Origin of the sequence: Roseococcus sp. YIM B11640, assembly GCF_049727625.1 — a bacterium.
Lineage (GTDB): Bacteria > Pseudomonadota > Alphaproteobacteria > Acetobacterales > Acetobacteraceae > Roseococcus.
The window spans coordinates 110382-165954 of record NZ_JBBJOZ010000007.1; the positions used below are offsets into that span (position 1 = coordinate 110382).

General features: G+C 70.1%; 52 protein-coding genes and 2 pseudogenes (2 of these 54 only partly in view). 29 read left to right on the forward strand and 25 right to left on the reverse strand.

All coding sequences use genetic code 11. The features are described 5' to 3' along the window. Positions 1–521: the 3' portion of an ABC transporter permease gene (locus tag WJM96_RS21985; RefSeq protein ID WP_424814708.1), read on the forward strand. Its footprint begins 433 nt before the window's first position; 521 of the gene's 954 nt are visible here — the last part of the coding sequence; its start codon lies beyond the left edge, outside the window; the stop codon is at positions 519–521. Next, the gene (locus tag WJM96_RS21990; protein WP_424814709.1) at positions 518–1420 is read left to right on the forward strand and encodes an ABC transporter permease; all 903 of its coding nucleotides are present in this window, start codon (positions 518–520) and stop codon (positions 1418–1420) included. Before WJM96_RS21985 ends, WJM96_RS21990 begins: the two co-directional genes overlap by 4 nt. A gap of 26 nt (positions 1421–1446) precedes the next feature. Here the strand turns inward: WJM96_RS21990 and WJM96_RS21995 are convergent, their stop codons facing one another. The 6 genes from WJM96_RS21995 to WJM96_RS22020 form a co-directional block, all read right to left on the reverse strand. Next, on the reverse strand, positions 1447–2694 hold the full coding sequence (locus tag WJM96_RS21995; RefSeq protein ID WP_424814710.1) for an NADH-ubiquinone oxidoreductase-F iron-sulfur binding region domain-containing protein: 1248 nt from the start codon (positions 2692–2694) through the stop codon (positions 1447–1449). Next, a complete protein-coding gene (locus tag WJM96_RS22000) occupies positions 2691–4313 on the reverse strand; it encodes an FAD-binding protein (protein ID WP_424814711.1) in 1623 nt (540 codons plus the stop codon). The genes WJM96_RS21995 and WJM96_RS22000 overlap by 4 nt, the downstream gene beginning before the upstream one ends. Continuing rightward, positions 4310–4987 carry a 4Fe-4S dicluster domain-containing protein gene (locus WJM96_RS22005; RefSeq protein ID WP_424814712.1) on the reverse strand — a complete coding sequence of 226 codons (678 nt, stop codon included), beginning with the start codon at positions 4985–4987 and terminating at the stop codon, positions 4310–4312. The genes WJM96_RS22000 and WJM96_RS22005 overlap by 4 nt, the downstream gene beginning before the upstream one ends. 29 nt (positions 4988–5016) lie before the next feature. Further along, the gene (locus tag WJM96_RS22010) at positions 5017–6522 is read right to left on the reverse strand and encodes a DASS family sodium-coupled anion symporter (protein ID WP_424814713.1); all 1506 of its coding nucleotides are present in this window, start codon (positions 6520–6522) and stop codon (positions 5017–5019) included. A gap of 344 nt (positions 6523–6866) precedes the next feature. After that, positions 6867–7850 carry a Bug family tripartite tricarboxylate transporter substrate binding protein gene (locus tag WJM96_RS22015; protein WP_424814714.1) on the reverse strand — a complete coding sequence of 328 codons (984 nt, stop codon included), beginning with the start codon at positions 7848–7850 and terminating at the stop codon, positions 6867–6869. 50 nt (positions 7851–7900) lie between these two features. After that, positions 7901–8890 (reverse strand): Bug family tripartite tricarboxylate transporter substrate binding protein, encoded by a 990-nt coding sequence (locus WJM96_RS22020; RefSeq protein WP_424814715.1) that lies wholly within the window; start codon positions 8888–8890, stop codon positions 7901–7903. Positions 8891–9029: 139 nt separating this feature from the next. On the opposite strand from WJM96_RS22020, the gene WJM96_RS22025 reads away from it, so the two are divergent. After that, positions 9030–11339, forward strand: a complete 2310-nt coding sequence (locus WJM96_RS22025) for a xanthine dehydrogenase family protein molybdopterin-binding subunit (RefSeq protein WP_424814716.1) — start codon at positions 9030–9032, stop codon at positions 11337–11339. Here the strand turns inward: WJM96_RS22025 and WJM96_RS22030 are convergent, their stop codons facing one another. From WJM96_RS22030 to WJM96_RS22050, 5 genes are all read right to left on the reverse strand, one after another. Next, positions 11340–12206 carry a serine/threonine-protein kinase gene (locus WJM96_RS22030; RefSeq protein ID WP_424814717.1) on the reverse strand — a complete coding sequence of 289 codons (867 nt, stop codon included), beginning with the start codon at positions 12204–12206 and terminating at the stop codon, positions 11340–11342. It lies immediately after the preceding gene. Between the two features lie 34 nt (positions 12207–12240). Beyond that, positions 12241–12693, reverse strand: a complete 453-nt coding sequence (locus WJM96_RS22035; RefSeq protein ID WP_424814718.1) for a PaaI family thioesterase — start codon at positions 12691–12693, stop codon at positions 12241–12243. Between the two features lie 31 nt (positions 12694–12724). Further along, positions 12725–13591, reverse strand: coding sequence for a flagellar motor stator protein MotA (motA, locus tag WJM96_RS22040; RefSeq protein WP_424814719.1), 867 nt, complete (start codon positions 13589–13591; stop codon positions 12725–12727). Beyond that, entirely contained in the window at positions 13588–14637 is a 1050-nt protein-coding gene (locus WJM96_RS22045; protein ID WP_424814720.1) for a flagellar motor protein MotB, read from the reverse strand. Before WJM96_RS22045 ends, motA begins: the two co-directional genes overlap by 4 nt. A 157-nt stretch (positions 14638–14794) precedes the next feature. Further along, a complete protein-coding gene (locus tag WJM96_RS22050) occupies positions 14795–15220 on the reverse strand; it encodes a DoxX family protein (RefSeq protein WP_424814721.1) in 426 nt (141 codons plus the stop codon). A 119-nt stretch (positions 15221–15339) separates the two neighbouring features. Here WJM96_RS22050 and WJM96_RS22055 point away from each other — a divergent pair, with 119 nt between their 5' ends. Continuing rightward, positions 15340–16248 (forward strand): LysR family transcriptional regulator, encoded by a 909-nt coding sequence (locus tag WJM96_RS22055; RefSeq protein ID WP_424814722.1) that lies wholly within the window; start codon positions 15340–15342, stop codon positions 16246–16248. Here the strand turns inward: WJM96_RS22055 and soxR are convergent. Continuing rightward, positions 16223–16690, reverse strand: a complete 468-nt coding sequence (soxR, locus tag WJM96_RS22060; protein ID WP_424814723.1) for a redox-sensitive transcriptional activator SoxR — start codon at positions 16688–16690, stop codon at positions 16223–16225. The two genes, WJM96_RS22055 and soxR, sit on opposite strands and share 26 nt — an antisense overlap. A 137-nt stretch (positions 16691–16827) precedes the next feature. Further along, on the reverse strand, positions 16828–17412 hold the full coding sequence (locus WJM96_RS22065; RefSeq protein ID WP_424814724.1) for a TetR/AcrR family transcriptional regulator: 585 nt from the start codon (positions 17410–17412) through the stop codon (positions 16828–16830). A 138-nt stretch (positions 17413–17550) separates the two neighbouring features. Between WJM96_RS22065 and WJM96_RS22070 the strand changes: the two genes are divergently transcribed. The 6 genes from WJM96_RS22070 to WJM96_RS22095 all read left to right on the forward strand — a co-directional run bounded on the left by WJM96_RS22070 (position 17551) and on the right by WJM96_RS22095 (position 25189). Then, complete coding sequence (locus WJM96_RS22070) at positions 17551–18768, forward strand: efflux RND transporter periplasmic adaptor subunit (RefSeq protein WP_424814725.1); 1218 nt, start codon at positions 17551–17553, stop codon at positions 18766–18768. An 83-nt stretch (positions 18769–18851) separates the two neighbouring features. Beyond that, the gene (locus tag WJM96_RS22075; RefSeq protein ID WP_424814726.1) at positions 18852–22025 is read left to right on the forward strand and encodes an efflux RND transporter permease subunit; all 3174 of its coding nucleotides are present in this window, start codon (positions 18852–18854) and stop codon (positions 22023–22025) included. A gap of 93 nt (positions 22026–22118) precedes the next feature. Then, on the forward strand, positions 22119–22850 hold the full coding sequence (locus WJM96_RS22080) for an ABC transporter substrate-binding protein (RefSeq protein ID WP_424814727.1): 732 nt from the start codon (positions 22119–22121) through the stop codon (positions 22848–22850). A 76-nt stretch (positions 22851–22926) separates the two neighbouring features. Beyond that, positions 22927–23331: a DUF350 domain-containing protein gene (locus WJM96_RS22085; RefSeq protein WP_424814728.1), complete on the forward strand. Its 405-nt coding sequence runs from the start codon at positions 22927–22929 to the stop codon at positions 23329–23331. Further along, positions 23331–24023 (forward strand): DUF1190 domain-containing protein, encoded by a 693-nt coding sequence (locus WJM96_RS22090; RefSeq protein ID WP_424814729.1) that lies wholly within the window; start codon positions 23331–23333, stop codon positions 24021–24023. Before WJM96_RS22085 ends, WJM96_RS22090 begins: the two co-directional genes overlap by 1 nt. Next, complete coding sequence (locus tag WJM96_RS22095) at positions 24023–25189, forward strand: glutathionylspermidine synthase family protein (RefSeq protein ID WP_424814730.1); 1167 nt, start codon at positions 24023–24025, stop codon at positions 25187–25189. Before WJM96_RS22090 ends, WJM96_RS22095 begins: the two co-directional genes overlap by 1 nt. A 214-nt stretch (positions 25190–25403) precedes the next feature. Here WJM96_RS22095 and WJM96_RS22100 read toward each other — a convergent pair whose 3' ends face one another. From WJM96_RS22100 to WJM96_RS22110, 3 genes are read right to left on the reverse strand one after another with little or no spacing between them, the layout of a single operon-like run. Next, entirely contained in the window at positions 25404–26111 is a 708-nt protein-coding gene (locus WJM96_RS22100; protein ID WP_424814731.1) for an AzlC family ABC transporter permease, read from the reverse strand. After that, positions 26108–26680 carry a RecX family transcriptional regulator gene (locus tag WJM96_RS22105; RefSeq protein WP_424814732.1) on the reverse strand — a complete coding sequence of 191 codons (573 nt, stop codon included), beginning with the start codon at positions 26678–26680 and terminating at the stop codon, positions 26108–26110. Before WJM96_RS22105 ends, WJM96_RS22100 begins: the two co-directional genes overlap by 4 nt. After that, the gene (locus WJM96_RS22110; protein WP_424814733.1) at positions 26680–27123 is read right to left on the reverse strand and encodes an RrF2 family transcriptional regulator; all 444 of its coding nucleotides are present in this window, start codon (positions 27121–27123) and stop codon (positions 26680–26682) included. The genes WJM96_RS22105 and WJM96_RS22110 overlap by 1 nt, the downstream gene beginning before the upstream one ends. 134 nt (positions 27124–27257) lie before the next feature. Between WJM96_RS22110 and WJM96_RS22115 the strand changes: the two are divergent. From WJM96_RS22115 to WJM96_RS22135, 5 genes and pseudogenes are all read left to right on the forward strand, one after another. Beyond that, a pseudogene (locus WJM96_RS22115) lies at positions 27258–28024 on the forward strand (PLP-dependent cysteine synthase family protein); the annotation flags it as partial. 102 nt (positions 28025–28126) lie between these two features. After that, positions 28127–28291 (forward strand): annotated as a pseudogene (locus WJM96_RS22120) (cysteine synthase A); the annotation flags it as partial. Positions 28292–28453: 162 nt separating this feature from the next. Continuing rightward, entirely contained in the window at positions 28454–30787 is a 2334-nt protein-coding gene (locus tag WJM96_RS22125) for a DNA translocase FtsK (protein WP_424814734.1), read from the forward strand. A 3-nt stretch (positions 30788–30790) separates the two neighbouring features. Further along, entirely contained in the window at positions 30791–31213 is a 423-nt protein-coding gene (locus tag WJM96_RS22130) for a GFA family protein (RefSeq protein WP_424814735.1), read from the forward strand. Positions 31214–31324: 111 nt separating this feature from the next. Continuing rightward, complete coding sequence (locus WJM96_RS22135) at positions 31325–32017, forward strand: carbonic anhydrase (protein WP_424814736.1); 693 nt, start codon at positions 31325–31327, stop codon at positions 32015–32017. 33 nt (positions 32018–32050) lie between these two features. Here the strand turns inward: WJM96_RS22135 and WJM96_RS22140 are convergent, their stop codons facing one another. Beyond that, positions 32051–33448 carry a phospholipase D family protein gene (locus WJM96_RS22140; RefSeq protein ID WP_424814737.1) on the reverse strand — a complete coding sequence of 466 codons (1398 nt, stop codon included), beginning with the start codon at positions 33446–33448 and terminating at the stop codon, positions 32051–32053. Positions 33449–33634: 186 nt separating this feature from the next. Here WJM96_RS22140 and WJM96_RS22145 point away from each other — a divergent pair, with 186 nt between their 5' ends. After that, the gene (locus WJM96_RS22145; protein ID WP_424814738.1) at positions 33635–34633 is read left to right on the forward strand and encodes an LLM class flavin-dependent oxidoreductase; all 999 of its coding nucleotides are present in this window, start codon (positions 33635–33637) and stop codon (positions 34631–34633) included. On the opposite strand, the gene WJM96_RS22150 is transcribed toward WJM96_RS22145, so the two are convergent. The 3 genes from WJM96_RS22150 to pdxA form a co-directional block, all read right to left on the reverse strand. Continuing rightward, positions 34630–34758, reverse strand: a complete 129-nt coding sequence (locus tag WJM96_RS22150) for a hypothetical protein (protein WP_424814739.1) — start codon at positions 34756–34758, stop codon at positions 34630–34632. The genes WJM96_RS22145 and WJM96_RS22150 overlap by 4 nt on opposite strands. Positions 34759–34820: 62 nt before the next feature. After that, positions 34821–35540 carry a pyridoxine 5'-phosphate synthase gene (locus WJM96_RS22155; RefSeq protein ID WP_424814740.1) on the reverse strand — a complete coding sequence of 240 codons (720 nt, stop codon included), beginning with the start codon at positions 35538–35540 and terminating at the stop codon, positions 34821–34823. After that, positions 35540–36508, reverse strand: a complete 969-nt coding sequence (pdxA, locus tag WJM96_RS22160; RefSeq protein ID WP_424814741.1) for a 4-hydroxythreonine-4-phosphate dehydrogenase PdxA — start codon at positions 36506–36508, stop codon at positions 35540–35542. Before pdxA ends, WJM96_RS22155 begins: the two co-directional genes overlap by 1 nt. 84 nt (positions 36509–36592) lie before the next feature. On the opposite strand from pdxA, the gene WJM96_RS22165 reads away from it, so the two are divergent. Continuing rightward, on the forward strand, positions 36593–36997 hold the full coding sequence (locus WJM96_RS22165) for a hypothetical protein (protein WP_424814742.1): 405 nt from the start codon (positions 36593–36595) through the stop codon (positions 36995–36997). Here WJM96_RS22165 and WJM96_RS22170 read toward each other — a convergent pair. Next, positions 36978–38129 (reverse strand): aminotransferase class V-fold PLP-dependent enzyme, encoded by a 1152-nt coding sequence (locus WJM96_RS22170; RefSeq protein WP_424814743.1) that lies wholly within the window; start codon positions 38127–38129, stop codon positions 36978–36980. The two genes, WJM96_RS22165 and WJM96_RS22170, sit on opposite strands and share 20 nt — an antisense overlap. 29 nt (positions 38130–38158) lie before the next feature. Between WJM96_RS22170 and kynA the strand changes: the two genes are divergently transcribed. Together kynA and WJM96_RS22180 are read left to right on the forward strand one after the other, a co-directional pair. Continuing rightward, entirely contained in the window at positions 38159–38977 is an 819-nt protein-coding gene (kynA, locus tag WJM96_RS22175) for a tryptophan 2,3-dioxygenase (RefSeq protein WP_424814744.1), read from the forward strand. A 79-nt stretch (positions 38978–39056) separates the two neighbouring features. Then, on the forward strand, positions 39057–40637 hold the full coding sequence (locus WJM96_RS22180) for a DUF4214 domain-containing protein (protein WP_424814745.1): 1581 nt from the start codon (positions 39057–39059) through the stop codon (positions 40635–40637). Here the strand turns inward: WJM96_RS22180 and WJM96_RS22185 are convergent, their stop codons facing one another. After that, complete coding sequence (locus WJM96_RS22185) at positions 40638–41093, reverse strand: Lrp/AsnC family transcriptional regulator (RefSeq protein WP_424814746.1); 456 nt, start codon at positions 41091–41093, stop codon at positions 40638–40640. A 110-nt stretch (positions 41094–41203) separates the two neighbouring features. Between WJM96_RS22185 and WJM96_RS22190 the strand changes: the two genes are divergently transcribed. The 10 genes from WJM96_RS22190 to phoB all read left to right on the forward strand — a co-directional run bounded on the left by WJM96_RS22190 (position 41204) and on the right by phoB (position 52507). Then, entirely contained in the window at positions 41204–44572 is a 3369-nt protein-coding gene (locus tag WJM96_RS22190; protein WP_424814747.1) for an indolepyruvate ferredoxin oxidoreductase family protein, read from the forward strand. Positions 44573–44583: 11 nt separating this feature from the next. Continuing rightward, entirely contained in the window at positions 44584–45726 is a 1143-nt protein-coding gene (locus WJM96_RS22195) for an acyl-CoA dehydrogenase family protein (protein ID WP_424814748.1), read from the forward strand. 40 nt (positions 45727–45766) lie between these two features. Then, entirely contained in the window at positions 45767–46126 is a 360-nt protein-coding gene (locus WJM96_RS22200) for a hypothetical protein (protein WP_424814749.1), read from the forward strand. A 51-nt stretch (positions 46127–46177) separates the two neighbouring features. Next, positions 46178–47065, forward strand: coding sequence for a DUF2336 domain-containing protein (locus tag WJM96_RS22205; protein WP_424814750.1), 888 nt, complete (start codon positions 46178–46180; stop codon positions 47063–47065). Positions 47066–47189: 124 nt separating this feature from the next. After that, positions 47190–48245 (forward strand): phosphate ABC transporter substrate-binding protein PstS, encoded by a 1056-nt coding sequence (pstS, locus tag WJM96_RS22210; protein ID WP_424814751.1) that lies wholly within the window; start codon positions 47190–47192, stop codon positions 48243–48245. 60 nt (positions 48246–48305) lie between these two features. Beyond that, entirely contained in the window at positions 48306–49268 is a 963-nt protein-coding gene (gene pstC, locus WJM96_RS22215; protein ID WP_424814752.1) for a phosphate ABC transporter permease subunit PstC, read from the forward strand. Between the two features lie 10 nt (positions 49269–49278). Further along, positions 49279–50187: a phosphate ABC transporter permease PstA gene (gene pstA / locus WJM96_RS22220; protein ID WP_424814753.1), complete on the forward strand. Its 909-nt coding sequence runs from the start codon at positions 49279–49281 to the stop codon at positions 50185–50187. 65 nt (positions 50188–50252) lie between these two features. Beyond that, positions 50253–51044, forward strand: a complete 792-nt coding sequence (gene pstB / locus WJM96_RS22225) for a phosphate ABC transporter ATP-binding protein PstB (protein ID WP_424814769.1) — start codon at positions 50253–50255, stop codon at positions 51042–51044. A gap of 14 nt (positions 51045–51058) precedes the next feature. Beyond that, a complete protein-coding gene (gene phoU / locus WJM96_RS22230) occupies positions 51059–51775 on the forward strand; it encodes a phosphate signaling complex protein PhoU (protein ID WP_424814754.1) in 717 nt (238 codons plus the stop codon). Between the two features lie 12 nt (positions 51776–51787). Continuing rightward, positions 51788–52507, forward strand: a complete 720-nt coding sequence (gene phoB, locus WJM96_RS22235; protein WP_424814755.1) for a phosphate regulon transcriptional regulator PhoB — start codon at positions 51788–51790, stop codon at positions 52505–52507. Positions 52508–52546: 39 nt separating this feature from the next. Here phoB and WJM96_RS22240 read toward each other — a convergent pair whose 3' ends face one another. The 3 genes in view from WJM96_RS22240 to WJM96_RS22250 are tightly spaced (each overlapping or abutting the next) and all read right to left on the reverse strand, a layout consistent with a single transcriptional unit that may run on beyond the window. Then, the gene (locus WJM96_RS22240; protein ID WP_424814756.1) at positions 52547–53548 is read right to left on the reverse strand and encodes a Bug family tripartite tricarboxylate transporter substrate binding protein; all 1002 of its coding nucleotides are present in this window, start codon (positions 53546–53548) and stop codon (positions 52547–52549) included. Beyond that, a complete protein-coding gene (locus WJM96_RS22245) occupies positions 53545–54651 on the reverse strand; it encodes a CaiB/BaiF CoA transferase family protein (RefSeq protein WP_424814757.1) in 1107 nt (368 codons plus the stop codon). The genes WJM96_RS22240 and WJM96_RS22245 overlap by 4 nt, the downstream gene beginning before the upstream one ends. Then, on the reverse strand, positions 54648–55573 hold the 3' portion of the coding sequence (locus WJM96_RS22250; RefSeq protein WP_424814758.1) for a hydroxymethylglutaryl-CoA lyase. The gene runs 37 nt beyond the window's last position; only the last 926 of its 963 coding nucleotides appear in the window; its start codon lies off the right edge, out of view; it ends in the stop codon at positions 54648–54650. The genes WJM96_RS22245 and WJM96_RS22250 overlap by 4 nt, the downstream gene beginning before the upstream one ends.

Below are 55573 nucleotides of genomic sequence, written 5' to 3' on the forward strand. Positions count from 1 at the left end.
ACTGGCTCGGCATGGTCATGGTCGTGATCTTCTCGGTGCAGCTCAACTGGCTGCCGGCCATGGGCGCGGGGCCGGGCGGCAGCTCCGAATGGGCCTGGAACTGGGAGCATATCCAGCACCTGATCCTGCCGGCGGTGACGCTCTCGGTGATCCCGATGGGCATCGTGACGCGCACGGTGCGCGGCATCGTGGCGGAGATCATGAACCAGGAATTCGTGACGGCGCTGCGGGGCAAGGGCCTCACCAACTGGAACATCTTCCTCCATGTCGTGAAGAACGCGGCGCCGAACGCGCTGGCGGTGATCGGCCTGCAGCTCGGCTACCTCATGGGCGGCTCGATCCTGGTGGAGACGGTGTTCTCCTGGCCGGGGACGGGGCTGCTGCTGAACAGCGCCATCTTCCAGCGGGACCTGCCGGTGCTGCAGGGGACCATCCTGGTGCTGGCCATGTTCTTCGTGACGCTGAACCTGCTCGTCGACGTCATCCAGACCACTCTCGATCCGAGAATCAAGCGCGCATGAGCACCACCACCGCCGCGGGCGCCGAGCTCGCCGTCCAGTCGCGCGAGGCTGTCGCGAAATCCCAAGGCTATTGGGCCGGGGTATGGAAGCGCCTGCGCCGCGACCCCGTCGCGATCTGCTGCGGGGCCTTGCTGCTGGTGCTTCTCGCCGTCATCGTCTTCGCGCCGCTGATCGCGCCCCATGACCCGTATCAGGGCAGCATGATGCGCCGGCTGCGGCCGCTCGGCACGCCCAACTACCCGCTCGGCACCGACGAGCTCGGGCGCGACATGCTGACGCGCCTGATCTATGGCGGCCGCCTCTCCTGGTTCATGGGGATCGTGCCGGTCGCGCTGGCCTTCGTGATCGGCACCACGCTCGGCGTGCTCGCGGGTTTCGCGGGCGGGCGCGTGAACATGCTGATCATGCGCGTGACCGACATCTTCTACGCCTTCCCCTCGGTACTGCTGGCAGTCGCGATCTCCGGCGCGTTGGGCGCGGGTATCATGAACGCGATCCTGGCCCTGACGCTGGTCTTCGTGCCGCAGATCATCCGCGTGGCGGAATCGGTGACGACGGGCGTCCGCAACCTCGATTTCGTGGATGCGGCCCGGGCGTCCGGCGCCTCGGCCTTCACCATCGTGCGGGTGCATGTGCTCGGGAACGTGCTGGGGCCGATCTTCGTCTATGCGACCTCATTGATCAGCGTCTGCATGATCCTGGCGTCGGGGCTGAGCTTCCTCGGCCTCGGCACGCGGCCGCCCGAGCCGGAATGGGGCCTGATGCTGAACACGCTGCGCACGGCGATCTACGTGCAGCCCTGGGTGGCGGTGCTGCCCGGGGTCTGCATCTTCGTGACCTCCATCTGCTTCAACCTGCTGAGCGATGGTCTGCGCCAGGCGATGGATGTGAAAGGCTGAAGTCAGCCTTTGACGTGGATGGCGGGCTAGATCCTCAAGGCCCGCCGGTACTCCTCCGGGAAGGTGGCGAGTGAACTGGCGAGCACCGTCGCCGCGCCATCCACCAGGCCGCAGCGGCCGGACCCCGGCAGAAGCCGCGTGAGATTCTCCAGCGCCCCGAGATCGGCCGGCCTTCCGGCCCCCGCCTCGATGCGCTCGAGGATACGCGAGACCTGATGCGTTCCGATCTTGCAGGAGGAGCATTGGCCGCAGGAATTCGCGGCGAAGAAGGCGACGTATTCCGCCGTCTTGCGCAGGATGCTGGTGCCCTCGCCGACCACGATCATCGCCCCCGTGCCGAGGCGCGAGCCACTGGCGCGCAGGCTCTCGAAATCCAGCGCCACGTCGAGGTCGCGGGCGGTCAGCAGCGTGTTCGAGGGACCGCCGGTGAACACCGCCTTGAAGGCCTTGCCCCCCAGCATCCCGCCACCATGCTCGAACACCAGCTCCCGCAGCGAGGTGCCCATCGGCAGCTCATGCAGGCCCGGGCGCAGCACGTCGCCGGAAAGCGAGTAGAGCTTGGTGCCAACCGCGTCGCCGAGGCCGAGCGCCCGGTACCATCTGGCGCCCCGGCCCAGCACATGCGTCACATGGGCGAAGGTCTCGACATTGTTCAGCAGCGTCGGCGCGCCGTTCACGCCCCTCTCGGCGGGGAAGGGGGGTTTGAGCGAGGGGAAGGGGAAGCCGCCCATCACGCTCGCGACGGCCGCCGTCTCCTCGCCACCGACATAGAGGCCGGAGCTGGGGCTGACGCGGATCTCCACCGGCACGCCCACGGCCTCGCCGACACGGGCCAGGAGCGGATGCCCCTGCCAGGCCGCCGCCGCTTCCCGCAGTGCCTCGACCGAAGCCGTCTCGCGCGGATTGACGTAGAGCGCGATGATGTTCGCCTTTACGGCGACGGCGCCGATCAGCGCGCCCTCGATCACCTGATGCGGCGTGCGGGAGAGCAGGAAGCGGTCCTTGAAGGTGCCTGGCTCGTCCTCGTTGCCGTTGCAGATGATCCATTTGCCGCCGCCTTCCGGAAAGGGGGGCTGGGCGGCCACGGCAGCCCATTTGCGATGCGTCGGGAAGCCGGCACCGCCCAGCCCGCGCAGGCCCGCGGCCTCCAGCATGGGAATGATGCCGGACGGCTCGGCCAGCGCGCGTTCCAGCCCCTGGCCGCCGCCGGCGGCGAGCCAAGCCCCGAGATCCGGCCCGACCTGGATGGCCTCGGCGGTAAGGACGGCGCTCATGCCGCCACTCCGCGGTCGGTCACCGCGTCGAAATTGCCGTAGGGCGGGAAGATCATCGGTGACTTCCGGGTGAGCGGCAGGCCCTGCGCCACCAGGCCGCGGCGCCAGTCGGCCAGGTGCGTCAGGCCTACGTTGCGCGGGCGCTCGCCGCGGGCATCCGTCGCGGCGGCCGCGCCGGCCAGGCGGCCATACACCACCAGCTCCAGCAGCGCGTTGCCCATCATGCGGTTGCGCCCATGCAGCCCGCCCGTCACCTCGCCGGCGCAGAGCAGGCCGGGGACCGGCGTGCGGCCCTTCGGGTCGATCACCACGCCGCCATTCTGGTAGTGCAGCGTGGGCCGGATGAGGAAAGGCTCCTCGGCCGGGTCGAAGCCGCCGCGATGCGCGAGGTGCCGCAGCGTGACGAGGCTCTTCTCCAGGATGCCCGGCTTCGCCTTCTCCAGCATCGGCGTGTCGAGGAAGATCCCCGTCTTGCCGTCCCGCGTAATGCCCCGCCCCTCCGCGATTTCGCGCAGGATGGCGGAGGCGACGACGTCGCGCGTCTGCAGCTCGTCGGTGAAGCGCTCGCCCTTCCCGTTCACCAGGAATGCGCCGGAGGAACGGGCCGACTCGCTGACCAGCGCGCCCTCCATATGCGGCGGCCAGGCGATGCCGGTCGGGTGGTACTGGAAGCTGTCCACCTCGCGGAGCGGCGCGCCGAGGCGATAGGCCAGCGCCAGCCCATCCGCCGTGGCGCCGTAATGGTTGGAGGTGGGGAAGCCCGCGAGATGCAGCCGCCCCGCGCCGCCGGTGGCGAGCACCACCGCCCCGGCACGGGCCAGTACCGGCCGGCCGCGCGCGAGATCATGCAGCACCGCGCCCGCGCAGCGCCCGCGATCGTCGCTCAACAGCTCGATCGCCGGATGGCGGTCGAGCAGCGCGATCCCGGGCTGCATGAGCGTCGCCTCCCGCAGCGCGCGCATGAGCTCCAGCCCGGTGAAGTCGCGATAGGAGAGCAGCCGGGCGGCGGTGGCCCCGCCCGGCTTCTTGCGCAGCAGCGTGCCACCCATGCGTTGGCTGTTCTCGGTGAGGTCGAAATTCATTCCCTGCTGGATCAGCCAGCGAATGGCCGCGGGCCCGTCCGAGACCAGGGCCGCGACCAGCGCCTTGTCGGCGGCGAAATGGCCGGCGCGCAGCGTGTCCTCGAAATGGCGCTGGAGGCTGTCGTCGGCGCCCACCGCGGCCTGGATGCCGCCCTCGGCCATGACGGTGTTGCTGTCGCCGATGCGCAGCTTGGTGGCGAGCAGCACGCGCGCGCCCGCGCGCGCGGCGGTCAGCGCCGCGACGCAGCCTGCGCCGCCCGCGCCGATCACCAGAACGTCGGCATCGAGGGTCGGCGCGCCGGCGATGTCCACATCCTCCAGCAGGGAATCCGCCTGCAGCAGGTCGGCGAGGATGGCCGGGCATTCCTGGCCGGCGCTGGGGCCTGCGACCAGCTTGACCATGGCGCCCGGCTGGCGGTCCGGATGATGGCCTGCCAACAGGTCCGGCACAGCGACGTCCAGCGCCTGCGCCTTGGCCGGGGCGGCGCGCCGCCAGGCTTCCAGCGCCTGCGGATAGGGAATTCCGGCGGCGCTCATGGTGATGCCTCGGGCGGCGGGTTGGCGCCGGGGGCATCGAAGTCGATGGCCTGCCGCCCGTCCGCGATCTCATGAAGGCGCATCACCAGGTCCGACGGCCGCAAGGTGAGCGAGGCGCGCATCCGCCGCACGAACTGCCCGAGATGGGCGGGGTCGATATGCTCCGGGCAGGCGGCGACGCAGAGGTTGCAGAGAACGCAATGGTCGAAGAGCTCCGCCGCCGCATCGGTCTGGCCGATGGCGGCGAGGTTCACCATGCGCTGCACGTCGATCCCCTTCGGGCAGGCGCGGTCGCAGCCGTTGCAGTGCCGGCAGTGCTTGGCCTCGGGGAAGACAGTGTCGATCTGATCGAGCGCCGTCCAGCTGTCGGTCAGGTCGTGCAGGTCGTAGGCGTGCGAACGGCGGGCGGGGAAGTGGTCGATGAAGGAAACCTGCATTCCCTCCTCGGCCAGCATCTCGCAGGCCAGCGCCGTGCTGGCCAGGCGCTCGCCCTGGCGGCGCACCAGGACGCGGCAGGCTCCGCAGACGCCCTGGCCCATGCAGCCGACATTCTCCGTCAGCGGCAGGCCGGCCCCGGTCCAGGCCTGCAGCAGGGACGCGCCTTTCCTTGCCCGGATGGCATGCCCGTCGAAGGTCAGGCCAAGCTCGGTTGCGGATTCTGAATCGACGGCCATCCGGATACCTCCCCGATCGACCGCTGGGCTCACCAGATGCCCAGCAGCTTCCACCACGCGGCGCCGAGCGTGGCGTAGATGATGAGCTCGCCCACGCACATGATGAAGCCTACCTTCCACCACTCGGCCAGCGAGACGTAGCCGCTGCCGAAGATGATGGGCGAGGTGCCGGTCGCGTAGTGGGTCAGGGTCATCATGATGGTCGAGCCCGCGATCATCATCATCAGGAACAGCCCGACATAGGCCGCCGGCACGATTCCCACGCCGACCGTCAGGAAGGCCAGCATCATGGCGCTGATATGGGCCGTCGTGCTGGCGAAGAAGTAGTGCGAGAAGACGAAGAGCAGCACGAGCAGCGCCGCCGCGGCCTCCCAGCCCATGCCGGCAGCCAGGATCCCGCCCTTCAGCAGATCCGAGAACCAGGCGATGACGCCCGTCTTGTTCAGCTGCTCGGCCATCATCACCAGGGCGCCGAACCAGATGAGCGTGTCCCAGGCGCTCTTCTCGGAGAGCACGTCGTCCCAATCGATCGTGCCGGTGATGATGAGGGTGAAGAGGCCGAGGAAGGCGACGGCCGTGGGGTCGAGCGTGAAGGCCGGGCCGAAGATCATTGCCGGGATATTGGCCCAGAGCACCAGCAGCATGGCGAAGGTGCCGATCATCACCCACTCCTTGCCGGAGAGCGGGCCCATCGCCTTCAGCTCCCTCTGCGCGTGGCCGATGGCGTCCGGCGTCGACTTCACCTCGGGCGGGGAGATGAAGGAGAGGACGAGCGGCATGAGCAGCAGGCAGGTGAGGCCCGGGACGAGCATGTAGAGCGCCCAATCCGTCCAGCTCAGGTAGAAGCTCTGGTTGGTCACCCGCGCGACGTAGTTGACCACCAGCGGGTTCGGCGCGGTGGCGGTGATGAACATGCCGGAGGTGATGGTGTTGGCATGGATGTTCACCAGCGAGAGATAGGTGCCCATCTTCCGCTCGGTGCCATTGGCGGGGTCCGAGCCGAAGGCGCCGGCGATAGACTTCATGATGGGATGCACGATGCCGCCGCCGCGCGCCGTGTTGCTGGGCGTGAAGGGGGCCAGGATCAGCTCGCAGAACGCCAGGCCGTAGCCGATCCCGACCGTCTTTCTGCCCAGTTGGCTGATGAAGATCAGGCCCACCCGGCTGCCCAGGCCGGTCTTCTTCAATCCGCGCGAGATGAGGATCGCGACCACGATCAGCCAGATCAGCGGGCTGGAGAGACTGGCCAGCGCATCCGCGACGGCGGCTCTCGAGGATGTCGCCGTTACCTGCGAAAGGGCGACGATGGTCATGGCCATCATGGCCATAACGCCGATCGGCATGACTTTGAGGATGATGGCGAGGATCGTCGTCAGGAAGATCGCCACCAGCGCCCAGGATTTCGGCGTCAGCCCCTCGGGAACGGGCAGCAGCAGCATGACGAACAGGAAGATCGTGGTGATGATGGCGGGCTGCAGCCGGAACGGCACCACGCCCTTGAAGAATTCGTAGATCGACTTCAGCCGCGCGAACATCGTGCTTCCCCATGCGGGCCCGAGACGCCGTGATCCGGTCGCGCCTGGGGTCGCGACCGGATCACGGCATCATCGAGCGTTATCCTCCGCCCCGAACCCAAACCAGATTGAGCTTCCGGCTATGTGGAGCTTATCTGATCGGGGAACGAATTGTTCAAAATATGTAGGAAAAATAAGGTTCACTTCGAATCGGGCGGCCAGACACCTTCGCGCCGGGCTCGCCCGGCGAGGCGCCGCCCGTCATGCCGGGCGGGAAAGGAACCTCGCTGATTTGCACGGCCATAGGAGCCTGAGGCATGCCGGCATGGAGGGGCAGGAAGGGTTATCCCCTAGCCTGACGGCACTTATCCCGCCTCGATCGAGAGCCCCTCCCGCTGCACCACCTCGGCCCATTTCCGCGTCTCGGCGGCCACGAAATCCGCGAAGCGCTCCGGGCTCAGCTTCAGCGGCACGCCGCCGAGCTCAGCGAAGCGCTGCTGCGTCTCCGGAAGGTCGAGCCAGGCGTTCACCTCGGCATTGATGCCCTGGACCATGGCGGGGGGCATGCCGGCGGGGCCGAAGATGCCGAACCAGGTGTTCACCTCGTAGTTCCCGAGCTCGGGCATGGTCTCGCGCATCGCCGGGACGTCGGGGAGCTGCGCGCTGCGCTCCCGGCTGGTCACGGCCAGCGCGCGGACCCGGCCGGCACGGATGTGCTCGATGACTCCGGTGAGGTTGTCGATCAGGAAGTTCACATTGCCCGCCAGCAGATCCACCTGCGCGGGCCCCGAGCCGCGGAAGGGAACGTGGATCGCCTCGGCGTTCAGCATCTGCAGCATGAGCACGGGCGAGAGATGCGTGGACTGCCCCACGCCGGTCGAGGCGTAGCTGATCTGCCCACGCCGCTGGCGAAGCAGCGCCGCCAGCTCCGCCACGTTGCGCGCGGGGATGGTGTTGTTCACCACCAGCACATTCGGCCCGGTGATGGTCCCCGCGATGGGCAGCACCTGCTCTGCCCGGTAGGGCAGGTTGCGGACCAGGGAGTAGGCGATGGCCTGTGGCCCGATATTGCCGGACATGATGGTCGCGCCGTCCGGCCGGGACCGCACCATCTCCAGGGTGCAGATCGTCCCGCCCGCGCCCGCGCGGTTCTCCGCCACGACCGAGACGCCCCAGCGCGATTGCAGCCGGGGCGCCAGCAGGCGGGCCATGATGTCGGTGGTGCCCCCGGGCGCGGCGGCGACCAGGAGCCGCACGGGCTGGCCCGGCTTCCAGTCCTGGGCTCGGGCCGCCAGGGGCAGGGCTCCGAGCGGCAGGGCGAGCGCAGCCCTGCGCCTGATGTCGTGCATTCCAGTTTCCTCCCTTTTAATTGGGAGGAAGCATGGCGGCTTTTCAGCCGTCAGGACACATCCATCTGCAGCCCTTCGCGCCGGATGACGCCGCGCCACTTCTCGATCTCGCGATTGACGAAGCTGGCGAACTGCTCGGGCGGTGCCCAGAGCGAGACGCTGCCGATCTGCGCCACGCGGGCCTTGAAGGTGTCCGTCTCGGCCAGCGCGCGCATCTGTTCATTGAGCGACTGCACGATGGGGGCCGGGGTGCCGGCCGGATAGAACTTGCCGAACCAGGTGTTCACCTCGAACTCCGCGAGCTCGGGCATGGTCTCGCGCAGGGCCGGGACGTCGGGCAGCTGCGGGTTGCGCTCGGCCGAGGTGACGGCCAGCGCGCGAACCCGCCCGCCGCGGATCTGCTCGATGCCCGATGAGAGGTTGTCGAACATGTACTGGATATTGCCGGCCACCAGCTCGATCGCCGCCGGGCCTGCGCCGCGGAAGGGCACGTGGATGCCCTCGGTCCCCGTGAGCTGGCTGAACCAAACGGAGGTGAGGTGCCCGCTCTGCCCATTGCCGGGCGAGCCGTAGGAGAGCTTGCCGGGATTAGCCTTCAGATAGGCCACCAGCTCCGGCACCGTGCGGGCCGGGACGGATGGATGCACCACCAGCACGTTCGGCCCGCGCACGCTGCCCGCCACGGGGATCAACTGCTCCGGCCGGTAGGGGAAATTGCGGTAGAGCGAATAGGCGATGGCCTGCGGGCCGATATTGCCCGAGAGGATAGTGTGCCCATCCGGGGCCTGGCGCAGGAATTCCTGGGTGCCGATGATGCCGCCCGCGCCCGAGCGGTTGTCCACCACGGCCGTCTGGCCCCAGCTCGCGGTCAGGTATTGGGCGAGGAGGCGGGCCATCATATCCGCCGTGCCGCCAGCCGCAGCCGGACAGATGATGCGGACCTGCTGGCTGGGCCGCCAGCCCTCGGCCGCGCGGGCCGTGACAAGGGCTGGCACGGCGAGCGGCAGGCCGAGCGCCGCCCGGCGGGTAAGCTGGGTCAATTCCTGGACTCCTGAAGGGATTCTGGTTGGCGCCAGGATAGCCCGGCGCCGCGCCGCTGAAACCCCCGCGTCTTTTCCCCCCTTTTCCTTTGGCCCTTCGTCGTCAGATGATGGGGCAGCAAAGACAGGGATGGGACCCATGGCGAAATTCGGCTTGAGCCAGGCGGTGCGGCGCGTCGAGGATCCGCGGCTGCTGAAGGGCAACGGACTCTACACCGGCGACATCCAGGTGCCGGGCGAGACCCACGCCTATATCCTGCGCAGCCCGCATGCCCATGCGAGGATTGTCTCGCTCGACACCGCCGCGGCCAAGGCGATGCCGGGTGTGATCGGCGTCTTCACCCATGCCGACATGGCGGCCGAAGGGGTGGGCGAGGTGCCCTGCGTCATCCCGATGAAGAACATCGACGGCAGCAGCCGCGCCAATACGCCCCATTTCGCTCTCGCGAAGGACACGGTCCGGCACGTGGGCGACGGCGTGGCGCTGGTGATCGCCGAGACGCCCGAGGCCGCGCGCGACGCCGCGGAGGCGGTGATGGTGGACTACGACATCCTGCCCGCCGTGACGGACCTCGCGACCGCGATCGACCCTGGCCAGCCGCTGGTGTGGCCGGAGGCGAAGAACAACATCTGCTTCGACTGGTCGGTCGGCGACAAGGCGAAGGTGGACGGGCTCTTCGCCCAGGCCGCGCATGTGACGAGCCTGACCGTGGTGAACAACCGCGTGGTGGTGGCGAGCATGGAGGCGCGCGCGGCGCTAGCGCAGTACGATGCGGCGGCCGGCAGCTGGACGCTCCATACCAATACCCAGGGCGCCTGGCAGGTGAAGGGCATGCTGGCCGGCGTCTTCGGCACGGAGGAGGCGAAGTTCCGCGTCGTCACCACCGATGTGGGCGGCGGCTTCGGCATGAAGCTCTTCCTCTATTCGGAGCACGTGCTGGCCTGTTTCGCCGCGCGGAAGGTGGGCCGCCCGGTGAAGTGGGTGTCGGAGCGCACCGAGGCCTTCATGTCCGACAGCCACGGACGCGACAACGTGACCCTGGGCGAGCTGGCGCTGGACAAGGATGGCAAGTTCCTGGCGCTGCGCACGCGCAACCTCGCGGGAATGGGCGCCTATCTTTCCAACTACGCCCCCTTCATCCCGACGGGCGCGGGCACGAAGGTCCTGGCGAGCGTCTACGGCTTCCAGGCGATCTACGCGCATGTCATCGGCGTGCTGACCAACACCGTGCCCGTGGACGCCTATCGCGGCGCAGGCCGTCCGGAATCCAACTACCTGGTGGAGCGCCTGATCGACACGGCGGCGCGCGAGATCGGCGTGGACCGGATCGAGCTGCGCCGGCGCAACATGGTCCCGTCCAGCGCCATGCCCTACGTCTCCGCCATGGGGCAGCGCTATGATAGCGGCGAGTTCTCCATGCTGATGGAGGAGGCGCTGAAGAGGCTCGACTGGCAGGGCTTCGAGGCCCGGCGAGCGGCTTCGGCCGCGAAGGGCAAGAAGCGGGGCATCGGCATCGCCTACTACCTGGAGGCGACAGGCGGCGCGGCGACGGAGAATGCCTCGGTCAAGTTCGCCGAGGATGGTTTCGTGGACGTCTATGTCGGTACGCAAAGCACCGGCCAGGGCCATGAGACGGCGTATGCGATGCTGACTTCGCACGAGCTGGGCGTGCCCATGGACAAGATCCGCATCAAGCAGGGTGACAGCGATACGCTGCCTTCCGGCGGCGGCACGGGCGGCGCGCGCAGCCTCTATTCCGAAGGCCAGGCCATCCTCGTCACCACTGCCTCGGTGATCGAGAAGGGGCGGCAGGCGGCCTCCGAGATTCTCGAGGCGGCGCTGATCGACATCGAGTTCGACAAGGTCCATGGCTTCCGCGTGGCGGGCACGGATCGCGAGATCGGTATCCTCGACCTCGCGGCCAAGCAGCGCGCGCGCATCGCGGCGGGCGAGGACACGATCCTGCTCGACGCGCTGGAGATCGCGAATATCGACAACCACACCTTCCCCAATGGCTGCCACGGGGCTGAGGTGGAGGTGGACCCCGACACCGGCCTCATCCACTTCGAGAAGTATGTGGTGGTCGACGATGTGGGCCATGCGCTGAACCCGCTCATCGTGCGCGGGCAGGTGCATGGCGGCGTGGCGCAGGGCATCGGCCAGGCCTTCATGGAGCGCACGGCCTATGACCCGGACAGCGGCCAGCTGCTGTCGGCCAGCTTCATGGACTACGCGCTGCCGCGCGCCGGGGATCTGCCGAACATCGAGGTGGAACTGCTCTCGGTGCCCTGCGAGACCAATCCGCTGGGCGTGAAGGGTGCGGGCGAGGCTGGGGCCGTGGGCTCGCCGCCGGCCGTGGTCAACGCGCTGGTGGATGCGCTGGGCGGCAAGGCCATCGACATGCCAGCCACGCCCGAGGTCGTGTGGAAGGCGCTGCAGGCCGCCTGATCAGAAGGGCAGCTCGAAGCGCCAGCTGCGCCGGGGCGCTTGGCGCGGCTCCGGCGCAGGAATGGCGCGGATGGCCTCGGCCATGGCGCGTGCGTGGGCGAAGCGGGTCGGGCGCCGCTTCGCCAGCGCCTTTGCCAACACGGCGTCCCACTCCTTCGCGATACCCGGCGCCAGAGTGCTGGGCGGCGTCGGGGCGTTCTCCAGGATGCGGGTCATCAGGGCGGGGGCGGGGCCGCGAAAGGGCCGCGCGCCCGTGAGGCATTCATAAAGCACCACGCCGGCCGCCCAGAGATCCGCGCGATGGTCCGCGGGCTCGCCGCGCACCTGCTCCGGCGCCATCCAGGCGGGCGTGCCGAGGAAGTTGTCGCCAGCTTCCTCGTGTCCCAGCCGCGCGACGCCGAAATCCGTGAGGCGCAAGGTGCCGTGTCCCTCCTCTGTCCCGATCGCGAGCATCATGTTGGCGGGCTTGACGTCGCGGTGGACCACGCCGCGATCATGCGCGTGCCCCAGCGCATCCAGAAGCTCGAGGGCGATGCGCGCGGCCTCGGCCTCGGCCAGCTGGCCCTCGCGCAGGAGGACCGCTGAAAGCGGCTCCCCGATCACCAGCTCCATGGCGATCCAGGCATAGTCCGGCCCGTCGCCCGCATCGTGCACCGCGACGATATGGGGATGGCTGAGCCGCGCGGCCGAGCGCGCTTCGGCTGCGATGCGCGCGGGGTCCATACCGCCTTCCCCGCGCCGGATCAGCTTGAGCGCGACGAGGCGCCGCAGCCGCAGATCCATCGCTTCGAGGACGGTGCCGCAGCCGCCGCGGCCCAGGATGTCGCGTGGCGCGAAGCGGCCCGCGATCAGTGCTTCATCGATCACCGGCCCAGCCTGGACCGGACTGGTGAACGCTTCGTTAAGCGGCTGGCGCCTCGAACGGCACGCCTTCGGCGGTGTGGCTGCCCTCGCGATAGCGATGGGTGGAGGAACCGAAGGCGATGAGGCGGCCTTCCTCGTCCTTCACCTCGCCGCGCGCGAAGAAGATGGCGCGGCCGGCCGTGACGAGATGCCCTTCCGCGAGCAGCCGCACGCCGAGCTTGCCCTGGCCGGTGAAGCGCGTGTCGAGGTCGAGCGTCACGGCGCGGCGCGTGCGGCCCGGCACGTCGCAGAAGAGGCCGGCGAAGGCGTTCACCTGGTCCAGCAGCGCCAGCATCACGCCGCCATGCACGATGCCCGAGCGGTTGGCGTGATGGCGCACCGGCAGGCAGGCGAGGCGCGCGAAGCCCTCGCGCCATTCCAGGATCTCGATGCCGAGATGCTCGTGAAAGGGCGAGTGGGTCTGGGCGAGGATGTGGTCGGGAAGCTGCATGACCCAGGCGTCCGACAGGATGGTTCCGCCGTCAAGTGATGGTCAGCTCCTGCAGCGCCGCCTCCATCTCCTGAAAGCTGGGCATGAGGCCGGAGGGCGCGACCTTGCGCCCCGTCTCCACCGAGACCTGCGGCGCGTTGCCATGCAGATGCGCCACGATCACGGCGCGGATGACTTCGTAGTAGGAGGCCTCCTCCTCCACGATGCCCTTCAGCCGCGCGGCCATGGGCCCCATCAGCCCATAGGCCAGCAGCACGCCCAGGAAGGTGCCCACCAGCGCGCCGCCGATCATGCCGCCCAGCACCGCCGGGGGCTGGTCGATGGCCGCCATGGTCTTAATGACGCCCAGCACGGCCGCGACGATGCCCAGCGCGGGCAGTGCATCCGCCATGTTCTGCATGGCGTGCGAGGGATGCATTTCCTCCTCGCGGATCTTCTTCAGCTCCCGCGCCATGGTGTCCTCGATCTGGTGAGGGTCGTCGGCGTTCATGCCGACCATGCGGAGATAGTCGCAGATCAGCACCGTGGCGTGATGATCGTCGCGGATCTTGGGGAACTTCGCGAAGGCGGGGCTTTCCTCGGGCCGTTCGATATGCGGCTCCAGCGCCATGGCGCCCTTGGTCTGGGCGAGGCGCACGAAGTGATAGAGCAGCGAGAGGATGGAGGTGTAGTCCTCCTTCCTGAAGCGCGGCCCCTTCAGGATTTTCCCGAAGCCCGCGAGCGTGTGCTTCACGTCGTGCATGGAGTTGGCCATGAGGAAGGAGCCGATCGCCGCGCCGCCGATCATCATCATCTCATAGGGCAGCGAGTGCGCGATGATGCCGAACTTGCCGCCCGCGATGGTGTAGCCGCCGAAGACCATGGCCAGCAGGAAGACGAAGCCGAGGACGGTGTTCATGGCGCGGCGGCCTGCCGCAGCAGCGTGACCGCCACGCGCCGGTTGCCGGCCGCCAGGGGTTGCCCGGGGAAGAGCGGCTCGCGCTCCGCGAGGCCCACGACGCTCTGGATGCGCGCCTCGGGCAGGCCGCCATCGCCGAGCATCCGGCGCGCCGCGTTCGCGCGCTCGGAAGAGAGCTCCCAGTTGCTGCGCCCGGCGCCGCGGAAGGGCGCGGCATCCGTATGGCCCGCGACCTGCACCGGATTGGGCAGCCGCGCGGCCGCCTGCGCAACCTCCCGCAGCAGACGGCGGGCATTCTCGTTGGGGGTCGCGCTGCCGCTGGCGAAGAGCGGCTTGCCCTCCGTATCGACCAGCTGAATCCGCAGGCCCTCAGGCGCGACCTCCACCATCACATGCTGCGCGAGGGCGGCGAGGGCGGGGTCGGCCTGGAAGGTTTCGCGCAGGCCGTGGAGCATTTCCTCGAACTTCGCTTCTTCGGCCCGGCTGGCCTGGGCCTCGCGCGCCTGGCGCTCGGCATCCTCCTCGCCGGCCGTCGCGATGCTGCGGAGCATGGTGGGGCCTTCGCCGCCGGTCGGCGCGCGGGGTCCCTGGGTCTCGCCGGGGATGGCGTCGATGATTCGCTGGATCTGGCGGTCCTCCTCGCCATCCGGGCCGTCGAGGCGATGCACCGGCTGGGCGCGGCGCTCGCTGTCGTCCTCTTCCTCGGTTTCCAGGAGCAGGATCGGGCGGGGCCCGCGCTCGACGCGGATGGTGCCGGAATCCTGGGACATGTTGCCCGCGCTATGCGGGGTGCTGCCCCCGAAAGGCTGGCCGCTGCCCGCCTGGCCCGAGGCCAGCGCGACGGAGGGGCTGAAGTAGTCGGCGATACCGCGGCGCTGCTCGTCCGTCGTGGCGTTGAGCAGCCACATGAGGAGGAAGAAGGCCATCATTGCCGTCACGAAATCGGCGTAGGCGACCTTCCAGGCGCCGCCGTGATGGCCATGGCCGCCTTCCTCGATCCGCCTGATGACGATCGTGCCGCCATCGCCCCTGCCACGCTTGGCCACCGCCACCTCATCGCCCGGCCTTCTGCCGGCCGCCGAGCTTCGCGCGGAAGGGTTAATTCGGCGCTAAGGCGGCATGACCGCAGCCGCGAAGGCGCCACAGGTCCCACGAAAAAGGCCGGGCCACTCGCGTGGCCCGGCCGATCGGGACGCCGGAAGGTCAGGCGGCCTGCGCCACGCCGCCGCGTCTCAGCAGCCGGCGCGGCTCCAGGGCGAAGGCGCCGGCGCCTAGCAGGGCCTGCGCCGCCAGGCCCACGGCCAGAAGGGCCGGATACTCCCAGCCGCCGCCGGGCGCGTTGAACACCCAGCCATTGCCGGCATGGACCACCACGGCGCCGAGCACGATGGGCAGCGACAGCAGCGAGGCCGTGCGCACCAGCACGCCCGCCACCAGCGCGATGCCCGCCGCCGTCTCGCCGAAGGCGACCAGCGCGCCGAGGATGGGCGGCAGGCCCAGCGAGCCGAAATAGCCCATCGTGCCCGCTAGGCCGAAGGTGCCGAGCTTGAGGATCGCGCCATGCGCGAAGAGGGTGACGCCGAGCGCGAGCCGGAGCAGCAGGGCGGCGTATGAGCTGTTGTTCGTCATGGAAATCGTCCTTTGGCTGGAAGCCGTTTCGATGGGCGCAAGCTGGCGCGAGGCCCTTCCGGCTTCCAATGGGCAGTCGGAACAGCGATCATCACCGCCATGAATGACGGCGCGGCTCGATGACCGAACTCTCCCAGCTGGACCTCAATCTCCTGCGCGTCTTCGATGCGGTCGCGCGCGAGCGCCACGTTACCCGCGCGGCGGAGCGGCTGAACCTCACCCAGCCCGCCGTCTCCAATGCGTTGGCCCGTCTGCGCGTGGCGCTGGGCGACGAGCTCTTCCTGCGCCGCCAGGGCGGCGTGGAGCTGACCGCCCTGGCGGCGGCCCTGGCGGAGCCGGTGGCCGAGGCGCTGGACCGGCTCTCCGAGGCCATCTCCGTCCGCGCGCCCTTCGAGCCGGCGACGGCGCAGCGCGTCTTCACCGTCGCGCTTTCCGAATACGCGGAGGCCGTGCTGGTGCCGCGCGTGCTGGAACGCATGGCGCGGGAGGCGCCGGGCTGCCTCCTCGCCATCAGCCATGCCGACCGCACGAATGCCGAGGCGCTGCTGGAGCGCGGCGACGCGCAACTCGCCATCGCCGTGCTGGGGGAGCCGAGCGCCCTCTACACCCGCGTCCGAATGCTGCCCGAGGCCTTCATGACGCTGATGCGTCCCGACCATCCACTGGCCAAGGGCGAGCTCGATCTCGCGCGCTTCACCTCCGTCCCGCATCTGCTGCATTCGCCCAACGGCTCGCGCGACGGCGCGATCGACCGCGTGCTGGCGGAGCAGGGAATGGCGCGGCGGCTGGGTGCGGTGGTTGCGCATCTCTCGGCGGTGCCGGAGATCCTGGCGCGCACGGAGATGATCATCACGCTCTCCGCGCGGCTCGCGGAGCAGATGGCCGAGTCCCACCGCCTCGTGACGCGCGAGCCGCCGGTGGAGGTGAGGCACACGCGGCTCTCGATGATCTTCCACCGGCGCTTCGAGGCGGATCCGGGCCATGCCTGGCTGCGTCGGATGTTCATCGCCGAGGCGCGCGAGGCCTGAGCAGCACCGCGCCGCTGCCCGCCTGGCCGAGGCGGTCGCCGGGATTGCGGAGCGGGCATTCCTGCAGGGAGAGGCAGCCGCAGCCGATGCAGCTTTCCAGCTGGTCGCGCAGCCGCGTGAGATTCGCGATGCGCTCCTCCAGCATGTCCTTCCACTGGCGCGAGAGGCGTTGCCAATCCTTCGCCGTGGCCGCGTGGCCATGCGGCACGCCCCGCAGGGCCTCCTCGATCGCGGCGAGGGGAATGCCCGCGCGTTGCGCCACCTTGATGATCGCGACCCGGCGCAGCACCTCGCGCGCGTAGCGGCGCTGGTTGCCGGCATTCCGCTCGGCGGCGATCAGCCCCCTGGCTTCGTAGAAGTGGATGGTCGAGACCGCGACGCCGCTGCGGCGCGCGACCTCGCCCACCGAAAGCTGCGGCCTGGGCTCGTCGCGAAGAGGCATCGGAAGGTGCTTGACCTCAAGTTAACTTGAGGTCCTATGCCCGGCGTCGGCCTGCCGGTGCAAGCCTTCCCGCGTTGGCGGGAAACCTCTTTCGGGAGCTGCCGATTCCGATGCGGATGGATCAGTCCGGACCCGCCTTATTCGGCGGGAAGCATGGCCCTGAAGAAGATCTCGGAGCCGTCGCGCAGGATCTCGCCCGCGCGCTTGCCGCCGAGATAGCAGAGGCTGGCCCAGGCGCCGTCGAACAGCATGCCGAGCAGCTGGCCCAGCCGCTCCGGCTCGGCCGCGCCGGCCTGCCGAGAGAGCTCGATGAGCTGCCCGCAGACCTGCGCCTTGAAGTCGGTCACGAGCTGGTGGGTGGGATGCGCGGGGTCGGGGAACTCGGCCTGGGCGAGCAGCATCGGGCAGCCGCGGTAATCGGGGTCCTCGAGCTCCTCGGCGGCGGCGGCCATCAGGGCGCGCAGCTTGCCGACGGGGGTGGACGCCTTGGAGGTGACCTCGTTGAACCAGACCTCCCACTCCTCCGCATCCTCCTTGAGGATGGCGGCGATGAGGGCGTCTTTGCTGGGGTAGGTGCGGTAGAGGCTCATCTTGGTCGCCTCGGCCACCCGGCAGACTTCCTCGACGCCGGTGGCGCGGATGCCCTGGCGGTAGAACAGGTCCTTGGCGGCGCTTTGAATTCTCTCGGCGGCCTTAGGCTTGCCAAATGAGGCACCCGACATAGGTAAGGGCTCCTTCCACCATCCTGTCGCCGCGTGAGCAGATTTTTGCACCGCAGCGAAAATTCCCTCTTGATGATACTGACCGGTCACTTACTATGTGACGGACCGGTCGGTAACATCCGCCCTCGGAGAATGGCCATGGCGCCTGATGAATGCAAGGCCCCGGTTGGGGATAGTCTCTGGTTTTCCTGGCTCTGCCGCCGCATGGGCGGGGTCACGGCGCCGCGTGCCGCCCTCGCTCTGGCCCTGGCCGGGCAGGTGGCTCTCGCCGCGCCCGTCCTGGCGCAGGGGGCGCCGGCCGCACCGCCCGTGACGGTTGCCACCCCGCTCTCGCGCTCCGTCCAGCAATGGGACGAGCACACGGCACGTATCGAGGCGACGGCGCGCGTCGAGATCCGGCCGCGAGTCTCCGGTCAGGTCGTGCAGGTGCATTTCCAGGACGGCGCCATCGTCCCAGAGGGCGCGCTGCTCTTCACCCTTGACCAGCGGCCCTTCCAGAACGCCGTGCTCTCTGCCCGCGCCGAGGTGGCGCGCAACGAGGCCCGTGTGACGGTGGCCGAGCAGCAGGTGAATCGCTACGCGCCGCTCGTCGCGCAGCGCTTCTCTTCCGAGGCGGACATGGACAACCGCCGCAGCGCGCTGCGCGAGGCGCAGGCGGGCCTCGCCGCCAGCCGCGCCGCCCTGCGCCAGGCGGAACTGGACCTGGAGTTCTCCGAGATCCGCGCCCCCCGCGCCGGCCGCGTCAGCGACCGCCGTGTGGACGCAGGCAACCTCGTGCAGCAGGGCACGACCCTGCTGACGACCCTGGTCGCCCTCGACCGGGTCTATGCGAGCTTCGACGCCAGCGAGGCGCAGTACCTCCGCTACGCCCGCGCGGCGAGCGGCGGCATGCGCCCCGGCGGGCGCCAGGAAGGCACGCCCGTGCAGCTTCGCCTGCTCGATGAGACGGAGTTCGGCCACCAGGGCCAGATGGATTTCGTGGACAGCGTCTTCGACGCGCGCAGCGGCACCATCCGCGGGCGCGCGATCCTTCCCAATCCGGAATTCCTGCTGACCCCGGGCAGCTACGCGCGGCTCCGGCTCTTCGTGGGCGATGCGGCCTCGCTGCTGGTGCCCGACTCGGCGATCATCGCCGACCAGGGCGGGCGGATGGTGCTGACGGTGACGCCCGAGGGCACTGTCGCGCCCAAGCCCGTGCAGCTCGGCCCGCTGGTGGATGGGCTGCGCGTCGTGCGTTCCGGCCTGACGCCGCAGGACCGCGTGATCATCGGCGGCCTGCACCGCGCGCGCCCCGGCGCGCAGGTGACGGCGCAGCAGGGGCGCATCGGGCCGAGCCCGCTCGCCTCCGCCGACTGACCGCGTCACACAACTCGACCTGAAACGCGCGCCGCCGAGGCGCGAACCGCCGCGCTCGCGCCCGGCTCCTGAGGAACACGAAGATGCGCCTAGCCCGTTTCTTCATTGACCGGCCCGTCTTTGCGGCGGTCCTCTCCATCGCCATCACGCTGGTGGGCGCCATCGCGGCGATCCGCCTGCCGATCGGCGAGTTCCCCGAGATCGCGCCCCCCACCGTGCAGGTGACCGCGCTCTACCCCGGCGCCTCGGCGGAGACCATCGCCTCCACCGTCGCAGGTCCGATCGAGCAGGAGATCAACGGTGTCGACGGCATGCTCTACCTGAGCTCGCAATCGACGGGCGACGGGCGCGTGACCATCAGCGTCGTCTTCCGCCAGGGCGTCGATGTGGACCAGGCGCAGGTGCTGGTGCAGAACCGCGTTGCCATTGCCGAGCCACGCCTGCCCGAGGATGTGCGGCGCCTGGGCGTGACCGTGAAGAAGGCCTCGCCGGACTTCCTCATGGTCGTGCACATGCTCTCGCCCGACGGCAGCCGCAGCCCGGAATACGTGTCCAACTACGCGACGCTTGCCATCAAGGACCGTCTCGCCCGCCTCGAAGGCGTGGGCGACGCGCAAGTCTTCGGCGCGCGCGACTACGCGATGCGCATCTGGCTCGACCCGGACCGGGTGGCCGCGCGCGGCATGTCGCCGGGCGACGTGATCGCGGCCCTGCAGCGCGCGAACGTGCAGGTGGCCGCGGGCGCCATCGGCCAGGCGCCGCGCGCCAGCAGTGCGGGCGCCTTCGAGATCGCCGTGCAGGCCCAGGGGCGGCTTTCCTCGCCCGAGCAGTTCGACGAGCAGGTGATCGGCACCGGCGCGGGCGGCGCTCCCATCCGGCTGCGCGACGTGGCGCGCACGGAGATCGGCGCGAACGACTACACGATCAACGCGCTGCTCGATAACCGGGTCGCCGTCGGCATCGGCGTGTTCCAGCGGCCGGGCAGCAACGCCCTGGCGACGGCGGCGGCCATCCGCTCGACCATGGAGGAAGCCGCGCGCTCCTTCCCGAGCGGCATTTCCTACGACATCGTCTATGACCCAACGCGCTTCATCGCCCAGAGCATGGAGGCGGTGCTGCACACCTTCATCGAGGCGATCGTGCTGGTCGTGCTCGTGGTGATCCTCTTCCTGCAGAACTGGCGCGCGGCGGTCATCCCGCTGCTCGCCATCCCGGTCTCCATCATCGGCACCTTCGCGGTGCTGCTGGCGATGGGCTTCACGCTGAACTCGCTGACCATGTTCGGCCTGATCCTGGCCATCGGCATCGTGGTGGACGACGCCATCGTGGTGGTGGAGAACGCCGAGCGCCACATGGCCGCCGGCCTCTCGCCGCTGGAGGCCGCGCGCAAGACGATGGACGAGGTGGGCTTCGCCCTCATCGCCATCGCGCTGGTACTCGTCGCGGTCTTCGTGCCGACGGCCTTCATCAACGGCATCTCCGGCGCCTTCTACCGGCAGTTCGCCGTGACCATCTCGGTCGCGACCGTGCTGTCGGCCATCGTGTCGCTGACGCTGTCGCCGGCCCTGGCCGCGATCCTGCTGAAGCCGCACGGCCATGGGAAGCCGAGCCGCCTGATGGCGCCCATCAACGCCTTCTTCCGCGGTTTCAACTGGGTCTTCGACAAGCTCTCCTTCGGCTATGGCGGGCTGACGAAGAAGCTGGTGCGCCTGCCCATCATCCTTCTGGTGATCTATGGCGGACTGCTGGCGCTGACCGGCCGCCAGGTGATGGTGACGCCGACCGGCCTCATCCCGCCGCTGGATCGTGGCTACATCATCGCGGCCTTCCAGCTTCCGCCCGGCTCCAGCCTGAGCCGCACGGATGAGGTGATCCGCCGTGCTTCCGATGCCATCGCGCAGGTGCCGGGTGTCGCCAACTCCATCGCCTTCGTGGGCCTGGATGGCGCGACCTTCACCAACGCGCCGAACACGGGCGTGGTCTTCGCGGGCCTCAAGTCCTTCGAGGAGCGCGCGCAGCTCGGCGTCACGGGCAACTCGATCCTGGCCGATATGCAGCGCCGCCTGATGGGCGAGGATGCGGCGATGGTGCTGGTCATCCCGCCGCCGCCGGTCCCCGGCATCGGCACGGGCGGCGGCTTCAAGCTTATGATCCAGGACCGCGCCGGCCGTGGCCCGCAGGAGCTGGAGCGCGCCACCCAGGCCGTGCTAGCGGCCGCGAACCGGGCGCCGGGCATTGCCTTCGCCTTCAGCCTGTTCAACACCTCCACGCCGCAGATCCGCGCGGAGATCGACCGGCCGCGCGCGGAGATGCTGGGCCTGCCCATCTCCCGCGTGCATGAGGCGATGAGCGTCTATCTCGGCTCGGCCTTCGTGAACGACTTCAACCTGCTGGGCCGCACTTGGCGCGTGACGGCGCAGGCCGACCAGACGCACCGCATGTCCATCGACGATATCGCGGCGCTGAGGACGCGTACCGACAGCGGCGCCATGGTGCCGCTGGGCAGTGTCGCGACCTTCCAGGAGACGGCCGGCCCCTATCGCGTGCCGCGCTACAACCTCTTCCCCGCCGCGGAGGTGCAGGGTGCCGAGATTCCCGGCTTCTCCACCGGCCAGGCGATCGCCGCCATGGAGGAGGTCATGCGCACCGCGCTGCCCGAGGGCTTCGGCTACGAGTGGACCGAGCTCGCGCTGCAGGAGACGACGCAGGGCAACACCGCCCCCATCGCCTTCGGCCTCGCGGTCGTCTTCGTCTTCCTCGTGCTCGCGGCGATGTACGAGAGCTGGCTGCTGCCGCTCGCGGTGGTGCTGATCGCGCCGATGTCGGTGCTGGCGGCGCTGCTGGGCGTGCAGCATGCGGGGCTCGACAACAACGTGCTGGTGCAGGTCGGCCTCGTGGTGCTGGTGGGCCTGGCGGCGAAGAACGCGATCCTGATCGTCGAGTTCGCCCGGGCCCGCGAGGAAGAGGGCGCCACGCGCTGGGAAGCGGCGGCCGATGCCGCGCGCACCCGCTTGCGGCCGATCCTCATGACCTCGCTCGCCTTCATCCTCGGCGTGCTGCCGTTGACCGTGGCGACGGGCGCGGGCGCGGAGATGCGGCAGAGCCTCGGCACCGCCGTGTTCTACGGCATGCTGGGCGTGACGCTCTTCGGCCTGCTCTTCACGCCGGTCTTCTACGTCGTCGCGCAATGGGCAGCGAGCCGGCGGAAGAGGAAGACCCCGGCATCGGCCATCGAGACGCCGGCGCACTCCCACTGACCCTGGGATGCACGGAAGCAGGGCGGCACCTCCCCGGGGGTGCCGCCCTTTTTTTCATGCTGCTAGGCTCGGCCTCCGGAACGGGAGGAAGCCATGAACGTCACGCCGGAGATCGTCGCCCATCTCGCGCCCAAGGGCGTGCTGCGCGTCGGCATCAACATGTCCAACTTCCTGCTGGTGAACGGCCGCAGCCCCGATGGCGGGCCGACGGGGGTCTCGCCCAGCATGGGCAAGGCCATCGCCGACCGGCTCGGCGTGCCCGTGCGCTACGTGACCTTCCCCAATCCCGGCCTGGCGGGCGATGCCGCCGGCACCGATGCCTGGGACATCGTGAATATCGGCGCCGAGCCGCAGCGGGCGGAGAAGATCGCCTTCACCAACGCCTATGCCGAGATCGAGTGCACCTACCTGGTCCCCGCCGGCTCCCCCATCACCTCGATCGCCGAGGTGGACCGGCCCGGCATCCGCATCGCCGTCTCGGCCCGCGCGGCCTACGACCTCTGGCTCGAGCGCAACATCAAGCAGGCCACGCTCATCCGCGGCGAGGGGCTGGACGCCACCATGCACATGTTCGGCGAGCAGCGGCTGGAGGTCCTGGCCGGCCTGCGCCCGCGGCTGCTGACCGATGCCGAGTTCTTCCCCGGCTCGCGCATCCTGGACGGCAACTTCATGGCGGTGCAGCAGGCCGTCGGCACGCTGCGCGGCAACTCGGCCGCCGAGGCCTTCCTCAGCGATTTCGTCGAGGAGGCGAAGCGCAGCGGCCTCGTCGCCCGCTTCATCCAGGAGCACGGCGTGAGGGGGCTTTCTGTCGCGCCTGTCGCGTGAGGCCGAAATGGACTTGGCGTAACCCCCGGGGAAATGCTGCAATCGGCATGTAATCGGGGAAACGCCAGTCCGGGCCATGACGAACTACCTCGCCACCCTTCCGGCCTTCCTGACGTGGTTTCCGCTCTGCGCCCTGCTGCTGGCGGGCTTCGCGGCGGCCTACATCCGGGTAACGCCCTGGGCCGAGCTGCGCCTCATCCGTGAGGGCAACACCGCGGCCGCCGTCAGCTTCTCCGGCGCCCTCATCGGCTACTCGCTGGTGGTGGGCTCGGTGATGGTGCACTCGGTCAACCGCGTGGACCTGCTGGTCTGGGGCCTGGTCGGGCTCGTGGTGCAGATCATTGCCTTCTTCGTCGCGCGCATGCTGCTGGGCGACGACCTGCCGCGCCGGATGGAGGAGGGGCAGGTCGCACCCGCCATCATGCTGGCCTCGACCTCGCTGGCCGCCGGCATCCTCAACGCGGCGACGATGGTGTTCTGATGCGACGGTCCAGCGCCATCCGCCTCACGCTCCTCGCTGCCTCGGCCGTCGCGCTGCAGGCCTGCGGCGAGGATGTGGACACGACGGATTTCGTCGTCACCGACGTCGCCTCCTGCGTCGCGCGCTATGGCTCCGACGCGCAGGCGGAATGCGAGGCGACCTTCCGCCAGGCCGAGCAGCAGCACCTCGCCACCGCGCCGCGCTACGCCAGCGTCGCCGCCTGCGAGCAGGCGACGGGCGGCAGCTGCCAGGCCTCGCCCGGGAACCAGCCGGCGGACAAGGCGCTGCTCTCGACCGGCGCGGCGGTCGCCATCCCCGTGCTCGCGGGCGTCATGATCGGCCGCATGATGAACAACGGGCAGGGAAGGGTGGTCTCCCCGCTCTATGCCGGGGCGCCGCCGCCGGAATGCCCGCCGGGCGTCTCGCCGGCGCCGCCGGGCTGCCCCGCCCCGCGCAGCTCCTCTTCTTCTTCCAGCAGCGGCAGCCGGTCGAGCTACTACTACAGCGGCAGCAACTATGTCGGCAGCACGGATTCCGCCGTGGAGCGCGGCCGATCCTCGGCCTTCCACGCGACGCCGGCCGCGGCGTCCGGCATCGCGAGCGGCAGTTCCCTCGGGCGCGGCAGCAGCTCCACCGTCTCGCGTGGCGGCTTCGGCTCCTCGGCGCGCGGCTACAGCAGCAGCAGCAGCTGATGCAGCGGATCGAGGCGCCCGCCCGCCCGGATTGGCGCGCCAAGCTGGAGGAGGTGGGCCTGACCTACCACTCCGATGGGCAGGAGCCGCAGCCGGGCACCGATGGCGGCCTCTGGTGGCACGAAGCCTCCCATTGGCGCCTGACCTCCGCCGAGGTCGACCTGCTCGACGACGCGACCGCCGAGCTGCACGCCCGCTGCCTCGACGCCGTGGACCATCTGGTCAATCGAGATCCCGCCGCGCTGCGCGAGGCCTTCGCCCTGCCGGAATGGTTCGCCGATTACCTGCAGCGTTCCTGGCGGCGGGGCGATCCCTCCCTCATGGGCCGCTTCGACCTCGCCTTCGACGACCAGGCGGGCGCGGTGAAGATGCTGGAGTACAACGCCGACACGCCGACGCTGGCCATCGAGACCGCCGTCGCGCAGTGGTTCTGGCTGCAGGACACCCACCCGGACGCCGACCAGTTCAACTCGCTGCACGAGAAGCTGCTGGACCGCTTCCGCACGCTCGCCCCGCTCATCGGCGCGCAGGTGCTGCATTTCGCCGCCTTCGAGGAGAGCGCCGAGGAATGGGCGCATGCCACCTATTTCCGCGACCTCGCCGGCCAGGCGGGGATCCGCACCATCGGCATCGACATCAATGCCATCGGCTGGAACGGCCAGCACTTCCTCGACCAGGCCGGGCGGCGCATCGCCTTCCTGCACAAGCTCTACCCGTGGGAATGGGCGCGGCAGGACGAGTTCGGTCCGCATCTCGCCGGCGATAGCTGCGGCGTGCTCGAGCCGCCCTGGAAGGCCGTCCTGTCGGACAAGGCGATCCTGCCGGTGCTGTGGAAGCTCTTCCCGGGGCATCCCAACCTGCTGGAGGCGGTGCCGGGGCAGGTCGCGCTGGCCGGCGCCTGTGTCCACAAGCCCTGCCTGGGCCGCGAGGGATCCAACATCGCCATGCTGCGGAACGGCCAGTCCATTGCCTCGACGGGCGGGCCCTATGCCCCGGAGCATGCGCGCTTCGTGACCCAGGCCATGGCCCGGCTGCCGCAGCAGGACGGGTGGAACGCCGTGATCGGCTCCTGGATCGCGGGCGACCAGCCGGCGGGCATCATCATCCGCGAGAGCCGCGACGCGATCATGCGCGACACCAGCCGCGTGGTGCCGCATTATTTCTAGCCCCCGGACGGCAGGCGCCGCCTCGGGCGGCTTGCCTTCGCCGCGCTGCTGAATCGCCGGCGGCGCTGCCTGGATGGGCGGCGCCGGCTGCTATTCGCGGCCGGAAGCGCGGAGCCGCCTTACTATCTTACTATCTTACCCGTGCCGTGCGCTTCGGCAGGCGGGCGCAGCTATCCCCTTGGCGCCCGTAATCTAGGAAAAATATCCTTGAAACTCAAGTGCGGCGCGTATCCCGCCACGCGCCCACGGCGCCGCCGATGAGCGCGCCCGCCAGCACCGGCCACGGCGCGCCAAGGCCGAGGGGCACCGCCACCACCACGGAAGCGACCGCCGCCACCGCCCAGGGCAGCAGGTCGATCCGCCCGCGCCAGAGCGGCACCATCAGGGTCACGAAGGTCGCGACCGCAGCGAAGAAGACCGGATGGTTCGGCGGCAGCGAGATCATGTTGGCGAAGACGAAGGCCACGCCGGTCGAAAGCGTCCAGAACACCCAGAAGGTGAGGCCCACGCCCAGCAGCAGCCCGGCATCGCGCCCGCCCGCGCGCTGGTCCGCGATCGCAACCGCGAAGCTGTTGTCCACCAGCGTCGCCAGCGTGCCCCAGAGCTTCCAGCCGCGCAGCTTGTCGAGCCAGGGCGCCAGCGCCGCGCTCATGGGCGCCAGCCGCAGGTTGATGACGAAACAGGCCAGCGTCGCGGCCAGGATCGGCGCGGGGTCGTCCCAGACCTGGAGCGCCACGAGCTGGCTGGTGCCCGCGAAGACCATCGCGGACATGAGCATCAGTTCCAGCAGCGAAAGGCCGCGCGCGCTGGCGATGGCGCCGATGATGAGCGCGAAGGGCAGCATGCCCGGCAGCATGGGGATGGTGACCCGCACCCCGCGCCAGACGCCCTGGCGCGTGAAGACGACGCGGGAGCCGCTCATGGCCGGTTGGCCAGCAGGGCCTCGGCCTCCGCTCGGGGCAGGGCCAGCGCCTTCCGCGCGACCTCGCCGCCGAAGCCCGCGCGCGCCAGCGTGGCGAGCCATTTCCGCCGCAGTTCCGCCTCCGGCTCGGCCGCGGCGAAGGGGCCGAGGCGGCGCTTGCGGCAGAGCGTAACGGCGGCCTCGAGCTCGCCGGGCATATCCTCCTGCCGCAGCGTCTCCCGCGCCAGTTCGCCCGTGATCCCCTTGGCCGCGAGATGCGCGAGCGTGGCCCGCTGGGACCGGCCGCTGGCCAGCAGCCGCCGGGCGCGGGCGGTGGCGAAGGCCGCATCGTCCACAGCCCCCGCCTGGACGAGGCGGGCTGCGATCGCGGCCGCCTGCGCGCGCGCGGCGGCGGCGGCCGTGGCGATGGCGTCGGGGTCCATGCCCTCGGCGCCCACGGCGCGGGCCCATCGATGGATGCGGTTGCCCAGGACGCGGCGGAGCCCCGCCTCGGTCGCCGCGAACCGCGCGAGGTGGCTCAGCGCCGCCTCGCGCAGCGCGGCCTCCGTGATCGCGGGGGCGCGGGCCATCAGATCACGAAGTGAAGCGGCTCCGTCACCGGGCGGCGCAGCCCGGCCGCGGCGGCGCGCTTCAGCAGATCCTCGAGCGTGACGCTGCCGAGCTTCTTGGCCAGCACCTCGTCCAGCTCCTTCCAGAGCGGCGCGGTGACGGCGGCGCCCAGCTTGCCGGGGGGCGCCAGCTCCTCCTCCTCGGTCACCGCGGCGACGATCTCGACCAGCTTCACCTCGCGCGGGGCGCGGGCCATGCGGTAGCCGCCGCGCGGGCCGCGCAGGCTGTCCAGGACCCCGGCACGCACCAGGCTCTGCAGCAGCGGCTCGATCCCGCGCCGCGCCGCGCCGAGGCGCTCGGCGATCTCCGCCGCGCCGGTCACCTCGCCGCCACGGCCGGCGTGGAAGGCGATGTCGAGCGCGATGTCGATGGCAAGCAGGCCACGGTCCTGGCGGAGCAGCATGGGCGTTTAATGTCCTCTTCGATGACGTGAAAATGCGCTGGCCTGCCGGAATATTCAACTCGCGGCATCAGGCGCGGGGCGGATTTTCGTGCTAACAGGCAGGCATGGATGCCGATTCGCCCCGCACCTCGCAGATGCACGCCAGCATTCTCTCCACCATCGGCAATACGCCCGTGGTGCTCCTGCCGCGCCTCATGGCGGAGGTGAAGTCCCCGGCCCGGCTGGCGCTGAAGCTGGAATTCTTCAATCCCGCGGGCTCCGTGAAGGACCGGATCGGCCTCGCCATGGTCGAGGCGGCCGAGGCGGCGGGCGAGATCGCGCCCGGCCGCTCGGTCATCATCGAGCCGACCTCGGGCAATACCGGCATCGCGCTCGCGCTCGTCGCGGCGGCGAAGGGGTATCGGCTGATCGTGGTGATGCCCGATTCGGCCTCGCTGGAGCGGCGGAAGATGCTGAAGCTTCTGGGCGCGGAGCTGGAACTCACGCCGGGCAAGCGTGGCATGGCCGCCGCCATCGCCCGGGCCGACGAAATCCGCGCGACGACCGAGGGCGCCTGGATCGCCCGCCAGTTCGACAACCCCGCTAACCCCGACATCCACGCCCGCACGACCGCCGAGGAAATCTGGCGCGACACGGCGGGCGAGGTGGATGTGGTGGTGGCCGGCGTCGGCACGGGCGGCACCGCGACCGGCATCGCCCGCGTGCTGAAGCCCCGCAAGGCGAGCCTGCGCGTGATCGGCGTCGAGCCGGCCGAGAGCGCCGTGCTCAATGGCGACGAGCCGGGGCCGCACCTCATTCAGGGCATTGGCGCCGGCTTCTGCCCGGGGGTGCTGGAACTGGCGGCCCTCGACGGCGTCGAGCGGGTGGCCGAGCGCGAGGCCTTCGCGGCGGCGCGCGACGTCGCGCGCCGCCGCGAAGGCCGCGCGCGCGGCCTTCGCGGCGGCGCGCGACGTCGCGCGCCGCCGCGAAGGCCGCGCGCGCGGCCTTCGCGGCGGCGCGCGACGTCGCGCGGCTGGATGGCGTGCCGGTCGGCATCTCCACCGGCGCGGTGCTGGCCGGCATGATCCGGCTGGCGCGTCAGCCGGGGATGGAGGGCAAGCTGATCGTCGGCATCGCCGCCTCCTTCGCCGAGCGCTACCTCTCGACCGAGCTCTTCGAAGGGCTGTAGCGAAGCCCGGACCGGGCTGATATCTTCCGATTCCCCCCGGCACCATCCCTCCCCCCCGTGAGGCCTGGCCGAATGGCGCGTGATATTGCCGCGAGCTCCGACTCTGCCGGTGGGCTGGGGCGTTTTGCCTCGCCCGCGGTCAAGGCCGCGATCCGCCGCAGAATGAATGAGTTGGGCGGCCTGCTGATGGGCTTCGCCGGTCTCGCGCTGCTGCTGGCCGTCGGCAGCTACGACCCGGCCGACCCCTCGCTCTCCACCGCGACGAGCCGCCATGCCTCGAACCTCGTGGGGCCGGCCGGCGCGATCGTGGCGGATGTCCTGTGGCAGGGCTGCGGCTGGGCGGCCTTCCTGCCGGGGATCGTGCTGCTGGGCTGGGCGCTGCGCATGGCGACGCATCGCGGCGTGAGCCTGCTGCCCGCGCGCATCGCGGCGCTGCTGCTGGCCGCGCCCATGCTTGCGGCGCTGCTGGCGCTGCTGCCGGGCACCGAATCGGGTGCCGCCGGGCCGCTGCTGGCCGCGGCCCTGCTCAACGGGCTGGAAGGCGCCTTCGGACCGGTCGGCCGCCTCACCACGCAGTTCGTCGTCGGCGGCGCCACGCTGCTGCTGGTCTATGTCGCCATGGGCTTCTCGCCGCGCGAATGGCGCCGCGCCGCCCGCGTCTCCGCCGAGGCCGCCTCGCGCGGGATGGGCTCGGCTGCGGAGTTCGGGGTGCGGAAGCGCCACGTCTTCTTCCGCCCCTTCCTGGCCATGGGGCGCGGCACCAGGAATCTGATGACCCGCCGCCGGATCGAGCCCGCGGCCGACCTGATGGACGTGCTGCAGGAAGCCGACCGTGTGGCCGCCGAGCCGCCGCCGCCCGTGCGCCCGCCGCTGCGCCAGGCGCCCGAGGTCCGGCCCGCGCCGCGCGCCACGCCCCGCGTCGCCCCCACGGCCAAGGCGCGCCCCGCCGTGGCCGAGCAGCCTTCGCTCGACCTGCCCGTGGAGGGCTGGCGCGCGCCCTCGCTCGACCTTCTCGCGCCCACGCCGCCCCGTGTCGCCGGCGGGCCGAGCGAGGAGGCGCTGCAGGCCAATGCCCGCATGCTCGAGCAGGTGCTGAGCGATTATGGCGTGAACGGCCAGATCACCGAGATCCGCCCCGGCCCCGTCGTCACGCTCTATGAGCTGGAGCCCGCGCCGGGCACCAAGTCCTCCCGCGTCATCGGCCTCGCCGACGACATCGCGCGCAGCATGAGCGTGGTGGCCGTTCGTATCGCGACCGTGCCGGGCCGCAGCGTCATGGGCATCGAGATGCCCAATGTGAAGCGCGAGACGGTCTACCTGCGCGAGATGCTGGCCTCGGACGAGTTCCAGCGGCATTCGGCGGCGCTGCCGCTCATCCTCGGCAAGGATATCGGCGGCACGCCCATCATCGCCGACCTCGCGCGCATGCCGCATCTGCTGATCGCGGGCACCACGGGCTCGGGCAAGTCGGTGGGGATCAACACCATGATCCTCTCGCTGCTCTACAAGCACAGCCCCGCCGAATGCCGCTTCATCATGATCGACCCGAAGATGCTGGAGCTTTCGGTCTACGACCGCATCCCGCATCTGCTGGCGCCGGTCGTGACGGAGCCGCCCAAGGCCATCGGCGCGCTGAAATGGACCGTGCGCGAGATGGAGCGCCGCTACCGCGCCATGAGCCAGATCGGCGTCCGCAACATCGGCGGCTACAACGAGAAGGTCTCGGCGGCGCTGGCGCGTGGCGAGATGCTGACGCGCCGCGTGCAGACCGGCTTCGACCCCGAGACGAACAAGCCCGTCTTCGAGGACCAGGCGCTCTCGCTGCAGAAGCTGCCCATGATCGTCGTCGTCATCGACGAGATGGCGGACCTGATGATCGTGGCGGGCAAGGAGATCGAGGCCGCGGTGCAGCGCCTCGCGCAGATGGCGCGCGCGGCCGGCATCCACGTCATCATGGCGACGCAGCGGCCTTCGGTGGACGTCATCACGGGCACCATCAAGGCGAACTTCCCGACGCGCATCTCCTTCCAGGTCACCAGCAAGATCGACAGCCGCACCATCCTGGGCGAGCAGGGCGCCGAGCAGCTGCTGGGCCAGGGCGACATGCTCTTCCTGCCCGGCGGCGGGCGCATGACCCGCGTCCACGGCCCCTTCGTGCGCGACAGCGAGGTGGAGGAGATCACCAACTGGCTGCGCGAGCAGGGCGAGCCCGACTATGTCGAGGAAGTGACCGAGGTGGACGAGGAGGGCGACAGCGCCCTCGCGCTCTCCGGCATCGCCGGCGCGTCGGATGCCGACAAGTCGCTCTTCGACCAGGCGGTGGCGGTGGTGGCGCGCGAGGGCAAGGCGAGCACCAGCTTCATCCAGCGCCACCTCAATATCGGCTACAACCGCGCGGCCAAGCTCATCGAGCAGATGGAGAAGGAGGGGATCGTCAGCCCCGCCAACCATGTCGGCAAGCGCGAGATTCTGGTCCGCCGGACGAACGAGGACTGAGAGATGCCCGGGCCTGTCACCGGCGGGTGCCTCTGCGGCGCCGTCCGCTTCAGCTTCCCGGGCGAGCCGCTGGCACGCCGGGCCTGCTGGTGCCGGGTGTGCCAGTACCTCGCCGCGGGCAATGCCTCGGTGAACACGGTCTTCCGCAAGGACGGCTTCGAATGCACGGGCGCCGTCAGCGCCTATGAGAGCATGGCCGACAGCGGCAACCGGATGCGCCGCAGCTTCTGCCCCGCCTGCGGCACCCCGCTCTTCAGCGAATCCTCGGCCCGGCCGGACCTCATGGTGGTGCGCGCCGGCGCGCTGGACGACCGCGAGCTCGGACGGCCGCAGGGCTTCATCTGGACGGCCTCGGCGCCCGCCTGGGGCTTCGTGGACACGAATTTAGACAATTGCGAAGGCCAGCCAGGGCCGCTCCGCCGCTGACGCGCAACCCGTTCGCGTCGACGAGGATTGACGCGGGGCCCGCGACGCGCTGACACATCGGCAACGGGTGGAATGCGTCCGGAACGAAGTTCGTTTCCGAGGAGCTGAGGAATGTGTGCGATCTGCGCGAGGGCAGGCCGCTGGCGCCGTGGCGCCGCGGCGCCCCATGACGAGCGCCGGGCGTCGCCCGAGCCACGGCCCCCCGTTTCGGCCGCCGCGACGCCCGATGAGGCGCTCCGGCTGCTGATGGAGGGCAATGCCCGCTACGTCGCGAACAACCCGACGGAGCGGGACTATTCCGCGGGCCGCCCGAGCCGTGCGCTCGGCCAGGCACCCTTCGCCGCCATCCTGGGCTGCGCCGATTCGCGCGTGCTGGCCGAGATGGCATTCGACCGCGGGCCCGGCGATCTCTTCGTGGTGCGCGTCGCGGGCAACTTCGTGACGGAGAAGGGGCTGGGTAGCCTGGAATTCGGCGCGGCCATGCTGGGCACCAAGCTCATCATGGTGCTGGGTCACACGAATTGCGGCGCGGTGGACGCGACCGTGAAGGCCCTGCTGAATGGCGAGACCTATCCGGGCCATATCGGCCATCTCGTCGACAGCATGGCGCCCGGCATCCGCCCCGTGCTGGACCAGCCGGGCGAGGACCTGAACCATCGCGCGATGCTCGCCAACGTCCGCTACAACGTGAACCTGCTGCGGACCGCCCAGCCCATCCTGGCCGAGCGCGTGGCGAAGGGGACGCTGCGGGTCGAAGGCGGGGTCTACGACCTCGAGACCGGCCGGGTGGAGCTCATCACCTAGGGCTGTTCCTCGGCGGCCGGGACGGACCGGCCGCTACAGCTGCGACTCGATCGGCAGGCAGCCGACGGTCCAGGCGAGGGCACGCCGCCGCCATGTCGCATCCGGCTCCCGGCCCGGCGTGCCGTTCCACGTCAGCCGGCCGCCTTCCAGGCCGAGCTTCCAGCTGCGCTCCGGCGCCGCCAGCTTCGCGTGAAGGCGCCGGACCAGGCGGGTCAGCGCCGAATGCTGGATCAGCACCGCCATCTCCGTGTTCAGGTCGATGGAGCGCGGGTCGAGGTTGAAGGAACCGATCATGCTCGGCCCGTCATCGACCAGCACGGCCTTGGTGTGCAGGCTTGCGCCGCGCGAGCCGAAGACGCCGCTCTTCGTCTCGCCGATGGAGCGCAGCTCGAAGATCTCCACCCCGGCCTCCAGCAGCCGCTGGCGGTAGCGCGCGTAGCCCCCGTGCACCGCGACGACATCGGTCGCCGCTAGCGAATTGGTGATGACCGAGACGCGCACGCCACGCTCCACCAGGCCGATGAGCGAGCGCGTGCCCGCCTCGCCGGGGACGAAATAGGGCGAGATCAGCAGCGCCTCGCGCTGCGCGGAAGCGAGCAGCTTCGCCACGACCGGCCCGATGGCGCTTTCCGCCTGGCCGCGCGCCTTGTCCGGCGGGTCGGCGATGATGCGGATGGCGTCGTTGGCGATGTCCAGCCCGCGCTCCATCCTCCGCCGCAGGCCGCGCATGTCGCGCAGCACCTCCTGCGTCCCGGCGGAGGCCGCGCTGTCCTCCAGCCTCCGGCGGAATCGCTTCAGCAGGGACTTGCGCGTCCGCATGCGTGGCAGGCGCGAGACGGGGCGGGAGAGGGGGCTGCGCCAATAGGCCTCGAAGGCGGCCACCGCCTCCTGCGCCGCCTCGCCCTTCACCTCGATGTCCAGGTCGCGGAAGTTGAAATCCGCCGGCGCGTCGAAATAGCGGTCGCCGATGTTGCGGCCGCCGCAGATCACCTGCTCGCCATCGGTGATCCAGGCCTTGTTGTGCATGCGGCGGTTGAGATGCCAATTGCCGAACAGCAACTCCGATGCGAAGCCGACCCAGCCCCATTTCCGCCAGCGCGAGGCGTTGAACCAGCGCACCGTGATCATCGGGTGGCCGTTCAGCGCGCTGATCGCGCGCTCGTGCCCCAGGCCGTAGAGGTCGTCGATCAGCAGGCGCACGCGCACGCCGCGATCGGCGGCCGCCAGCAGCTCCCGCACCAGCAGCCGGCCCGTCACGTCGCTGGCCCAGAGGTAGTATTGCAGGTCGAGCGTGCGTGTCGCCGCCCGCGCGGAATGCATGCGCGCCCAGAAGGCGCTCCCCCCATCGGCCAGCAGCCCGACCTCGCTCGTCGCGCCCGGGGGGTGCGATCCGGCGGGCGGCGGCGGCGCGGCTTCGGCGACCTGCTCCACCTTCCGGGTGGCGCTTGCCTCGCCAGGCCTGTCGGATGTGGAGAAAAACGAAATGGCCAATCTCCCGGGCTGTTCACCCCCACGAACCGGCCAAGGGGGCCTGCGGTTTCCGCCACGCCTTCCGGAAAGGGGGAGGCTGCGTTCTGCGCCACTCGATGCCAAGCCAAATCGTCCCATATGCGGATCATGACAAGGCTCTCGATCCTCGATCTCTCGCCCATTCCCGAAGGCAGCGATGCGGGCGACGCGCTCCGCAACTCGGCCGACCTCGCGAAGCACGCCGACGGGCTGGGCTACGACCGCTACTGGATGGCGGAACACCACAACATGCCGGGCATCGCGAGCGCGGCCACGGCGGTGGCGCTGGCGCATGTGGCGCAGGGCACCAGCCGCATCCGCATCGGCGCGGGCGGCGTGATGCTGCCGAACCACGCGCCGCTGATGGTGGCCGAGCAATTCGGGACGCTGGCCGCGCTCTATCCGGGGCGGGTCGACCTCGGCCTCGGCCGCGCGCCGGGGACGGACCAGGCCACCATGCGCGCCCTGCGGCGCAACCTGGCCGAGGGGCCGGACCAGTTCCCGCGCGACGTGGTGGAGCTGATGAACTACTTCCAGCCGGCGCAGCCGGGCCAGCCCATCCAGGCGGTGCCGGGCGCTGGGCTCGAGATGCAGTTCTGGATCCTCGGCTCCAGCACCTATGGCGCGCAGCTCGCGGCCATGCTGGGCCTGCCCTATGCCTTCGCCTCGCATTTCGCGCCGGCGCAGCTCATGGAGGCCATCGCCATCTACCGCGAACGGTTCCGGCCGTCGGAGCGTTGGCCGAAGCCGCATGTGATGCTGGGGGTGAACATCGTGGCGGCCCCCACGGATGAGGAGGCGAGGCTGCTCTTCTCATCGCACCAGCAGGCCTTCGTGAACCTGCGGACCGGAAGCCCCGGCAAGCTGCCGCGCCCCAGGGAGGGGTTCGAGGAGAGCCTCGACCCCTATGCGCGCCGCGTGCTGGAAGGCTCGCTCTCGGCCGCCGTCGTGGGCGGGCCGGACGCCGTGCGGCGGGGGCTCGACGCCTTCATCGCGCGCACGGGGGCGGACGAGCTGATGATCACCGGCCAGATTCACGACCACGCCGCCCGGCGACGCTCCTTCGAGATCGTCGCAGGGCTGGGGGTGGACCGGGCGGCCGCCTAGAAGCGCAGCCCCGCGAGGAAATACAGGCCGATCATCAGGATGATTCCGCCGAAACCGGTCCCCCAATAGGCGAGGGCAGAGGACTTTTCGTCGGCCTCACGGCGCCGGGTCATCATCTGGGGCATGGCTGAGCTCCTTCCGTGCTGCAGGGCACAGGACAGAGCAGCTTCCATGCCAGGGGCCGGAATCAGCCCCGGGCCGCCGCGATCAGCCCGCGCATCCGGCCGATCGCGGGGGCCAGCCCCTCGAAGACCGAGGTCGAGATCAGGAAATGTCCGATCGAGACCTCGCTGATCTCCGGAATCGCGGCGATGGGCGTGATGGTGTCGTAGCTCAGCCCATGCCCCGCATGGCATTGAAGCCCCAGGGACTTCGCGTGGCGCGCGGCCTCGGCGTGCTTCGCCGCCAGGGCGGCGCGGGCCTCGGGCGCCGCCTCGGCATAGGTGCCGGTGTGCAGCTCGATCGCCTGGGCGCCCAGCTCGGCGGCTCTTGCAATTTGCAATGCATCGGGTTCGACAAAAAGCGAGACTTCTATGCCCAGGCCTGAAAGGCGCTTGATCGCCTCGGCCAGGAAGGGGCCGGCCTTGATGGCGTCGAGGCCGCCCTCGGTGGTCAGCTCCTCGCGCTTCTCGGGAACGATGCAGCAGGCGGGCGGGCGCAGGCGCTCGCAGAGCGCGACCATCTCCTCCGTCGCGGCCATCTCGAAGTTCAGGCGGGTCTCGACCTCGGCCGCCACGCGCTCCAGGTCGCGGTCGCGGATGTGGCGCCGGTCCTCGCGCAGATGCATGGTCACGCCGTCGGCCCCGGCCGCCATGGCCACGCGCGCGGCCTCCACCGGGCAGGGGAAGGTGCCGCCGCGCGCATTCCGCAGCGTCGCCACGTGATCGACATTCACCGAAAGGCGCATCAGGCGGATTTCCTTCGTGATTCCGAGAGTTCGGCGGCCAGGCGGATGGCCGCGATCAGGCTGCCGGGCGAGGCGACCCCTTTGCCCGCGATGTCCAGCGCCGTGCCGTGGTCCGGGCTGGTTCGGATGATGGAGAGGCCGAGCGTCACATTCACCCCGCCCGCCATGTCCAGCGTCTTGATCGGGATGAGCGCCTGGTCGTGGTAGAGGCAGATGGCGGCGTCATAGGTCGGCCGCGCATGGGCGGTGAACATGGTGTCGGGCGGATAGGGGCCGGTGGCCTCGATCCCTTGCCGGCGCAGCATCTCCACCGCCGGGGCGACGATGGCCTGGTCCTCGGAGCCGAGCGTCCCGGCCTCTCCCGCATGAGGGTTGAGGCCCGCGACGGCGAGGCGCGGGCTGGCGATGCCGAAGTCCCGCCGCAGGGCCGCGTGGGTGATCGTCGCGTGCTCCACGATCAGCTCGGGCGTCAGGCGCGCAATGGCGCGGGCCAGGGGCTCGTGCACCGTGACGGGGACGACACGCAGCTCGGGGCAGGCCAGCATCATGACCGGCGGCACGCCGGTTCCCGCCAGCTCGCCCAGGAACTCCGTGTGTCCGGGATGCGCGAAGCCCGCCGCCGTCAGCACGGATTTCTGGATGGGGTTGGTGACCATCCCGCCGATCTCGCCGGACTTGGCCAGCGCGACCGCCTCCTCGATGGCGGCGAGCACGGCGCCCGCCGTGGCGGTGCTGGGCTTTCCCGGCACGGCCGGGACCGGCAGCGGCCGGTGCAGCACGGGCAGGGCCGAGCCGAAGGCCGCCGCAGCCTCGCTGGCCCGCGCGATGCGGGCGATGGGGACGCCGCGGAGCCGGTCCGCGTCGTCGATCAGGAAGAAGGCGGGGCCGTCCGCATGCAGGGCCTGCCAGGCCTTCGCGGCGATCTCCGCGCCGACCCCGGCGGGTTCCCCCATGGTCAAGGCGAGCATGGCACGAATCTAGCAGAGAGGGTCCCGACGCACGATAGGCCCCTGGCTTGGCTCCTTTACGGGCGTTGGAATTGGAGACGAGACATGGCCCGCCGCTTCCCCGTGTTCGCGATCTGCGCCGCCGCCATCGCGGCCAGCTCGGGCATCGCCGTCCTCGCCGTGGCCGAGCCGCAGCAGCCCCGCGCCTGCCGCGACGGCGAAGTGGTGGCCGAGCGCTTCTATGCCAGCGAGGCCGCCGACGACGCGGGCCACCGCGTGGCCATCTACTACATGGAGGTCGCCAACCCGAACCTCCGCCCGCAGGTCTTCAACCTGGTCTTCCAGAAGGACGGCCTGGCGGACCGCCGCGCCGAGGGCCGCGCCATCGCGATCCCCGGCGGGGCCAGCCTGCCCCTGGTGCTGGGCCGGCAGCCGATCGGCGACGAGGGCCGGGCCATGTCCCCCGGCGAGATCGAGAAATCCGTCCGCCTCAGCTGCCGGGGCTGGTGAGGCGCAGCAGCAGCGCGTCGACCTCCGACCCGGTCTGGTAGGGGCCGAAGCCGAAGCGCAGGCGGGTGCCGCGCCGGTCCGTCACCACATCCAGCGCGTCGAGGCGGCGGGACCACTCCTCGGCGTCGGGCAGGTCGAAGGTCAGGAAATTGCCGCGCCGGGATTCCTCCAGCGGCACGACCAGCCGCGCCGGGTCCAGCCGCGCGCCGCCCAGCCCCGCGACGAAGCGCGCCTGCAGGGCATGGGCATGGGCGTGGATGGCGGCGACCGTCGCGCCCTGTTCCGCCAGCATCCGCTGGGCGGCGTTGAAGCGGAACAGGCCCGAGGGGTCGAAGGTCGCGCCCATGAAGCGCATCCCGTCCTCGGCATAGGGCACGCCCGTCCCGCGCGAGGAGAGGTTGCCGAAGGCGGCGTACCAGCCCGTGTTGCCGGGACGCGGCAGCCAGCCGGGCGGGGCGTGAAGGAAGCAGGCGCCCTCGCCGGCCATCGCGTATTTGTAGCCCCCCGCCAGGTAGAAGCAGCGATCCGCCACGCGGGAGAGGTCCGTCGGCACGGCCATGAAGCCGTGATAGCCGTCGATGACGACGACCGCGCTGCCCGCCGCCGCGGCGAGGTCGGCGAAGCCGTCCATGGGCTGGGCGAAGCCGCTGTTGAAGAAGACCTGGCTGGACCAGACGAGGTCGAAGCCCGCGCCCGCGGCCTCGATCATGCGGGGCAGGCAGGCGGGGCCGGGCTCGGAATCGATCCGCGTCACGCGGACCAGCCCGTCCTCCTCGAGCCGCGCGATCTGGCGCGCGAAGGAGTGGAACTCTCCCGTCGTGGTCAGGATGCGCGGCTTCGGGGGAAGGCCGCTCAGGATCCGCAGCAGGAATTCATGGGTATTGGGCGCGAAGGCGAGCGTCGCGGGGTCGGGCAGGCGAAGCTGCCGCGCGACATGGCCGCGCGCCTCGTCCCAGACGGGGCCCAGCACCTCCTCCCACTTGTGGTCCGCGAGCCGCGCCGCGAGGTCCCAGGCCGCGAGCTGTGCCTCGCGCGTCGCATCGGGCCAGGGGTGGTGGCTGTGCGCGGCGAAGTGCAGCCGCTGGCGATCGGCCGCGAGGAAGAGGGAGAATTGCGGGCGAAGGTCCAGCATACTGGCGGCATATGGATCAGGATCGCGAGATGGAAGAGGGTATCACCACCGATTTCCGGAAGAAGATGAGCTATGGCGACTATCTGGGCCTCGACACGCTGCTGACGGCGGCGAAACCGATCTCGCCCGAGCATGACGAGATGCTCTTCATCACCATCCACCAGGTGCAGGAACTCTGGATCAAGCTGCTGCTGCATGAGCTGGACCTTGCCATCCGCTGCATCCGGACGGACCAGCCGCGGCAGGCCTTCAAGGCCATGGCGCGTATGGGCCGCATCCAGCGCCAGCTGATCGAGGCTTGGGAGGTGCTGGCGACCATGACGCCGCGCGACTACCTGGCCTTCCGCGTGCATCTCGGCAGCTCCTCCGGCTTCCAGTCCTGGCAGTACCGCGCGCTGGAATTCCGCCTGGGCGAGAAGAACCCCGACATGCTGAAGCCGCACGCCCACCGGCCGGACCTGGTGGCGAAGCTGCAGGCGGTGATGGCCGAGCCTTCCCTCTACGACGAGGCGCTGCGGCTGCTGGCCCGCCGCGGCTATCCCGTCCCGGCCGAGGTGCTGGGGCACGACCTCTCGCGCCCCTACGAGCCGAACGCGAAGGTCACGGAGATCTGGGCCAGCATCTACGCCAGCAATGATTCCGAATTCGACCTCTACGAGCTCGCCGAGGAGCTGGTGGATATCGAGGACGCCTTCCAGACCTGGCGCTTCCGCCACATGCGCACGGTGGAGCGGATCATCGGCATGGCGCCGGGCACGGGCGGCAGCGCGGGCGTGCCCTATCTGCGCCGCGCGATCGAGCGCCGCTTCTTTCCGGAGCTCTATGAGGCGCGCACCGCGATGGCGTAGCGCGCTTCACCCTTTCTTCACGCGCCCGGCTCCAGTTTCGGCCCGCGGCCTAAAACGGCCGGCTGGACGGGCGAAGAGAGTGGCGACCATCACCCTGACAGGCTCGCTTCCCGGCCTGATCAACGAGAACACGCCCGCCTGGGACTGGAGCGGATCCCTGCGCATGGCCACGGACCCGGCGCTGGTGCGCTTCGTGGATGTCATCGGCACGGGAGGGGACTACTTCGACGTCTCGCTGAACCGCAGCAACGGCGTGCTCACCATCACGCCCTACGCGATGGCGGATTACGAGAGCTTCGTGGAATCCGGCCGCTCCACGACGCTGAGCCTCACCCTCCGCTTCTTCATGATGGACGGAACGGTGGCGCAGAGCGCGACCAGCTATTCCGTGCAGATCGTGAACCTGGACGACACGCCGCCGCTGTCGCTGGCCTTCTCCAGCGGCGGCAGCGTGGTCGCGGGCGTGGCGGGCGCGACCATCGGCAAGCTCAAGGTGACCGACCCCGACACCACGTCGGGCTTCACCTATACCATCCGGGATGACGACGCCTGGATGTTCGAGGTGGTGAACGGCTCGCTGAAGCTGCGCAGCGGCGTGTCCCTTTCCGCCGCCGACGGGCCCACGCGCCCGGTCGTGATCGAGGTTTCCGACGGGCTGCATTCCGCGGCCTTCACCCTGGACGTCACCGTCAAGCTGACCAGCGCGGGCACGGCCCCCGTCGACCTCTTCCAGACGCATGAGGCGGTCAATGGGTTCAGCTGGAACAGCGCCAGCAGCATCACCGGGGTCCACATGCTCTACGAGCTGGCGGGACTGCGGAGCTACGGCGCCTACAAGACGCTGACGATGCGCGACGGCACCTCGCTGACCTTCGCCGAGCCGGAATCGGTGAAGCTGCTCGACGGGACGATCTACTTCAGCGGGGAGAGCCGCGCGGCCTGGATATGGGCTGCCTACGACACCGTTCTCCATCGAGAGCCGCGCAACTACGAGATCTGGTCCATCGACGCCGCCATGAACCAGTGGCTCACCGGGTCGCAGCTCATCGCCAATCTGCTGAACTTTCCGGAATTCACCCAGAAATACGGCGCGCTCAGCAACCGCGGTTTCGTCGAGCAGATGTATCTGAACATGGTCGGCTACGTGGATGTGGGCGGCGTGAACTACCATGCCGAGCGGCTGGACCTCGGCTACGTCACGCGGGTGCAGCTGGTCGAGGGCTTCATCGATTGGCGCAAGTCCATGGGCCATCAGGACGCGCGGGCCGACCAGGGAATCCTGGTGCTGAATGCGCTCTATGCCCAGGTGGATGTCCTCATGAGCGTCGGCGCGGGGGTGAAGCCGACCGTCGACTACAATTTCTGGGCGAATATGACGCAGGCCCACGGCCTACGCCCGCTCGTCGATGCCATCGTGGCCAGCCCGCAATACCAGGCCGGCATGGGCAAGCTGGATACCGCCAATTTCGTCTACCAGTTCTACGACAAATCCGTGGGCATGTCGCCCGATGCCGCCACCGTGCAGTACTTCGCGGCGCTGATCGACGGCGGGAACTACTCGCGCGCCGACTACATGGAGCTCGTCTCCTGGAACATCGCGGTGGGCTACAGCTACATCTACACGCGCCCGGACGGCATCGCCTTCGCCAATCCCTGGTAGTCAGGCCGGCAGCGGCGTGAAGAGCTGCTTCAGGCAGCGCAGGCCGAAGGCGGTGCGCGTGTGCCGCACGCCGGGAAGGCGGTAGATCTTCTCCCGCAGCAGGCGCTCGTAGCCCGCCGTGCCGCTCACGGCCGCCTTGAGGATGTAGTCGTACTCGCCGGTCGCCAGCCAGGCCTCGATCACCTCGGGCATGTTGGCGATGGCGTCCTCGAAGCGGCGCAGCTGCTCGTCATCATGCTTCTCGGTCATGACCTCGATGATGACGGTGTCGGGGAAGCCGAGCTTGGCCTGGTCCAGCTCGGCCCGGTAGCCGCGGATCACGCCGGACTGCTCCAGCTTGCGGACGCGCGACCAGCAGGGGGAGGGCGAAAGGCCAACCCGATCCGCGAGTTCGGCGTTGGTCAGGCGGGCCTCGGCGTGCAGTGCGCGGAGGATTCGGCGGTCGATCGCGTCCATCTGCGGAAGATCCTTCTGCCATTTCGGCGGTGCACACCAACTTCCGGCAGGAATTCTTGTGCATTCCGGTCCAGGCTTCCATCCTATTCTCGGTTCACGGGACGTCCAAAATGAACAACATCATCCGGCCGGACATCTCCATCGAGGAGAGATGGGAATCCGCCGGGCGCGAGACCCTCCTCACCGGCACCCAGGCGCTGGTGCGCCTGCCGCTCCTGCGGCGGGAGCTGGACGATGCGCAGGGTCTGGATACCGCGGGCTTCATCACCGGCTATCGCGGCTCGCCCCTCGGCGGCTACGACCGGGAGTTGATCAAGCAGAAGGCGCGGCTGACCGAGGCCGGCATCGTCTTCGAGCCCGGCCTCAACGAGGACATCGCCGCGACCGCCTGCTGGGGCACGCAGCAGGTCGCGCTCTACCCCGGCGCGCGGCAGCAGGGGGTCTTCGCCATCTGGTACGGCAAGGCGCCGGGCGTGGACCGCAGCGGGGACGTGTTCCGCCACGCGAACGGCGCGGGCACCTCGCCGCTCGGCGGCGTGCTGGCGCTGGCGGGCGACGATCCGGCGTCCAAATCCTCCACCGTCACCAGCGGGTCCGAATACGTCTTCGCCGACATGGAAATGCCCATGCTCGACCCTGCCGATGTGGGCGAGGTGCTGGAATACGGCGTGAAGGGTATCGCGATGTCGCGCTTCGCCGGCCTCTGGGTCGGCATGAAATGCGTGGCAGAGACGATGGACGCGACCATGAGCCTCATGGTCGATCCCGCGCATTACATGACCACCGCGCCCGAGGGCGTGGCCATGCCGCCCGGCGGGCTGCACATCCGCCTGCGCGACGCGGCGCTGCCCATCGAGGAGCGGCTGCGCCACTTCAAGGTTCCCGCCGCGCTCGCCTTCGCGCGGGCCAATGGCTTCGACCGCATCGTGCAGGACTCGCCGAACGCGCGCTTCGGCATTGCCGTGCGCGGCAAGGCCTGGTCGACGCTCAAGCAGGCCCTGGCCGATGCCGGCATCACGCCGGAGCTGGCGCGCATGGGCGGGCTCCGCATCTGGAAGGTGGGACTCGCCTGGCCGCTGGATGTGGAGGGCGCACGGGCGTTCGTGCGCGATCTCGAAGCCGTGCTGGTGGTGGAGGACCGCCGCAGCTTCCTGGAAATGCAGCTGCGCGAGGCGCTCTACGGCGACGCCGTGCGCCCGCGCCTGCACGGCAAGGACGTGCTGAGCGACCTCAGCGAGCTCGACGCCGCCATGGTGCTGCGCGCCCTGGCCCGGGTGCTGCCGGAAGCGCTGCGCACGGAGAAGCTCGCGGCGCGCATCGCGGAGCTCGACGCCCTGTCGGCCGCGGCGCAGGAGCCGGTGGCGCTGCGCCAGCCCTTCTTCTGCCCGGGCTGCCCGCACAACACCTCCACCAAGCTGCCGGATGGCAGCCACGGCCTCGCGGGCATCGGCTGCCACTACCTCGCCAAGGACATGAACCGCGAGAGCGAGCTGTTCAGCCATATGGGCGGCGAGGGCGCGGCCTGGCTCGGCCAGCGGCACTTCACGGAGGTGCCTCATGTCTTCGCCAATATCGGCGACGGCACCTACGCGCATTCCGGCCTGCTCGCCATCCGCGCCGCGATCGCGGCCAAGGCCAACATCACCTACAAGGTGCTGGTGAATTCCGCCGTCGCCATGACGGGCGGCCAGACGCCGGAGGGCGAGGTGACGGTGCCGCGCATCGCCGCCCAGCTCGCCGCGGAGGGCGTGCAGCGCGTGGTGGTGGTGGGCGACGACCCCGACCGCCATCGCGACGACCCGCTGATGCCGCAGGACGCCACCTTCTACCCGCGCGCCGAGCTCGACGAGGTGCAGCGCATGCTGCGCGAGATCCCGGGCGTCACCGCGCTCATCTACGACCAGCAATGCGCGACCGAGCGCCGCCGCCAGCGCAAGCGCTCGCTGGCGCCGCAGGCCAGGCGCCGGGCCGTCATCAACCCGCGTGTCTGCGAGGATTGCGGCGATTGCTCCCGCGTCTCCAATTGCATCGCGGTCGAGCCGGTGGAGACGAAGTGGGGCCGCAAGCGGCAGATCGACCAATCCGCCTGCAACCAGGACTTCTCCTGCGTCGAGGGCTTCTGCCCCTCCTTCCTCACGCTCGAGGGCGCGGAGCCAGTGAAGCCCGCGCACCCCGAGGTCGGCCCCCTCGCGCCGGACCCCGTGCTGCCGGAGCCCGCGCCCGGCGAGGCCTGGAATCTCGTGCTGGTGGGCGTGGGCGGGCAGGGCGTCACGGCGCTCGCGGCCATCCTCGCCATGGCGGCGCATCTCGAGGGGCGTCCGGTCCGCACGCTGGACATGCTGGGCCTCGCGCAGAAGGGGGGCGGCGTCTACGCGCAGCTTCGCATCGGCCGGCCGGGCGAGGCGGTGACCAGCCCGCGCATCGGCCAGGGCCAGGCGGATGCGATGATCGCGGCGGATCTCGTCGGCGCGCATGGGCGCACGGCGCGCCCGCTGCTCGGCCCCGCGCGCAGCCGCGTGGTGGTGAGCACGGAGCTCTTCCCCACGGGCCGCTTCGTGCTGAACCCCGAGACGCGCGACGAGGGCGAGCCCATGCTGGCGAGCCTGCAGGCCGCGGCGCGCGAGGTCGTGACGCTCGACGCCGCGCACCAGGTGGAGCGCGATTTCGGCGACCTCATCTACCTCAATATCTTCCTGCTGGGCGCGGCCTTCCAGCGCGGCATGGTGCCGCTTTCTCGCGACGCGCTGCGGCGGGCGATCGAGCTGAACGGCACGGCGGTGGAGGCGAACCTCGCGGCCTTCGAGGCCGGACGCCTCGCCGCCCCATCGGAGGCCCCGGTCGAAGAGACGCTGGAGGCGATGATCGCCCGCCGCGTCGAGGATCTGCGCGGCTACCAGAGCGCGCGCTACGCGGAGGCCTATCGCGGCTTCGTTGCCCGCGTGCAGGCGGCCGAGGAGGCGACCATCCCCGGCGAGCGCCGGCTGACGCGCGCCGTCGCCACCCAGCTCTATCGGCTCATGGCCTACAAGGACGAGTACGAGGTCGCGCGGCTGCACAGCGATGCCGATTGGCAGGCCTCGCTGACATCGGGCTTCCACGGCACCACGCGCATCCGCATGCATCTCGCGCCGCCGCTGCTGTCGCGGCCCGGCCCCGACGGGCGCCCGCGCAAGATGGTCTTCGGTCCCTGGATGCTGCGCGCCATGGGCTGGCTGCGCCACGGCAAGAAGCTGCGGGGCACCTTCCTCGACCCCTTCGGCCATACCGAGGAGCGCCGCATGGAGCGCGCGCTGATCGGCGAGTACCGCGAGGGCATCGAACGCCGCCTCGCCGGGCTGCACCCCACCAACCACGCGGAGGCCTGCGAATGGGCCGAGGCCGCGTCGGGCATCAAGGGCTTCGGCCCCATCAAGGCGCGCAACGTCGCCGCCACGCGCCTGCGCTGGTTGGCGCTGGACAGGCCCGCCGCCGCGGAGTGACATCGCTTTCCATGTTCGACCTGCCCCCCGAGACGCTGGCCCTGCGCGAAACGGCGCGCGACTTCGCGCAGGAGCGCATCGCGCCCCACGCGCTGGAATGGGACCGCGACCGCCACTTCCCGCTCGACGTCTTCCGCGAGGCGGCGGGCCTCGGCATGGCCGGGCTCTACGTGCGGGAGGAGAGTGGCGGCGCCGGCCTCTCGCGCCTCGATGCCGCCGTGGTGTTCGAGGCGCTGGCGACGGGCTGCCCCACCATCAGCGCCTTCCTCTCCATCCACAACATGGTCGCCTGGATGATCGACCGCTGGGGCGACGACGCGCAGCGGGCGCAATGGCTGCCCGCGCTGCTGACGATGGAGAAGGTCGCCTCCTACTGCCTCACCGAGCCCGGCTCGGGCAGCGATGCCGTGGCGCTGGCCACCAGGGCCCGCCGCGACAACGAGGGCTACGTGCTGGACGGCGCGAAGCAGTTCATCAGCGGGGCCGGGGCGTCCGACCTTTATTTGACCATGGTGCGGACCGGCGGTGCGGGGGCGGACGGCATTTCCGCGCTGCTCATCCCGAAGGAGGCGCCGGGCCTGAGCTTCGGCGCGAACGAGCGCAAGATGGGCTGGAACGCGCAGCCCACCCGCCAGGTGATCTTCGACGGCGCCCGCATCCCCGCCGGGGCGCTGCTGGGCGAGGAAGGGCAGGGCTTCCGATATGCCATGGCCGGGCTGGATGGCGGGCGGCTGAACATTGCGGCCTGCTCCCTGGGCGGGGCGCAGGCGGCCCTGAACATCGCGCTCGACTACGTGAAGACGCGCAAGGCCTTCGGGAAGGCGGTGGTGGATTTCCAGGCCACGCAGTTCCGCCTGGCCGACATGGCGACGGAGCTTGAAGCCTGCCGCAGCTTCCTCTGGCGCGCCTGCGCCAAGCTGGACGAGCGCGCGGAGGACGCAACCGTCTTCTGCGCCATGGCCAAGCGCTTCGTGACCGACACCTGCCACCGCATCGCCGACGAGGCGCTGCAGTTGCTGGGCGGCTACGGCTACCTGGCGGATTACGGGATCGAGAAGATCGTGCGCGACCTCCGGGTGCATCGCATCCTGGAGGGAACCAACGAGATCATGCGCGTGATCGTGGCGCGGCGGCTGGTGGGAAAGCCGGGCTAAGCTCTTGATCTTTCGCGCGCGGCTCGGGCACAACTACAGGATGTACCGCATCCTGACCCTTGCCGTGGCGCTGGCGGGGCTGCCGGCGCTCTCGCCCGCGGCCTGGGCCCAGCAGCGCGTGGTCGTGGTGCCCGCGGGCTCCGAGGTCGTGATCCCGTCCCGCGGGGCGGTGCCGCAGGGCCTGGCGTCGGAAAGCCGGCGCCCCCGGCTCCCGCGTCCACCCTCGCGCGGTTCGCGGCAGTTGATCGATTCCGCGGATGAGGGCGCGCTGGGCGGCACCGGGCTCGCGGCGCCGGCCTTGCTGGCGCTGCCCCTGGCCGCCGCCGCGGCGCTCCTGGCCGCGAATGCCACGCCCGGGAGCGGGAGCAGCACTACTTCGGCACCCGCCCGCACGCGCTGAGGCGCGCCACGTTCACCAGATGCTAAACAACGGCGAGTCAGGCTGGGGCCCATGGCGCCCCTGGACAGTCCTTCGAGCGACAAGGCCATCGCCTTCAACGGCGACCTCTCCGAGCGCATGGACCTCGCCGCCCGGCCGGGCGCGCCGCCCGAGATCCTGGTCTTCCTGGCGACCGACCGGGCCGAGGCCGTCCGGCGGAAGGTGGCCGAGAATCCCGGCGCCCCCTCCCATGCCGACCGGCTGCTCGCGCAGGACCGGGTAGACGACATTCGCGCCCGCCTGGCCCGCAAGCTCGCTGCCCGCGCCGACCAACTGGTGGAGGATCTCCAGGACCGGCGCTCGCGGATCGGATGGGAGGCGCTGTTGCTGCTCGCGCAGGATCCGGAAGTCGAGGTGCGCCACGCGGTCGCCGATACCCTGGCGGATCTGGCCCATCCCCCGCACGACCTCGCCCTGGCCTTGGCGCGGGACGCGGCCCCGAGCGTATGCGAGCCGGTGATTCGGATTTGCGCGGCCCTCACCGAGGGCGATTTGCTGGAGATCGTGAGGCTTCCGCCCGGCGAGGCTTCGCGCATGGCGGTCGCGCGGCGGCTCGGCCTTCCTGCGCCCGTCTGCGACGCGCTGGCGCAGTCGCAGGACGTGCCCGCCCTGGAGGCCATGCTCCGAAACCCGACGGCGCGGATCGGCGAGGACACCTTCCCCCTGCTGCTGGACCTCGCGCGGCGCCACCAGGGGCTGCAGGGGTGCCTGGCTCGGCGTCCAGGCCTCCCCGCCCGGGCCGCGGCTGTCCTGGCGCTTTTCCTTTCGGAAGACATGTTGCAATGGTTGAAGGGGCTGGAGGAGCCGCCCGCGCATGTCACATGGCTGTTGCGCGCCAGAGCCATGACGGAAGACCGTTCCGATTCAATGAGATACGAGTTCGTCTGGCCGACAAGCTGACCGAAAGGTCTGTGTCATCGAAGCTTCATAAAACTGAAACAGCCACGACTTTCCGCGCTCCTATCCGCTGCTGCGAGCCCCTGCCGCGCCCCTTCGCCGCAGGCCACGCCCGATGGAGACGCTAGTGAACCGACGTAACCTCCTCGCCCTTGCCGCCGGCACGGTCGCGCTTCCCGCCCTCTCCCGCCAGGCCTTCGCCGACCCCGCGCAGATCACGGGCGCCGGCGCGAGCTTCCCCCGGCCGGTGTACGAGCGCTGGGGCCAGGCGGCCCGCCAGGGTGCGGACATCCAGCTGAACTACCAATCCATCGGCTCGGGCGGCGGCATCAACCAGATCACCAACCGCACCGTCGATTTCGGCGCCTCCGACGCCCCGCTGCCGGCCGCGCAGCTCGCCGAGCGGAAGCTGCTGCAGTTTCCCACGGTCATGGGTTCGGTCGTGCTGATCGTGAACCTGCCGGGCGTGCAGGACAACGCGCTGAAGCTGACGCCGGACGTGGTGGCCGAGATCTTCCTGGGCCGCATCACTCGCTGGAACGACGCGAAGATCGTCGAGCTCAACCGCGACCTGCGCCTGCCGAACCTGCCGGTCTCGCCGGCCTATCGCGCCGACGCCTCGGGCACGACCTTCGTGTTCACCACCTACCTTGCCCGCATCTCCGAGGCTTGGAAGTCCGGCCCGGGTGCCGCGACCAGCGTCCAGTGGCCGGTCGGCAACGGCGCGCGCGGAAATGAGGGCGTGTCGAACGCGGTCCGCAACACGCCGGGCGCCATCGGCTACACCGAGAACGCCTACGCCACGGTGAACCGCCTCATCACCACGCAGCTGCGCAACAAGGCCGGCAACTTCGTCCGCCCGACGATGGAGGCCTTCCAGGCCGCCGCCGGCGCTGCCGATTGGAGCGCGGCCAACTTCGCCGCGGACCTCGTGGACCTGGCTGGCGCCGATGTGTGGCCGATCGTCTCGCCGACCTTCATCCTGCTGCCGACCAACCCGGTGGCGGAGCGCGTGGCGGGCAGCCGCAACACGATGAAGTTCTTCGACTGGGCCTTCAAGAATGGTGCCGACGCGGCCCGCCGCCTCGAGTACATTCCGCTTCCGGACTCGGTCCATGACGCGATCCGGACGAGCTGGAGCGCGGTGAAGGATCCTTCGGGCGCGAGCGTCTGGGGCGCCTGAAGCGGTATCCGGAAAAGGGGGGCGGACAGATCCGCCCCCACCCCAGCGTGAGGTCCCTGCGTGCAGCAATCCGCCACCGTCCCCCTCGGCCGCTCCAGTAGCGGTTCTGCCGGGGACAAGCTCTTCGAATGGCTGTGCCGTGGGGCCAGCCTCCTGGTTCTCGCGCTGCTCGGCGCCATCATCCTGACGCTCTTCGTCGGCGGCCTCCCGGCCTTCCGCGAGTTCGGGATCGGCTTCCTGTGGTCCACCGATTGGAATCCGGTCGAGGGGCGTGAGAGCTACGGCGCCGCCGTGCCGGTCATCGGCACCATCGTCACCGCCGTCCTCGCCATCCTCATCGCCGTGCCCGCCGCCTTCGGCATCGCCTTCTACCTGACGGAGCTGGCGCCGGAGTGGATCCGCGGCCCCGTCGGCACCGCGATCGAGCTGCTGGCCGCCATCCCCTCCATCATCTTCGGTATGTGGGGCCTCTTCGTCCTGGTGCCGATCATCCAGCACTGGATCCAGCTTCCCTTCGGCGAGGTGCTGGGCAGCCTGCCGCTGATCGGCGTGATCTTCGACAGCAACAATTTCGCCGGCACCTCGATCTTCGCGGCCTCGGTCGTGCTGTCTATCATGATCCTGCCCTTCATCGCCGCGACCATGCGCGACGTCTTCCTGCAGGTGCCCGCCGTCTACAAGGAAAGCGCCTACGGCCTCGGCGCCACGCGGTGGGAAGTGATGCGCGGCGTGGTGGTGCCCTACACCCGGGTCTCGGTCGTGGGGGGCATCATGCTCGGCCTCGGCCGCGCGCTGGGCGAGACGATGGCCGTCACCTTCGTGATCGGCAACGCCAACCGCCTCGCGACCTCGATCTTCGATCCGTCCACGACCATCGCCTCGGTCGTCGCCATGGAGTTCCCGGAGAGCCTGATGGGCAGCCTCAAGCAGTCCTCGCTGCTGGCGCTCGGCTTCCTGCTCTTCGTCATCTCCTTCATCGTGCTGGCGGTCTCGCGCTGGCTTCTCCGCTCGCGGCTGAAGTGAGGCGCGGATCATGAGCACGACCACCTTCGACATCGCCTCCGCGCCGGCGAAGAACATGGACCAGGCGCGGGCGCTCGGCCGCCGGCGCAAGATGGTGGACCGTCTGGTCCGCTGGGCCTGCACGGTCTGCACCGTGGTCGGCCTCGTCTTCCTGGCCTCGATCCTGTTCACGCTGATCCTGCGCGGCATCTCCTCGCTGGACCTGACCACCCTGGTCCGGGACTTCGAGCCGACGACCTATGGCGACGATACGCTGCCGCGCGGCGGCCTCCGGCACGCCATCGTCGGATCCTTGATCCAGACCGTGATCGGCACCGCTGTCGGCACGCCCATCGGCCTGCTGGTCGGCACCTATCTGGCGGAATACTCGCGCGGCTCGCGCCTCGGCGATGCGGTCCGTTTCGTCTCGGACGTGCTGCTCTCGGCGCCGTCCATCCTGATCGGCCTCTTCATCTACCAGCTCGTGGTGCTGCCCATGGGCGGCTTCTCGGGCTTCGCGGGCTCGCTGGCGCTGGCCATCATCGTGATCCCGGTCGTGGTCCGCACCACCGAGGATATGCTGCAGCTCATCCCCAACACGCTGCGTGAGGCCGTGGTGGCGCTGGGCGCGCCGAAGTGGAAGATGGTGGTGATGGTGACCTGGCGGGCCGCCGTCTCTGGCATCGTGACCGGCGTTCTGCTGGCCTTTGCCCGCATCACGGGTGAGACCGCTCCGCTGCTGCTGACCAGCTTCGGCAACAACGTCAACAGCTGGGATCTGGGCCGCTCGATGGCGAGCCTGCCCATCTCCATCTACCAGCAGGCGAATTCCGGGTTCCCGGACCTGATCGGCATTGCCTGGGCGGGCGCGCTGCTCGTCACGCTGGGCGTGCTCTCCATCAACGTCGTTGCGCGCGTTTTGCTGCGCAAGCGCAAATGAGCCAGAGGCGAGCCATGAATTCCGAGACCCAGGCGAAGCTCGATGAAAGCGCCAGCTTCGGCGGCATGCAGGTGCGTTCCGACGCCGTGCTGAACAGCCGCGCGCGGATCTCCATCCGCAATCTCGACTTCTACTACGGCCCGGCGCTGCCCAAGGCGCTGAAGGGCATCAGCCTCGATTTCCCGGACCGCCAGGTGACCGGCATGATCGGCCCCTCGGGCTGCGGCAAGTCCACGCTGCTGCGCGTGATGAACCGCATGTACAGCCTCTATCCCGGCCAGCGCGCCGAGGGCGAGGTGCTGCTCGACGGGGAGAACCTGCTCGACGGCGGGATGGACCTGAACGAGCTGCGCTCCAAGGTCGGCATGGTGTTCCAGAAGCCCACCCCGTTCCCCATGACCATCTACGAGAATATCGCCTTCGGCGTTCGCCTGCACGAGAAGCTCTCGAAGGCGGAGATGGACCAGCGCGTGGAATGGGCGCTGACCCGCGCCGCCCTCTGGAACGAGGTGAAGGACCGCCTGCAGGCCAGCGCCATGGGCCTCTCCGGCGGCCAGCAGCAGCGCCTGTGCATCGCGCGCACCATCGCGGTGCGGCCCGAGGTCATTCTCTTCGACGAGCCGACCTCCGCTCTCGACCCGATCTCGACGCTGAAGATCGAGGAGCTGATCGACGAGCTGAAGCGCGACTTCACCATCGCGATCGTGACGCACAACATGCAGCAGGCGGCGCGCTGCGCCGACCAGGTGGCCTTCTTCTACCTGGGCGAGCTGGTCGAGGTGGCGCCGGCGGCGACCATGTTCACCGCGCCGAAGCACCCCAAGACCCGCGAATACATCACCGGCCGGTTCGGCTGAGGAGAGACGTCGAGATGAGCGCCTCCACCCATATCGTGAAGAGCTACGACGAAGACCTGCGCCGCCTGCGCGAGATGATCGCGCGCATGGGCGGCCTGGCGGAGCGCCAGGTGGCCGATGCCGCCGACGCGCTCATCCGCCGCGACAGCGACCTTGCCGCCGAGGTGGTGACGCGCGACCTGGCGCTGGACGCCATGGAGCGCGACGTGGAGCAGTTCTGTGTCCGCCTGCTGGCGCTGCGCCAGCCCATGGCCGAGGACCTGCGCCTCATCATCGCATGCATGAAGATCAGCCAGGATCTGGAGCGCATCGGCGACTACGCGCGCAACGGCGCCAAGCGCGCCATCGTGATCGCGGCGCAACCGGCGCTCGGCAGCCTCAACGGCTTCCAGCGCATGGCTGAGCTGGTGCAGGAGAACCTGAAGGGCGCGATCGACGCGCTGGTCGATAACGACCACGCCAAGGCCGACGAGGTCTGGGGCAATGACGAGCCGATCGACGGCATCTACAACGGCATCTTCCGCGAGATGCTGACCTTCATGATGGAGGACCCGCGCAACATCACCGCCGCGACGCACCTCCTCTTCATCGCGAAGAATCTCGAGCGCATCGGGGATCACGCGACCAACATCGCCGAGCGCGTGCATTTCGCCGTTCTCGGAGAGCCGCTGACGGAAGAGCGGCCCAAGGCGGATGTTTCGGCCTCCGCCGTGGTCAATCCGCCAGGATAAGGACGAGTGAGGATGCCTGAGGGATTCACCACGGCCGGCGCCCGGCCCACCATCCTCGTGGTCGAGGACGAGGCGGCGCTGCTCGCGCTGCTGCGCTACAACCTCGAGCGCCAGGGCTTCCAGGTCGAAGAGGCGACGGACGGGCAGGAGGCGCTGCTCCGCATCGCCGAGGCCAAGCCGGACCTGGTCCTGCTGGACTGGATGCTGCCGGCGATGTCCGGCATCGAGGTCTGCCGCCAGATCCGCCGCCGCCCCGCCACGCGCGACCTGCCGGTGATCATGGTCACCGCCCGCACCGAGGACCAGGACGCCGTGCGCGCCCTGGACACGGGGGCCGACGACTACATCGCCAAGCCCTTCGCGGTGGAAGCGCTTCTGGCCCGCATCCGCGCGCTGCTGCGGCGCTCCTCCACCGTGCCGGTGAAGGGCAGCATCACCTACGCCGACATCGCGATGGACCAGGACGCGCATCGCGTGACCCGCAACGGCCGCGCGCTGCATCTCGGCCCCACCGAGTACCGGCTGCTGGAGTTCTTCCTCTCGCATCCGCGACGCGTCTTCACGCGCGAGCAGCTGCTGGACGCCGTCTGGGGCCGCGACATCCATGTCGAGCTGCGGACGGTGGACGTGCATATCCGCCGCCTGCGCAAGGCCATCAACGGCGATGGCGAGGTGGACCTGATCCGGACCGTGCGCTCGGCCGGCTACGCCCTGGACTCGGATAGCATCTGAGCTTGCGGCCTGAGGCGATGCCCTCAGGCCGTCGTCGCCTCAATCCAGCGTCGCGCCCGAGGCGCGGATTACTTCCGCCCAGCGGGGAATCTCGCGCCCGATGAAGGTGCGGAACTCGTCGGGCCCGATCCCGCTGGCGCGCAGCCCCTGCGACGCCATCTGCGGCTTCACCGCATCTGAATCCAGCGCGCGGCGGGCGGCTGCATAGAGCTGCTGCGCGATGGGCGCGGGCAGCCGCGCCGGGCCGAAGAGGCCGATCCAGGGCTCCACGATGAAATCGCCGAGCCCCTGTTCCCCGGCTGTAGGAAGATCGGGCAGTTCGGGCACCCGCTCGGCCGAGAGCAGCGCCAGCGCGCGCATCCGCCCCTCGCGGATATGCGGCAGCACGCCGGTCACGCCATAGACCAGCATGGGCACCTGCCCGGCCAGAACGCCGGTCAGCGCCTGGGCCGCGTCGCGATAGGGGACATGCGTCAGCTTCGCGCCGGTCTTCACCTTCAGCAGCTCGCCCGCCAGATGGCTGGAGCTGCCATTGCCGACGGAGGCATAGTTCACGCCCTCGGGCTGGGACTTCGTATAGGCGACGAACTCCGCCAGGTTGCGCGCGGGCACCGAGGGATGGACCACCAGCACGTTGGGCAGGCTCGCGGCCAGCATCACGGGCGTGAAGTCGCGCAGCACGTCATAGGGCGGGTTGCGCACCAGCGTCGGCACGATGGCGTGCGAGGCAATGCTGCCCATCACCAGCGTGTGTCCGTCGGGCGCCGCCTTGGCCACGGCGTCCGAGCCCACCATGCCCGTGGCGCCCGAGCGGTTCTCCACCACGACCGGCTGCCCCAGCACCTGCGCCATGGCGGGCGCCATCAGCCGCGTCAGCACGTCCGTGGCGTTGCCGGGCGCGAAGGGAACGATCAGCCGGATGGGCTGGCTCGGAAAGCTCTGCGCATGCGCCGCCGCGGCACCGAGCAGCGGCAGCCCGGCGAGGGCGCGACGGCCCAGTTTCGTCTCGATCATGTTTCCACCCATCTCGTTGTTCTTCATTCCTGCCCGAGGCGCGGCGCGCCCCGGGCAATGCGTGGCCGATCCCCGTCGAAGGAGAGCGGCATGCCGACCAGCGCGAAATCCTCGCCCGGAACCGTCTGGATCATCCCGGAGGCGGCGAGCTGCTCGTCCTCCGCCAGCTCGGCGATGCTGTTGATCGGCGCGCAGGGCACGCCCGCGCCGGTGAAGCGCGCGAGCCAGTCGGCACGTTTCCCCTCGGCCAGGATCGCCGCGATCAGCGGCAGCAGCTCCGCCTGATGGGCAAGGCGCGCGCGGTTGGTGGCGAAGCGCGGGTCGGCGGGCCAGTCGGGGCGGCCGAGCTGCCCGCACAGTTTCTGGAACAGCCGGTCGTTGCCGCAGCAGATCAGCAGCGGGCCATCCGCCGTGTCGAAGGCCTGATAGGGCACGAAGGCCGGGTGGCCCGAGGCGTGCCGCTGCGGCTCCCGCCCCTCGTTCACGTATTCGCTGAGCTTCTGCCCGGCCCAGAGCACCGCCGTTTCGAAGAGCGAGGCCGCCACCACGCCGCCGCGCCCCGTCTGCTCGCGCCGCCGCAGCGCCGCCAGCATGCCGATCACGGCCCACATCCCCGTCCCCTGATCCACGACCGAGGCGCCCATGCGGACCGGCGGGCCGTCCGGCGCGCCGGTGATGGAGGACAGGCCGCAATAGGCCTGCAGCAAGGGCTCGTAGCCCGGCCGGCCCTGCAGGGGGCCGAACTCCCCGAAGGCGGAGATCGCGCAATAGACGAGTCGTGGATGCCGGGCGCAGACCGCCTCGGCCCCGATGCCCAGCGCCTCGGGCACCCCGGCGCGCAGGTTGTGCAGCAGGATGTCGGCATCCCGCAGCAGCACGTGCAGCGCTTCGATCCCCTCGGGCGATTTCAGGTCGAGCGTGACCGAGCTCTTGCCGCGGTTGAAGTCGTGGAAGAGCAGGGCGGCGTCGTGCCGGAAGGGGCGGCCCATCTGGCGCGCGTCGTCGCCGCCGTCGGGCTTCTCGACCTTGAGGACCGTCGCGCCGAGATCGGCCAGGATCGCGCCCGCGAAGGGCCCGGCCAGGACCTGTCCGAGCTCCACGACGCGCAGCCCCGCGAGAATGCCGCTCATGCCGCCGCCCTCCAGGCCGCGAGCGAGCCCGCATGCATGAGGCGCCCGTTCAGCCGCCGGCCGATGATGCGCTCGGCGAGGCGCGCGGCCCCGATCAGCCTCTCCAGGTCGATGCCGGTCTCGATGCCGAGCTCGTGGCACAGGAACACCATGTCCTCGGTGCAGATGTTCCCGGCGGCGCCGGCATCGCCATGCTCGGCGAAGGGGCAGCCCCCGAGGCCCGCGACGGAGGAATCGAAGCGGTCCACACCCATCTCCAGTGCCGCGAGGACATTGGCGGCGCCCAGGCCACGCGTGTCGTGCAGGTGCAGGCCGATGGCGGTCTCGGGCAGCGCCTCGCGCACCATGCCGATGACGCGGCGAATGGCCTCGGGATTGGCCCAGCCGACCGTGTCCGCCAGCGTGATCTCCGGCAGGCGCCCGCCATGCTCGCGGCAGAGGCGCTCGATGGCGACGGCGGTCGCCACGGTGCGGCGCGGATCGATCTCGCCCTCGAAGCAGCAGCCGAAGGAGGTGACGAGGATGGCGCGGGAGAGGGGCACGCCAGCCTCCTGGTAGAGCGCGATCCAGCGCGCCTGGCGCTCCAGCATCTCGGCCGCCGAACAGTCGTTGTTGCGGCGGGCGAAGGCGTCGGAGACGTAGGCGAGCAGCGTGCCGGAGAGATCCACGCCCGGCGTCGCGCGGGCGCGATGGAAGCCCTGCTCGTTCAGCCAGAGCCCGTCGTAGTGCACGCCCGGCCGGCGGCGGATGGCGGCGAAGAGCGCCTCGGCATCGGCCATCTGCGGCACCTTCTTCGGATTCACGAAGGAGGCGACCTGGATGCTGGAAAGCCCGCTCCCGGCCAGCGCCTCCACGAGCGCCACGCGGTCCGCGAGCGGGAAGGGGCGTTTTTCGATCTGGAAGCCCTCGCGCGGGCCTTCCT

Excerpts from the sequence above, each read along its gene's own strand:
- WJM96_RS21990 (WP_424814709.1), top strand. The coding sequence starts at position 518 with ATGAGCACCACCACCGCCGCGGGCGCCGAGCTCGCCGTCCAGTCGCGC.
- WJM96_RS21995 (WP_424814710.1), bottom strand. The coding sequence starts at position 2,694 with ATGAGCGCCGTCCTTACCGCCGAGGCCATCCAGGTCGGGCCGGATCTC.
- WJM96_RS22000 (WP_424814711.1), bottom strand. The coding sequence starts at position 4,313 with ATGAGCGCCGCCGGAATTCCCTATCCGCAGGCGCTGGAAGCCTGGCGG.
- WJM96_RS22005 (WP_424814712.1), bottom strand. The coding sequence starts at position 4,987 with ATGGCCGTCGATTCAGAATCCGCAACCGAGCTTGGCCTGACCTTCGAC.
- WJM96_RS22010 (WP_424814713.1), bottom strand. The coding sequence starts at position 6,522 with ATGTTCGCGCGGCTGAAGTCGATCTACGAATTCTTCAAGGGCGTGGTG.
- WJM96_RS22015 (WP_424814714.1), bottom strand. The coding sequence starts at position 7,850 with ATGCACGACATCAGGCGCAGGGCTGCGCTCGCCCTGCCGCTCGGAGCC.
- WJM96_RS22025 (WP_424814716.1), top strand. The coding sequence starts at position 9,030 with ATGGCGAAATTCGGCTTGAGCCAGGCGGTGCGGCGCGTCGAGGATCCG.
- WJM96_RS22035 (WP_424814718.1), bottom strand. The coding sequence starts at position 12,693 with ATGCAGCTTCCCGACCACATCCTCGCCCAGACCCACTCGCCCTTTCAC.
- motA (WP_424814719.1), bottom strand. The coding sequence starts at position 13,591 with ATGAACACCGTCCTCGGCTTCGTCTTCCTGCTGGCCATGGTCTTCGGC.
- WJM96_RS22050 (WP_424814721.1), bottom strand. The coding sequence starts at position 15,220 with ATGACGAACAACAGCTCATACGCCGCCCTGCTGCTCCGGCTCGCGCTC.
- WJM96_RS22055 (WP_424814722.1), top strand. The coding sequence starts at position 15,340 with ATGACCGAACTCTCCCAGCTGGACCTCAATCTCCTGCGCGTCTTCGAT.
- soxR (WP_424814723.1), bottom strand. The coding sequence starts at position 16,690 with ATGCCTCTTCGCGACGAGCCCAGGCCGCAGCTTTCGGTGGGCGAGGTC.
- WJM96_RS22065 (WP_424814724.1), bottom strand. The coding sequence starts at position 17,412 with ATGTCGGGTGCCTCATTTGGCAAGCCTAAGGCCGCCGAGAGAATTCAA.
- WJM96_RS22070 (WP_424814725.1), top strand. The coding sequence starts at position 17,551 with ATGGCGCCTGATGAATGCAAGGCCCCGGTTGGGGATAGTCTCTGGTTT.
- WJM96_RS22075 (WP_424814726.1), top strand. The coding sequence starts at position 18,852 with ATGCGCCTAGCCCGTTTCTTCATTGACCGGCCCGTCTTTGCGGCGGTC.
- WJM96_RS22080 (WP_424814727.1), top strand. The coding sequence starts at position 22,119 with ATGAACGTCACGCCGGAGATCGTCGCCCATCTCGCGCCCAAGGGCGTG.
- WJM96_RS22085 (WP_424814728.1), top strand. The coding sequence starts at position 22,927 with ATGACGAACTACCTCGCCACCCTTCCGGCCTTCCTGACGTGGTTTCCG.
- WJM96_RS22090 (WP_424814729.1), top strand. The coding sequence starts at position 23,331 with ATGCGACGGTCCAGCGCCATCCGCCTCACGCTCCTCGCTGCCTCGGCC.
- WJM96_RS22095 (WP_424814730.1), top strand. The coding sequence starts at position 24,023 with ATGCAGCGGATCGAGGCGCCCGCCCGCCCGGATTGGCGCGCCAAGCTG.
- WJM96_RS22100 (WP_424814731.1), bottom strand. The coding sequence starts at position 26,111 with ATGAGCGGCTCCCGCGTCGTCTTCACGCGCCAGGGCGTCTGGCGCGGG.
- WJM96_RS22105 (WP_424814732.1), bottom strand. The coding sequence starts at position 26,680 with ATGGCCCGCGCCCCCGCGATCACGGAGGCCGCGCTGCGCGAGGCGGCG.
- WJM96_RS22110 (WP_424814733.1), bottom strand. The coding sequence starts at position 27,123 with ATGCTGCTCCGCCAGGACCGTGGCCTGCTTGCCATCGACATCGCGCTC.
- WJM96_RS22125 (WP_424814734.1), top strand. The coding sequence starts at position 28,454 with ATGAATGAGTTGGGCGGCCTGCTGATGGGCTTCGCCGGTCTCGCGCTG.
- WJM96_RS22130 (WP_424814735.1), top strand. The coding sequence starts at position 30,791 with ATGCCCGGGCCTGTCACCGGCGGGTGCCTCTGCGGCGCCGTCCGCTTC.
- WJM96_RS22135 (WP_424814736.1), top strand. The coding sequence starts at position 31,325 with ATGTGTGCGATCTGCGCGAGGGCAGGCCGCTGGCGCCGTGGCGCCGCG.
- WJM96_RS22145 (WP_424814738.1), top strand. The coding sequence starts at position 33,635 with ATGACAAGGCTCTCGATCCTCGATCTCTCGCCCATTCCCGAAGGCAGC.
- WJM96_RS22150 (WP_424814739.1), bottom strand. The coding sequence starts at position 34,758 with ATGCCCCAGATGATGACCCGGCGCCGTGAGGCCGACGAAAAGTCCTCT.
- WJM96_RS22155 (WP_424814740.1), bottom strand. The coding sequence starts at position 35,540 with ATGCGCCTTTCGGTGAATGTCGATCACGTGGCGACGCTGCGGAATGCG.
- pdxA (WP_424814741.1), bottom strand. The coding sequence starts at position 36,508 with ATGCTCGCCTTGACCATGGGGGAACCCGCCGGGGTCGGCGCGGAGATC.
- WJM96_RS22165 (WP_424814742.1), top strand. The coding sequence starts at position 36,593 with ATGGCCCGCCGCTTCCCCGTGTTCGCGATCTGCGCCGCCGCCATCGCG.
- WJM96_RS22170 (WP_424814743.1), bottom strand. The coding sequence starts at position 38,129 with ATGCTGGACCTTCGCCCGCAATTCTCCCTCTTCCTCGCGGCCGATCGC.
- kynA (WP_424814744.1), top strand. The coding sequence starts at position 38,159 with ATGGAAGAGGGTATCACCACCGATTTCCGGAAGAAGATGAGCTATGGC.
- WJM96_RS22185 (WP_424814746.1), bottom strand. The coding sequence starts at position 41,093 with ATGGACGCGATCGACCGCCGAATCCTCCGCGCACTGCACGCCGAGGCC.
- WJM96_RS22190 (WP_424814747.1), top strand. The coding sequence starts at position 41,204 with ATGAACAACATCATCCGGCCGGACATCTCCATCGAGGAGAGATGGGAA.
- WJM96_RS22195 (WP_424814748.1), top strand. The coding sequence starts at position 44,584 with ATGTTCGACCTGCCCCCCGAGACGCTGGCCCTGCGCGAAACGGCGCGC.
- WJM96_RS22200 (WP_424814749.1), top strand. The coding sequence starts at position 45,767 with ATGTACCGCATCCTGACCCTTGCCGTGGCGCTGGCGGGGCTGCCGGCG.
- WJM96_RS22205 (WP_424814750.1), top strand. The coding sequence starts at position 46,178 with ATGGCGCCCCTGGACAGTCCTTCGAGCGACAAGGCCATCGCCTTCAAC.
- pstA (WP_424814753.1), top strand. The coding sequence starts at position 49,279 with ATGAGCACGACCACCTTCGACATCGCCTCCGCGCCGGCGAAGAACATG.
- pstB (WP_424814769.1), top strand. The coding sequence starts at position 50,253 with ATGCAGGTGCGTTCCGACGCCGTGCTGAACAGCCGCGCGCGGATCTCC.
- phoU (WP_424814754.1), top strand. The coding sequence starts at position 51,059 with ATGAGCGCCTCCACCCATATCGTGAAGAGCTACGACGAAGACCTGCGC.
- phoB (WP_424814755.1), top strand. The coding sequence starts at position 51,788 with ATGCCTGAGGGATTCACCACGGCCGGCGCCCGGCCCACCATCCTCGTG.
- WJM96_RS22240 (WP_424814756.1), bottom strand. The coding sequence starts at position 53,548 with ATGAAGAACAACGAGATGGGTGGAAACATGATCGAGACGAAACTGGGC.
- WJM96_RS22245 (WP_424814757.1), bottom strand. The coding sequence starts at position 54,651 with ATGAGCGGCATTCTCGCGGGGCTGCGCGTCGTGGAGCTCGGACAGGTC.